This is a genomic window from Thermobacillus sp. ZCTH02-B1, assembly GCF_002159085.1.
GTDB lineage: Bacteria > Bacillota > Bacilli > Paenibacillales > Paenibacillaceae > Thermobacillus.
The window spans coordinates 1-54,584 of record NZ_LZRU01000010.1; the positions used below are offsets into that span (position 1 = coordinate 1).

Below are 54,584 nucleotides of genomic sequence, written 5' to 3' on the forward strand. Positions count from 1 at the left end.
GCGGGACGCAACCCGCCTTCCAGCAGAATGCGGCGGACCGAAGAGACGCTTAAATGGATGTTTTCGTGTTCGGCCAACAGCTCGGCAAAGTGGGTGGCATTGCTTCCGAAGTAGCGCTCCTGATACAGGAGCATAACGCGTTGTTTAAGCGAATCGGCCAAGGTATGAGCGGGCTTACGGCCCCGATTCCCATGAGCGATGGCTTGTGCACCTCCGAGGCGATATTTGGCCTTAAGCCGATACGCTTGCCGAATACTGATGCCAAGAATGCGCGCGACATCCTGTTCCGCGAGATGGCCATCGATCCATTTTTCAAGAACCATAGCGCGTTTCAGTTCGCTCTTCGTCAAGGTGATCTGCTCCTTACCCATACTGACATTTTCTCGGATCAGTTACACCCTGACAATATCACAGAACAACGACAAAGCCGGCCGTTTCCGGGTTGACACCGACGTGCGCATCCGGTACACTGTCTATCGAAAATCATCAGATTTCGGAAATACATGAACGGAATGTAAGGAAGCACCTTCATCCGGCGATGGGGTGTTTTTTTCGTGTACGCGAAGATTTGCTGCGCTTTCGTCCAGGGCGTGGAGGCGCTCTGGATCGACGTGGAGACCGACATTGCGCCCGGCCTGCCGCAGGTGAACGTCGTCGGCCTGCCCGACCCCGCCGTGCGCGAATCGGTCGAGCGGGTGCGCGCCGCCGTGAAGAACTGCGGCTTCCAGTTCCCGCTCCGGCGCATCACCGTCAATCTCGCCCCGGCCGATCTGCGCAAGGAAGGAACGGCGTTCGATCTCGCGATCGCCGCCGGCATCCTGGTCGTAAGCTCCCAGCTGGACGGCGGGCTGTTCCGGGGCGCGCTCGTCATCGGCGAGCTCGCGCTGTCCGGCGAGGTGCGGCCCGTTCCCGGCGTGCTGCCGATGGTCGAGCTGGCGAAGCGGCGCGGCATCCGGCGCGTCCTGCTGCCCGCGGGCAATGCGGCCGAAGCCGCGCTGATCGGCGGCCTCGAGCTGTTCGCGGTCTCGCACCTGTCGCAGCTCGCGGGCGGAGACCTGGATACGCTGCGGTTCGTTCCGGAGGCCGCCGGATCCGGCGCGCCGGATGCGGACGCCGCCGGTCCGCCGCACGCGGAGCTCGACTTCGCCGACGTGATCGGCCAGCCGACGGCGAAGCGGGCGGTGCTGACCGCCGCGGCCGGGCGGCACAACCTCCTCTTGTGCGGGCCGCCCGGGACGGGCAAGACGATGCTCGCGAAACGTCTCCCCGGCATCCTGCCGCCGATGACCGAAGAAGAATCGCTGAACGTCACGAAGATCTACAGCGCGGCGGGCAAGCTCGGCACCGGCAAGGTGTCGCTCATCCGCACGCGGCCGTTCCGTGCGCCCCACCACACGATTTCGGCCGGCGGACTGATCGGCGGCGGCTCCGTGCCGCGGCCCGGCGAGGTGACGCTGGCGCACGAGGGCGTCCTGTTCCTCGACGAGCTGCCCGAGTTCTCGCGCCAGGCGCTCGAGGCGCTGCGTCAGCCGCTCGAGGACCGCGAGGTGACGATCGCCCGCGCGCGGGCGGTGTTCCGGTTCCCGGCCCGCTTCATGCTGGCTACCTCGATGAATCCGTGCCCGTGCGGCTTTCATCTGAACGAGAGCGAGGAACAGCGCTGCACCTGCACGCCGGGGCGCATCGCGGCCTACCGGTCGCGGCTGTCCGGGCCGCTGCTCGACCGGATCGACCTGCAGGTGGAGGTGCCGCGTCCCGCGCTGCACGCCGCGAAACCGGACGGCTGGACGACCGCGAAGATGCGCGAGCGCGTCTTGGCGGCCGCCGAGCGCCAGCAGGCGCGCATGAAGCTGACCGGCGTCCGGTGGAACTGCGATCTGACGGGCCGCGCGCTGCGCGAGGCGTGCAAGCTGAAGCCCGACGCGGCGCGGCTGCTCGAATCCGCCTACCGCGCCCTCGGCTTCAGCATGCGCGCCCACGAGCGCGTCCTCCGGCTCGCGCGGACGATCGCGGACCTCGACGAACAGGACGACGTCGGAGCGGATCACGTCGCGGAGGCGATCCACTACCGGTTCCTCGACCGGCGCTTCCACGCGTCCTGACCCATGCAGGGCCGAAACATGTTGACCGGAATCGCCGTCATGACAAGCGGATGGCACGCGGCGAAACCGATCGACCGGGGACGGATAACGGTGAACCTGCGAAAGCTGAAGCGGTGGCCGCTCGTTTTGACGCTGGCGGCGGCGCTTTTGCCGTGGTCCCGGAAATAAACGGGGAGGTCTCCGGGTATTCCGAATCTGCCGTCCTCCTAGACATAGACCTTTTCACCGAACAGGCCGGCGATGAACCCGGCCGGAAAATAGGGCTTCCCTTCATATTCGAGAATGATTTTGGGTTCCGGGAAATCCCTGCAGATTCCGCCGACAATCAATGGAAGGCCGGATGCGTCACGGATCGTGGCTTCGACCGTTGTTCCGCTTTGTCCGGCTTCCTTGTCCGCCGCACGGCCCGTACCGTTGAAGGCTGCTTCAAATTCGACTTCCGCTTTCGGGGTATCCGCCATGTCCCGGTCGGATATCCTGTCCGGGGAATCCCGGAGGAACAGGAAGACCAGAAGTCCTCCCGCGATGGCCCCTGACAAAAAGATGAGGAGGTTCCTGACGGCCGGCAATCCCATCAACCCCTTCGGAAAGCGGCGCAATCGGCAGCCTGACGAATCTACCCGATTCATGCGACGAAAGCCGCCGGTTTGGGTTCAAACCGGCGGCTCCATCTTACATGGCTCCCGGAATATGATCGATATCCAGCGTTCCGTCGGAACGGGTCGTGCAGGCGATGACGTCGAAACGGATCGGGGCGTGCCGCCTTCCGTTCATCGCGAGATACGCCTGCGCCAGCGCGGCCAGCCTGCGCCGCTTGCGGGTGTCGACCGATTCGGCCGCCGTGCCGAAGCGGCTCCCCGGCGCGCGCGTCCGCACCTCGACGAAGACGATCGTCTCCCCGTCCTCCGCCACGATGTCGAGCTCGCCCATCCGGCACCGCCAGTTCCGGTGCAGGATGCGGAAGCCCCGCGCGGCCAGGTAATGCGCGGCCGCTTCCTCGCCGCGCCTGCCGGTCTCCCGCCGCCTATCCATCGCCGACGCCCCATTCCTTCAGCTTGCGGTCGGTCCGATAGATGAAGCTGAGCACCTCCGCGACCAGCGCGTACAATTCGGGCGGAATCTCCTGGTCGATGTCCAGCCGCGACAGCACTTCGACGAGCGAAGCGTCCTCCTGGATCGGCACACCGTGCTCCCGCGCCAGCTCGAGGATGCGCTCCGCGACATGGCCCTGCCCCTTCGCGGCCACGACGGGGGCCGAATGCTCGGCCGGATGGTACTTCAGCGCCACCGCCTTGCGCAGCGGTTCGGACGGTCCTTCGGGCCGTTTCACAGGCGCAGGTCCACCCCCTTGTACGGCTTGCCGGCGTACGCCGCCGGATCGGAAGACGGAGCCTGCGCCGCGGCTTCCTTGCCCGCGTTCCCGGCGGCCGTATCCGGGAACGGCTTCACGCGCACCGACGCGAGCTGGTATCCGGCGCGGTTCAGCGCCCCGGCCGCCTCACCGCGCGCGACCTCGACGAGCCGCTCGAGAACCGGATGGTCGTTCCAGATGTTCAGGCTGACGAACCGGTCGACCACCTGCACGTCGACGACCGTGTCGCCGAGATGCTTCATCCTCAGGTCAAACAGCAGCCGGCAATTGTCGGGGTCCAGCTCTCCCCTGCGGCCGCGGCGCGACTGGATCGTAATCCGGGCCGCCTCGCCGCCGTCCTCCCCGCGGAACGGAATGAACAGCGTCACGTGCGAGAACAGGGCGCCGTTTCGCTCCGGCGCGAGCAGAAGCTGCTGGCCGGTGATCTGCTGCACGAGCTGCTGCGCGGTCTCGCGCAGCGCGGCCGGCGCGTCTTCGGACGCCGCCAGCTGCAGCAGCGCCTGCTTCAGCGTCTCGCCGGCGGCCGGACCCGCTCCGGCGCGGACCTGCTGCGCCTCGGCCGCCTGCGGCGGGAGCGGAAAGGCGCCCGGCCCGGTACGGGGCGCCGAGCGTTCCGCCGCACCTTGCGCGCCGGCTCCGGCGGCCGCTTCCCTGCCGGCCGCCGCGGCGTTCGGCGACGCCTCATCCGCCGCCCGTTGGCCTGCGGCGGCGTCGCCGCGGGATGAGGCCTGCTGCGCGAGCTGCTTTTCGTAGTCGACGCCGAGCCATTTCAGCAGGGCGTGGATCCAGTTGCCCGTCCTTCCCGGAACGGCCGTCTGCTGCGGCTGCGCGGCGGCCAGTTGCGGCGAAGCGGACCCGGGCGCCGGCTCCGCCGTCGGTCCGGTCTGTCCGGCGCCGATGCCCGGCGGCCGCGCGTCGGCGGTACGGACTGCCGCCCCCGCCGCACCCGGAGCCGGCGTCAGCCCGGCCGCAGCGCCGACCGACGCCGGACCCGAAGCCGGCGCTGGTCCGGATGCGGAACCGGCCTGCGAAGCCGTCGCGGCTGCGGACGGCGAAGCCGACGATCCCGGCGATGCGCCGGCGCCGCCGGCCTGCGCGGTTCCCGATCCGGCGCCGGGCGATCCGGCCGGTCCTTGCGGTCCCGGTCCGGCCGATGGGGCCTGCGCCGTAGCCCGCCCCGCGAGGTCCGCAAGCAGCGCCTCCCCTTCGGCGAGCAGCGCGAGGACGCGAGCCGCCGACGCGGGCAGCGCACCGCCGGCGGACGTCGCTCCGGCCGCGCCGCCGGCTTGCGCTCCGGCCCGGCCGGCCAGCGCCTCGAGCTGCGCGCGGAGCTGCTCCAGCAGCTCGCCGGCGGGCTTGCCGAACATCGCCTGCCGGAGCGCGGCGACCGTGCTTTCCGTCACGGGAAGCCCGCGCTTCCATGCCGTCGCGGCCGCCTGCATCCATTCCGCCTCCGGCGCGTGCGCCGGGCGGACGGCCGCGGCCTGACGGAACGCCTCGCCGGCCTCGCGGGTGACCGGATAGCCGCCCCGGCGCAGATCGAGCGCAATGTCCCTCGCCCACGGCTTGTCCGGCAGACCGAGCAGCTTCAGCAGCCCGCGCAGCGTCGCCTGCGGCGGCTGCGCCTGTCCGGCGTCGACAGGCCGGAGCACGATCGTTCCGGCCGTCGACTCGGGCATGATCTCCAGCAGCGCCGGCTGTCCCGGCGCCAGCGGCGCCTCGAGCCGCGCCCGGATCTGAACGCCGTTCAGCGACACCAGCGCGTCCCCGCCTTCCAGAAGCTGCAGCACGACGCCGCGCACCATCTGGCCGATCCTGAGCTCCAGAGCCTTCGCCTGGTCCGGCATCGGTTCTCCGGCCATGACGCGCATCAGTTGGCCGACCTGCATCGCTGTTCGCCCCCTTCTTCCCTATGGTTACTATATCGGCTGAATGCGCCGCGGGCTGAAGAACGCGAAAACCGCCCGGCGGGCGGTTTTCGGCCGCCGGGAAGAAAGGGCGGTTCCCCCCGGCGGCGAATATGCGGATCTTCAGAACAGGGTAAGCTGCTCGTCCAGCAGCCTGCCGAGGAACGACCTCCGGTGCATCGGGCTCGGCCCGAATTCCAGCAGCCGCTCCCGGTGCAGCTTCGTCGCGTATCCCTTATGTATCGCAATCCCGTATTCCGGATACAACGGGTCCCATTCGTCCGTGCAGAGCCGGTCGCGCGTCACCTTCGCGATGATCGAGGCCGCGGCGATCGCCTGGCAGCGCGCGTCGCCGTGGACGACGGCGAGCTGCGGTACGTCCATCTCGACGGTCTCGGCGTCGACAAGCAAATAATCGGGCTTGACCTCCAAAGCCTCCACCGCCAGCTTCATGGCCAGCCGGGAAGCCTGCCGGATGTTGATCCGGTCGATCTCCTCCGGGCCGACGCGGGCGACCGCCCAGGCTACCGCATGTCCGATGATCCGATCGTAGCACCGCTCGCGCTGCTTCGCGGTCAGCTTCTTCGAGTCGTTCACTTCCTCGAGACGAAGTTCCGGCGGCAGGATGACGGCGGCCGCCACCACGTCGCCGAACAGCGAGCCGCGGCCGGCCTCGTCGACGCCGGCGATAAACCGATAGCCCTGCCGCGCAAGCTCCCGCTCATGCGACAGCATGTCCTTCCGTTCCATGTATGCGCCTCGCTTTCCGCAAATCCCGAATCCGGCCCGGCGCACGGAGCGTCCCGCTGTCCCGCCGAACCATCCGGCCCTCCGGAGGCCCGGCCGGTGGGATCGATGCGCCCCGCCAACCTCCGGGCCGGTCCCCCGCCGGTCAGCGGAACTCGTCCGGCTCCTCGAGCGTGATCCGGCCGATCTTGCCCGTCCGCAGCTCGCGCAGCAGCGCGCCGGACGCCTTCTCCAGGTCGACGCGCCCGCCTCCCGCGAGACAGCCGCGCTTCCGCCCGATCCGCTCCAGCACGTCGACGATCCGGCCGGCATCGTCCGGATCGTCCGGCGGTCCGCCCTCCAGCCCGAACCGTTCCGCCAGCGCGTCCCAATACTTTGCGGCCAGCGTCTTCACGACGAAGAACGCGACCTCCTCGAGATTCAAAATCTCTTCCCGGATTGACCCGATCGCCGCCAGCCGCAGGCCCACCGCCGGATCGTCGAACTTCGGCCACAGGATGCCCGGCGTGTCGAGCAGCTCCATCACGCCGCCGACCTTGATCCACTGCTGGCCCTTCGTCACGCCCGGCCGGTCGCCGGTCGCCGCGGCGCCCCGGCCGGCCAGCCGGTTGATCAGCGTCGACTTGCCGACGTTCGGAATGCCGACGATCATCGCGCGGACCGGCCGCGGATTCACCCCCCGCGCCTTCATCCGCTCGAAGAGCGGGGCGGCGAGCTGCCGCACCCGCCCGGGGATCTCCTGCACGCCCCGGCCGCCGGCGGAATCCACGGCGACGCAGTCGAGCCCTTCCCCGCGAAATGCCGCGATCCACCGCTCCGTCGAATGCGGGTCCGCCAGATCGGCCTTGTTCAGCACGACGAGCCGCGGCTTGCCGCGCAGGATTTCGCCGATCATCGGATTGCGGCTCGCATGCGGCACGCGCGCGTCGAGCAGTTCGATCACCGCATCGATCAGCTTCAGCTTCTCCTGGATCTGCCGCTTCGCCCGGGTCATGTGGCCCGGGAACCATTGAATCGTCGTCATGCCGCCTCCCTCTTCAGCCGCGCGGACCGGGTCCCGGCGGTTCTCCCGTCAACCGGCCGGAACCGGAGCCGAATGGTCGATGAACCCGAACTTGTCGAGCGGCCAGAACACGACGTCCGCCCGGCCGATCACGTTCTCGAGCGGGATGAACCCGATCATCCGGCTGTCCTTGCTGTTGCGCCGGTTGTCGCCGAACGCGAGGATCATCCCTTCGGGCACGGTGGTCTCGGATACGATCGCGTTCGGGAAATCGTCGCCGAGATTCCAGGCCGGCTCGCCCGCCGCCCGCGCCCGCTCGATCGCCTCCCGGAGGTAAGGCTCTTCGAATTTGACGCCGTTTATGTACAGCTCGTCGCCTTCCAGCCGCACGGTGTCGCCGGGCACGCCGATGACGCGCTTGATGAAGTCGCGGTTCTCCTCCGGCACGTGGAACACGATGACCTCGCCGCGCCTCGGTTCCCGGAAATCGTACAGAATCTTGTTCACGATGAGCCGCTCGCCGGTCTCGAAATTCGGCTGCATCGACGGACCGTCCACGATGAACGGCGCGAACAGGAACCAGCGGATGACGAAAACCAGGAGCCCGGCGATCGCCAGCGCCTTGATCCATTCCACGATTTCCTTGTACAGCCGGCTTCCTTCTCCCGATCCGGCCTCCTTCGCTCCGTCCACCGGCTGCCCGCCGTCCGCTCCGTCATGCTGCGGCAGCTCCGGTTCGTGCGTGTCGGTGCGGTCCATCCGCCCACCACCTTTCGCGCCTTGTTGTCCGTCATCCGTCCGTCACACCGACAGACAAATCGCCATAACAGAAAAGGGACTTGTCGAAAGCAAGCCCCCTCCGTGTCCGTACGTTCAACGTTCTTTGATTCTGGCCGCCTTGCCGCGCAGGTCTCGCAGGTAGTACAGCTTGGCGCGACGCACCTTGCCGCGGCGCACGACCTCGATCTTGTCGATCCTGGGCGAATGCAGCGGGAACGTTCTTTCGACGCCGACGCCATACGAAATCTTGCGGACCGTGAACGTCTCGCTGATTCCGGAGCCCCGGCGCTTGATGACCACGCCCTCGAACACCTGGATCCGTTCACGGGAACCTTCGATGACCTTCACGTGCACCCGCAGCGTGTCGCCCGGACGGAAATCCGGAATATCCTTGCGGAGTTGTTCCTGCGTAATCTCCCGTACGAGTTGATTCATCGGACGTACCTCCTTCCCCAGGGACGTTCATGCGGGCTCGCCGGCACCTGCCTTGTGCCGGGTCACGGCCGGCAGCGGACCGTCCCGAAATCGCAAACAACATTTGCAATTTTACCACAGCGCTTCCGCAAATACAACCGGTTATCCGGAGGCACCGTCCCGCTCCGGATCCCCGCCTTTCGCGGACCCGGCCGCCATCCGGCGGCGCTCCTCCTCGATGAAACGCCGCTCCTCCGGCGTAAGGTCCGCGTGCTCGAGCAGATCCGGGCGGCGCCGGAGCGTGCGGAGCAGCGACTGCCGGCGGCGCCATTCCGCGATCTTCCCGTGATGGCCGGACAGCAGCACCTCCGGCACGTCCCAGCCGCGGAACGAAGCCGGACGCGTATATTGCGGATATTCAAGCAGGCCGCTCTGGAACGAATCCGTGATGGCCGATGTCTCGTTGCCGAGCACGCCGGGCAGGAGCCGCACGACCGCGTCGATGACGACCATCGCGGGCAGCTCGCCGCCGGTCAGCACATAATCGCCGATCGACAGCTCGTCCGTCGCGAGATGCTCGCGGATCCGTTCGTCGTAGCCCTCGTAGTGCCCGCAGATGAAGATGAGGCGCGGCTCCTTCGCGAGCTCCTCCGCCTTGCGCTGCGTGAACGTCTCGCCCTGCGGGCACGTCAGGATGATGCGCGGACGCGGCTCGTCCGGTTTCAGCAGAGCCTCGACCGCGGCGAAGATCGGCTCGGGCTTCAGCACCATGCCGCTGCCGCCGCCGTAAGGATAATCGTCCACCGTGTTGTGCTTGTTGTTCGCGTAATCGCGGAAATTGACGACGTTCAGCTCGACGATTCCCTTTTCCCGGGCCTTGCCGATGATGCTCGCCCCGAACACGCCCTCGAACATCTCGGGAAACAGCGTGAGCACGTCGATCCGCATCGGTCAGATCAGCCCTTCCATCAGGTGGATCGTCACCCGCTTCGCCGCCACGTCGACATCCTTCACGACGTCGGAGATGTACGGAACGAGCACCTCGCGCCCCTTCGGACGCCGGACAACCCAGACGTCGTTCGCGCCCGGCCGCAGGATTTCGGTGATCCGGCCGATCTCCTCGCCCTCTTCCGTCACGACCGTGCAGCCGATGATGTCGTGGAAGTAGTATTCCCCTTCTCCGAGCGGAACGCGGCGCGAAGCCGGCACCTTGACCGTCCACCCCTTGTACGGAAGCACCTGGTTGATGTTGTCGTATTCCTTCAGCTTGACGAGGTACATCCCCTTGTGCTCCCGCGCCGATTCCACCTCGACCTCCACCTGGGCGGACGAATCGGGAGCGTGCAGCGTCAGGCGGCTGCCGGGCGCAAACCGCTCTTCGGGAAAATCGGTCGACGGCAGCACCTTCACCTCGCCCCGGATCCCGTGGGTGTTCACCAGCCTGCCGACCGTAAGCCACTTCACTTCCACGCTTGGGGACGCTCCTTTCGCGCGGCCGGCCCGTCCGACGTCCGGCAGGGCGGCGAGGGCCGGGACGTCAGCCCGCCCCGGCCCCCGGCCGATCCGGCGCCCGACGGGCCGAACCGGACTTACGATTCGATATCGACGATGACGCGGCGCCTGTCCCTCGCGGCGGCCGACGTGACGACCGTCCGGATGGCTTTCGCGATCCGCCCCTGCTTGCCGATGACCTTCCCGATGTCGTCGGGATGGACGGACAGCGTGTAGACCGTGCCGCGTTCATCCTCGCGCACCGTCACCCGGACGTCGTCGGGATGATCCGTAAGCGACCTTGCGATCACCTGAATCAATTCCTGCATGCGTCGGCCTCCTTCCGCAGGTCAGGTCATGCGCGGCCTTACTCGGCCTTCTTGCCCTGCCTCAGTTCATGGAACTTCTTCATGATGCCGGCCCTGCTGAGCAGGCTGCGCGCCGTGTCGGACGGCTGCGCGCCGCGTTGCAGCCACTTCAGCGCCTTCTCTTCGTCGATGCGCAGCTGAACCGGATTGGTCAGCGGATTGTAATAGCCGAGCTCCTCGATGAAGCGGCCGTCCCGGGGAGAACGCGAATCGGACACGACCACGCGGTAGAACGGCTTCTTGTGCGCACCCATGCGCTTCAGACGAATGCGTACTGCCATGCGGAATTCACCTCCTTCAACAAGCTCACCCGGCTGCGTTCAGCCGAACGGGAAGCGCGGCCCGCGGCCGGGGAGCCCCTTCAGGCCCTTCAGGCCTTTCAATCCCTTCGGGCCCTTGCCGCCTCCCATCATCTGCGAAAACTGCTTCATCATGCGGCGCATGTCCTCGAACTGCTTGATCAGCCGGTTCACTTCGGCGATCGACGTGCCGCTGCCCGCCGCGATGCGCCGGCGCCGGCTGTGGTTCAGGATGTCCGGGTTGCGCCGCTCCTCCTTCGTCATCGACTGGATGATCGCCTCGACGCGGGCGAACTGCTTCTCGTCGACCCGGACGTCCTTCAGCTGCTTCAGCTTGCCCATGCCGGGCAGGAGATCGAGCAGCTGGTCGAGCGGCCCGAGCTTCCGCACCTGCGCCATCTGCTCGAGGAAATCCTCGAACGTGAACTCGGCCGCGCGCATTTTGCGCTCCATCTCGGCCGCCTTCTCGGCGTCGATCGCCGCCTGCGCCTTCTCGATGAGCGACAGCATGTCCCCCATGCCGAGGATGCGGGAAGCCATCCGGTCCGGATGGAACGGCTCGAGCGGCTCGATCTTCTCTCCCGTCCCGACGAACTTGATCGGGCAGCCGGTGACGGCCTTGACGGAGATCGCCGCGCCGCCGCGCGTGTCGCCGTCGAGCTTCGTCAGCACGACGCCCGTCAGCCCGAGCTGCTCGTGGAAGCTCTGCGCGACGTTCACCGCTTCCTGCCCGATCATCGCGTCGACGACGAGCAGCACTTCGTCCGGCTTCACCTCTTCGCGGATCTGCCGGAGCTCCTCCATGAGCGCCTCGTCGATGTGCAGCCGCCCCGCCGTGTCGATGATCAGGTAGTCGCGGCCCTCATCCTTCGCGCGCTGCAAGGCCTGCCGCGCGATCTCGACCGGGCTGACGCGATCGCCGAGCGAGAACACCGGCACGCCGATCTGGCCGCCGAGCACCTCCAGCTGCCGGATCGCCGCCGGACGATAGATGTCGCAGGCCGCGAGCAGCGGCTTGTGCCCGCCGTTCTTGAGCATCAGCGCGAGCTTCGCGCTGGACGTCGTCTTGCCGGAACCCTGCAGGCCCGCCATCATGACGACGGTCGGGGGCTTCGCGGCCTTCGCGAGCTTCGCCTGGGTGCCGCCCATCAGCTCGGTCAGTTCCTTGTTGACGATATCGATGATGACCATGCCGGGCGTGAAGCTCTTGACCACTTCCTGGCCGATCGCCCGCTCCCTGACCCGCGCGATGAAGTCCTTGACCACCTTGAAGTTGACGTCCGCCTCAAGCAGCGCCAGACGGACCTCGCGCATCGCCTCGTTGACGTCTTCTTCCGTCACCTTGCCCTTGCCGCGCAGCTTCCCGAACACGCTCTGGAGCCGGCTCGTCAATGTTTCGAATGCGGCCATCCGCTTTCGCCCCCCGCCGTATGATTCGTCAGTCGTTCTCGACGGCCTGGCGCAGCCGCGCCAGCGCCGACCGGACGGCGGCCGCGTCCGCCGTCTCCGGCAGCTTCTCCGCGGCGCGCTCCAGCTCCGTGATCAGGGCCGTCAGCCGCTCGTGCCGCGCGAGCAACCCGAGCCGGTCCTCGTAGCTCTCCAGCGTCTCCTCCGCGCGCCGGATATGCTCGAAGACGGCCTGGCGGCTGATGCCGAACTCCGACGCGATCTCGCCGAGCGAGTAGTCGTCGTGAAAATAATATTTCAGGAACAACCGCTGCCTGTCGGTCAGCAGCGGCCCGTAGAAATCGAACAGCAGATTGATCCGGTTCGTCTTCTCGAGGGCTTCCGGCTCGCGCATCCTTCCGTCCCTTCCGGCCGGATTCACCCCGCCCGTCAAGGCGATGATCTTGACACCCCGGCCAGCTTCTCTATCATACCCTAAGGCATTCGCCGTGTCAAGTCGATCACCTTGTCAGACCTGCGCCCATCGGAATCCTGTCCGCTCCGTTCCGCCCGCTCCGTCCCGCGCGGCGAACCGGATCTTAAGCCGGTTCGCCCTGCGCGCGGGCCCCGGCCGGCATGCAGGCGCGCCGCGCCGCAGCCGCTCACTCCGCGCCGCCGGCTTCGACCTCCTTCTCGATCGCGCCGGCGAACAGTGCGTGGACGAACTGCTCCGCGTCGAACTCCTGCAGGTCGTCCATCTTCTCGCCGAGGCCGACGAGCTTCACCGGCAGCTGCAGCTCGTGGCGGATCGCGATGACGATGCCGCCCTTCGCCGTGCTGTCCAGCTTCGTGAGCACAATGCCCGTGACGCCGCTCTTCTCGCCGAACAGCTTTGCCTGGCTGAGCGCGTTCTGCCCCGTCGTCGCGTCGAGCACGAGCAGCACTTCATGCGGCGCGCCCGGCATCTCCCGCTGGATGACGCGGTAGATTTTGTTCAGCTCCTCCATCAGATTCGTCTTGTTCTGCAGCCGGCCCGCCGTGTCGCAGAGCAGCACGTCGACGCCCCGCTGCTTCGCGGCCCGGATCGCGTCGTACATGACGGCGGCGGGATCCGCGCCGGGCTGCTGCTTCACCACGTCGACGCCGACGCGCCGCCCCCATTCCTCGAGCTGCTCGATCGCCCCGGCGCGGAACGTGTCGCCCGCCGCGAGCAGAACCGATTTCCCCTCGCGCTTGAAGCGGTGCGCCAGCTTGCCGATCGTCGTCGTCTTGCCGACGCCGTTCACGCCGACGAACAGGTAGACCGTCGTGCCCGACTCGGCCATCCGCAGCCCCTCGTCCGCGCCATCCTTGAGCAGCGCGACCAGCTTCTCGGACAGGATCGGCTGCAGTTCGGCCGCGTCCTCGATCCTCCGCCGGCGCACTTCCTCGCGCAGCTCGTCGATCAGCCGCATGACCGTCGTCACGCCGACATCCGCGGCGATCAGAATCTCCTCCAGCTCCTCGTAGAACGCCTCGTCGATCTTCTTGCGCCGGAGCACGAGCTCCTCCACCTTGCCCGCAATCGCGGCAGCGGTCTTGCCGAGCCCTTCGCGGAACTTGTTCGTCACCGCTTCGGCCTTCGCCGAGATGCTCTCGCGCAACTTTCTGAAAAAGCTCACCGTTCAACCACCTTTCTTGATCCATAAAGAAGCGGGCCGGACCGGAAAACCGACCGAAAGCCCGCACCTTCGAACGAACCGAATCAGACCGTCACCGGCTCGCCGTCCTCGAGCCGCACCGAGACGAGCTTCGAGACGCCGTCCTGCTCCATCGTCACGCCGTAGAGGACGTCCGCCTCCTCCATCGTGCCCTTGCGGTGCGTGACGACGATGAACTGCGTCTGCTCGGAGAACTCGCGCAGGTACTGCGCGAACCGCGTCACGTTCGCCTCGTCCAGCGCCGCCTCGACCTCGTCGAGCACGCAGAACGGCACCGGCTTCACGCGCAGGATCGCGAACAGCAGCGCCATCGCGGTCAGCGCCCGCTCGCCGCCCGAGAGGAGCTGCAGGTTCTGCAGCTTCTTGCCCGGCGGCTGGGCGACGATGTCGATGCCCGTCTCCAGCGGATGGTCCGGATCGACCAGGACGAGATCCGCGCGGCCTCCGCCGAACAGCCGGCTGAACACGATGCCGAACTGGCCGCGGATCGCCTCGAACGTCGTGCGGAAGCGCCGGCCCATCTCCTCGTCCATCTCGCGGATGACCTGATAGAGCGCCGCCTTCGCCTCGACGAGATCGTCCTTCTGCGAGCTGAGAAAATCGTACCGCTCCTTCACCCGCTCGTATTCCTCGATGGCGCCGAGGTTGACCTCACCGAGCAGCGCGATCTGCCGCTTCAGCTCCCGCACCTCCTGCTGCGCGGCGGCCGGGTCCTCCGGCACCGGATACCGCTCCTTCGCGAGCTCGAACCCGATTTCGTATTCCTCGCCCAGCGTGCGCAGCAGGTTGTCCAGCTCGACGTCGAGCCGGTTCACCGCGATCTCGGTCCGCCGCAGTTCTTCCTCCACCTGACGGAGCTGCTCGCGCTGCTCCTTCGTCTCGCTCTCCCCCTCTTCGAGGAGGCGGACCTTGTCGGCCCGCTCGGCGCGTTTCAGATCGATCGCCTCCGAGCAGCGCTCTTTCTTCAACCGAAGCTCGTTCAGCGTCTCCCGCTGCCGCACCGCTTCCGCTTCGAGCCGCTGCGCTTCTTCTTCCTGCAGCGCCGCCGTCTCGCGCATCGAGGCCAGATCCTGCTTCGCGCGCGCGATCTCGCCGCGCAGCCGCGCCGACTGCTCGGCGAGCGACTGCATCTCCTGCTCCGTCTTCGCGACGGTGACCTTCAGTCCGGTCAGCTGTTCCTTGAGCGCTTCCCTTGCCGATTCGCCGGCCCGGCGCCGCTCCTCCGCCTCGCGGATCGCCTGCTGCAGCCGCGCCTCCTCGGCGGCCATTTCCCGGAGGCGGGCCTCGGCGGCCTCGCGCGCCGCGTCCAGCGCCTCGAGCTCCCTGAGCTGGCTGCCGCGGTCATCGGTCCTGAGCCGGAGCTGCTCCCGGAGTCGCTGCTCATCCTGCCCGATCTGCTGCAGCGCCGAGCTCAGCCGCTGCTCCTCGATCCGCTTCGCTTCGGCCTGACCGCGCGCGTCCTCGATGTTCCGGCCGCAGTCGGACAGCTCCCTGCGCAGGTCTTGGAGCTTGCCGCTCAGCACCCCGAGCTGCTCCTCCGCTTCCCGGATCTCCCGATCCAACTCCTCGATCTGGCGCCGGCGTCCGAGCAGGCTCGCGCCGCGCTTCTGCAGGCTCCCGCCGGTCATCGATCCGCCCGCGTTCACGACGTCGCCGTCGAGCGTGACGACGCGGTACCGGTAGCCGCAGCGGGCGGCAATCCGGTTCGCCTGCTCCAGCGTCTCCGCAATCAGCACGTTGCCGAGCAGGTTCGCGAGAATCTGCGCGTAGCGCCCGTCGCACGCCACGAGCTCCGAGGCGATCCCGACGAAACCGTCGACCGACTGCGCGGCGAGCCGGTCCGGCTCCGGCACGCTCCGTCCGCGGATCACATCGAGCGGCAGGAACGTCGCGCGGCCGAGCTGACGCTGCTTGAGATAGCCGATCGCCTCGCGCGCCGTCCGCTCGTCGTCCATGACGATGTGTTGCAACGCGCCGCCGAGCGCCGTCTCCACCGCGATCTCGAGATGCTCCGGCACGCGGATCAGCTCCGCGACGGCCCCGTGCACGCCGGACAGCGCGCCCCGGCGCGCCGCCTTCAGCACCTCGCGCACGCCCTGCATGAAGCCTTCGAGGCTTTCCTGCATTTCCTTCAGCGTGTCGCGCCTGGATACGCCGGCGTCCCGCTTCTGTTCCCACCGGCGGATGAGCGCCTGCGTCTCCTCGAGCGAGCGCTGCAGCTCCTGCCGCCGTTCGGTCTCGGCGATGAGACGCTGCCGGACCGCTTCAAGCGCTTTTGCGTTCTCCTCCAGGCGCGCCGACATTTCCGTCCGCCGGGCGGCGAGCCGCTCGAGCTCGCCGGCGTCCGCCGCCTCCTCTTCGTCCAGCCGCTTGAGGCGCCGCTCCGCCGCCTCGCGCTGCTGCTCCGCGTAGCGGATCTCGTTGCGCAGCGAGGCCATCGCGGAGAGCACGTCCAGCAGTTCGCTCTTCAGCCGCTCCTCTTCCTCCGCGTCGGCCGAGGCGCCGGCGCCGGACAGCTTCTCCTCCTCCCGCGCCAGCTGCCCGCGCTGCTCCTCCAGCGTCTGCCCGAGCGCGGCGGCCTTCGCCCTGAGGTCCGCCTCCTCCTTCGCCAGCTCCGCGATCCGCGCGGACTGCGCCGCGATCGTCTCTTCGAGCTGCTTCCGGTTCTGCTCGAGGTTGCGGCGCCGCTCCTTCAGCACCTCGCCCAGGCCTTCGCATTTCTCGTATTCCTCGCTGATCGCGAGCAGCTCCGCGTGCAGCCGCTCGATCTCGTCCTCGATCCGCCGGAGCGCGAGCCGATCCTGCTCGAGGGTCGCGTCGTGGCGGCTTACGACCGCCATCAGCTCGGCCTGTTGCGCTTTCAGTTGCTCGAGTTTCGCGCCGAGCTCTTTCCAGCTGGCGTGCACATGCTCGATCTGATGGACGTAGAGCGAGATCTCCTTCGACTTCAGCTGCTCGCGGAGCTCCTTGTAACGTTTCGCCTTTTCCGACTGCTCGCGGAGCGGTTCGAGCTGGCCTTCCAGCTCGGCGATCAGGTCGTGGATCCGGACGAGATTCTGCTCCGTGTCCTCGAGCTTCTTCTGCGCCTCGCGCTTGCGGGTCTTGTATTTCACGATGCCCGACGCTTCCTCGAAAATGCCCCGCCGGTCCTCCGCCCGCGTGCTCAGAATCTCCTCGATGCGCCCCTGCCCGATGATCGAGTAGGCTTCCTTGCCGATGCCGGTGTCCATGAACAGCTCGGTGATGTCCTTGAGCCGGCACGCCTGCTTGTTGATGAGATATTCGCTCTCGCCGTTCCGGTGCACGCGCCGGGTGACCGTCACCTCGTCGTAATCGAGCGGCAGCGTGCGGTCCGTGTTGTCGAGCGTAATCGTCACTTCGCTGAAGTTCACGGCCTTCCGGGTGTCGCTGCCGGCGAAGATGACGTCCTGCATGTTGCCGCCGCGCAAGCTCTTCGCGCTCTGCTCGCCGAGCACCCACCGGATGCCGTCGGAAATGTTGCTCTTCCCGCTGCCGTTCGGCCCGACGACCGCCGTGATGCCGGGAACGAATTCCAGCTCCGTCCGGTCGGCAAACGATTTGAAACCGATGAGTTCGATCCGTTTCAGGAACATGCGCGTGCCCCACCTCCGGCTTCCCTGGTTTCCGCCGCATGCTGGCGTCATGAACCGGCGAACGGCTTCGAACTTTCGCGTTCGAAGCCGTTCGCCGCAAGCCTCGTGTGTCAGGCGTCGTCGTTGCCGATCAGGCGGCACGCTTCGGCCGCCGCCTGCTGTTCCGCTTCCTTCTTCGTGCGGCCGACGCCGGTGCCGTACCGGACGCCGCCCACGAGCACGCCGACGACAAATTCCCGATCGTGCGCCGGCCCGCGTTCCTCGTCGATCACGTACTCGATCGGACCGAGCGCGCGATGCTGCGCCCGTTCCTGAAGACGGGACTTGTAGTCCTTCACCGGCAGATAATCGCCGCCGTCGATCAGCGGGAAAATGTGCCGCTTCAGAAAGTCGCGCACCGCTTCCAGTCCGGAATCGAGATACAGGGCGCCGATGAACGACTCGAACAAATCCGCGAGCAACGCCGGCCGCGTGCGGCCGCCGAGCTGCTCCTCGCCGCGTCCGAGCAGCACGTACCGCCCGAGATCGAGCGTCTCCGCGAACTTCGCGAACGAAGGCTCGCACACGATCGAGGCGCGCATCCGCGTCAGCTCCCCTTCCGGGCGGCGCGGATGCGTCAAGTACAGATATTCGGACACGAGGAGCTGCATCACGGCGTCGCCGAGAAACTCGAGCCGTTCGTTGTCCTGCGCGCTGGCGCTTTTGTGCTCGTTTACGTAGGAAGTATGGGTGAACGCCTGTTTGAGCAGCCCGATCCGCTTGAACCGGATGCCGAGCCGTTCCTGCAGGCTTTCGAATCGGTCAGGCTTCATATCTCCTCATCACGATCGTCGCGTTGTGGCCGCCGAAGCCGAACGAGTTCGAAAGACCGGTCCGGACGTCCGACTTGCGCGCGGCGTTCGGCACATAATCGAGATCGCACTCGGGATCCGGATGCTCCAGGTTGATCGTCGGCGGGATGACGCCGTTCTTGAGCGTCAGCGCCAGGATGACCGCCTCGATGCCGCCGGCCGCGCCGAGCAGATGGCCGGTCATCGATTTGGTCGAGCTGACGGCCAGCCTGTACGCGTGGTCGCCGAATGCCTGCTTGATCGCGATCGTCTCCGAACGGTCGCCGACCGGCGTCGACGTGCCGTGGGCGTTGATGTAATCGATCGCTTCCGGTCCGATGCCGGCGTCCTTCAATGCGCGCAGCATGCATCGCGCCGCGCCGTCCGGATCCGGATCGGTGATGTGGTGCGCGTCGCCGCTCATGCCGTAGCCGATGACCTCGGCGTAAATGCGGGCACCGCGCTTCAGCGCGTGTTCCAGCGACTCAAGCACGAGCACGCCGGAGCCTTCGCCCATGACAAAACCGTCGCGCTCCGCGTCGAACGGACGGCTCGCCTTCTCCGGCTCGTCGTTGCGGGACGACATCGCGCGCATCGAGCAGAATCCGGCGAACCCGATCGGACGGATCGCCGCCTCCGCGCCGCCGCAGATCATGGCGTCCGCTTCGCCGCGCTGGATCAGCTTGAACGAATCGCCGATCGAATGCGTGCCCGTCGCGCACGCGGTGACCGCCGTGGAGTTCGGCCCCTTCGCTCCGGTGAGGATCGAAATCTGGCCGGATGCCATGTTCGCGATCATCATCGGTATGAAAAACGGGCTGACCCGCTTCGGTCCTTTCTCGATCAGGATGTTGTATTGCTCCTCCCAGGTGGAGAGCCCGCCGATGCCGCTGCCGACCATGACGCCGATGCGGTCGGGGTCGATGTTCACGCCGGGTTCGAGTCCGGCGTCCCGCATCGCCATCAGGCTGGCCGCGACGGCGAATTGCACGAAGCGGTCCATGCGCCGTGCTTCTTTCTTGTCCATGTAATCTTCGGGCTTGAAATCCTTGATCTCGGCCGCAATTTGCGTCGGAAATTCCGAGGCGTCGAACGCTTCGACGCGCGTCACACCCGACTTGCCGGCGACGAGATTGCTCCAGAACGTATCCAGGTCGCTGCCGAGCGCGGTGACGACCCCCATGCCGGTTACGACAACTCTCCGATTCAAACGCTTCACCTCTGTCAACGGCCTCTGATCCCGGGGCGGCGCGAAGCCGCGTACGCAAAAGCCGCGCCGGCCTCATGGAACTGCAAGCGCATTCCGCATTGCGCGGAAGGAATCCCGGTAAAATGGAGCGAAGTCCCGTCTTGTCAACGGGACTTACGGGACTAGGAATGCGATTCTATGTAATTGACGACTTCACCCACCGTGGTAATCTTTTCTGCGTCTTCGTCGGATATTTCCATATCGAACTCGTCTTCCAGTTCCATGACGAGTTCCACGACATCCAGGGAATCCGCGCCGAGGTCATCCTTGAAGCTCGCATCGAGCGTCACTTCCGACTCGTCCACGCCCAGCCGATCCACGACGATGCGCTTCACGCGTTCGAAAACGTCGGACATCCGGCTCACCTCCTCTTCTCGGTATTATAAGGGATTGTCCGCCAAATTGCCATAGCCTGCGCGGACCTCAGCCCATGTACATGCCTCCGTCCACATGAATCGTCTGACCGGTGATGTAGCTCGCGGCGTCGGAGGCGAGGAACCGGACGACGGACGCGACCTCCGCCGCCTGTCCGAACCGGGCGAGCGGAATCTGCCCGGCCATCCGGGTCTTGATGTCGTCGGACAGCTTGTCCGTCATGTCCGTCTCGATGAAGCCGGGGGCGACGCAGTTGACGGTGATGCCGCGGGGCGCCAGCTCGCGCGCGGCCGACCGCGTCAATCCCATCACGCCCGCCTTCGCGGCGGCGTAGTTCGCCTGGCCGGCGTTGCCCATCGTGCCGACGACGGACGAGATGTTGATGATCCTCCCCGAGCGCTGCTTCATCATCGGGCGCGCAACCGCCCGAATGCCGTTAAATACGCCCTTCAGGTTCGTCTCGATGACCTGGTCGAAATCCTCGTCCTTCATGCGCATGATTAAATTGTCCCGCGTGATGCCGGCATTATTCACCAGGATGTCGATCGTGCCGAACGCCGCCAGCACCTCTTCCACCATCCGTTCAAACGCTTCGGGCTTGCCGACATCCGCCTGCACGAGCAGCGCCCTGCGGCCGAGCGCCTCGACGGCGGCCGCCGTCTCCCGCGCCGCGCCTTCGCTTCCGGCGTAATTGATCGCCACGTCGGCGCCGGCCTCCGCGAGCGCGATCGCGATCGCGCGGCCGATGCCGCGGGACGCGCCCGTCACGAGCGCCTTCTTTCCTTCCAGGGACGCGAACATGTGGGGGACCCTCCTCTCGTTTGTCCGGCGCCCGGCGTCAGGGCGCCAGCGCGGCCAGCGCCGCATCCAGCGCGGCCAGACTGTTCACGGTATGGATGGCGACGGACCCCGCCGTCTTCCGGATGAGTCCGGTGAGCACCGATCCGGAGCCGATTTCGACGAACGTGTCGACGCCGAGGGCCTTCAGCCGGCGCACGGTGTCCTCCCACAGGACGGGAGCGGTGACCTGCTCTTTCAGCAGGCGGCGGATTTCGGCCGCCGACGTCACCGGCTCCGCCGTCACGTTGGCGATGACCGGCACTTCCGCATCCCGCATCTCCAGCGCGTCCAGCACCTCGCCGAGCCGCTCGGCCGCCGGCTCCATGAGCGGCGAATGGAACGGGCCGCTCACCTCGAGCGGGATGACCCGCTTCGCGCCCGCTTCCCTGCCGCGCTCGGCGACTGCCCGCACGCCTTCCGCCGTGCCGGACACGACGATCTGGCCCGGACAGTTCACGTTGGCGAGCACGACGAGTCCCTTCTCGGCGCTGATCGCCTCGCACAGCTTCGCCAGGGCTTCGCGGTCGGCGCCGAGCACGGCCGCCATCGCGCCCTTCCCCGCCGGCACCGCTTCCTCCATGAATTCGCCGCGGCGCCGCACCGCGCGCACCGCGTCCTCGAAGGCGAGGACGCCGGATGCGACCAGCGCGCTGTATTCGCCGAGGCTGTGGCCGGCGACGTAGTCCGGCTTCACCCGGTCCCGGATCAGCTCGAGCAGCGCCGCGCTCACCGTCAGCAGCGCCGGCTGCGTGTTTACCGTAAGCTTCAGCGCTTCCTCCGGACCTTCGAAGATGATCCTGCTCAGCTCAAACCCGAGCGCCCGGTCCGCCCGTTCGAAAATCGCCCGCGCCGCCGGCGACGCGTCGTACGCGTCCTTCCCCATGCCGACCGCCTGCGCGCCCTGGCCGGGGAACACGAATGCAGTTTTGCCCATTGCCTCATGCCTCCGCTTCCCGACGATTGACTACCAGATGAGGACGGACGCGCCCCAGGTCAGCCCGCCGCCGAAACCGACGAGCACGAGGCAATCCCCTTCGCGAATCCGTCCCTGCTCGACCGCTTCCGCAAGCGCGATCGGGATCGAAGCCGCGGAGGCGTTGCCGTAGCGGTCGAGATTGATCATGCATTTCTCCTCCGGCAGTTCCAGCCGGCTGAGCGCCGCCTGGATGATCCGGATGTTCGCCTGGTGCGGCACGAGCAGGTCGACGTCCTTTTTGTCGATCCCCGCCTTCCGGAGCGCCTCCTCCGCCACGCTGCCCATGATGCGCACCGCGAACCGGAACACCTCGTTGCCGGCCATCTGGATGTAGTGCGCCCTGCTCTCCACCGTCTCGGCCGAAGCCGGCAGGCGGGAGCCGCCGCCCGCCACCTTGAGCAGCGGGCCGCCGGAGCCGTCCGCGCCCAGCTCGAACGAGCGGAATCCCCGCCCCTCCGGAACCTCGCCGAGCACGACCGCACCCGCGCCGTCGCCGAACAGGATGCAGGTGTTCCGGTCCGTGTAATCCGTGATGCGCGACAGGCATTCCGCGCCGACGACGAGCGCGTTCCGGTACATGCCGCTTTTCAGCATGCCGACGGCCGTCGCCAGGGCGTAGATGAAGCCGGAGCAGGCCGCCGACAGGTCGAACGCCGCGGCCTTGCGCGCCCCGAGCTTGTCCTGGAGGATGCAGGCCGTCGACGGGAAGAACATGTCCGGCGTGATCGTTGCGACGATGATGAGATCCACGTCTTCGGGTTTGAGCTTCGCCGACCCGAGCGCCCGGACCGCCGCCTCGTAGGCGAGATCCGACGTCGCCTGATCCTCCGCGGCGATGCGCCGCTCGCGGATGCCGGTCCGCGTCACGATCCATTCGTCGTTCGTGTCGACCATTTTCTCGAGATCGCCGTTCGTCAAAATCCGGTCGGGCACGTACATGCCCGTTCCGATAATGCCTACCGCCTTCATCCGCCGGATCCTTCCTTCCCGCTGATATGGTCCGCGATCGCGCGGATCAGTCCGTGCCGGACCGCGTCGCGCGCCTGGCGGATGCCGTTGCGGAACGCCCGCGCGTCGGACGAGCCGTGGCATTTCACAACGATGCCGGCAAGTCCCAAAAGCGGCGCCCCGCCGTATTCCTTGTAGTCCATCTTGCGCCGGAGACGGTTCAGTCCCGGCTTCACGACGGCCGCGGCCAGCTTCGAGATCGCGTTCTTCGTGAACGCGCGCTTCAGCTCGCCCATGATGAGCGCGGCCGCGCCTTCGAACGATTTCAGCATGACGTTGCCGGAAAATCCGTCGCAGACGAGCACGTCGCACGCGCGTTGCAGCACGTCCCGCGCCTCGATGTTGCCCGCGAACCGGATGTCCGGATCGGCGCTGATGAGACCGTACGCCTCCTTCATGAGCTCGGTCCCCTTGCCTTCCTCCGTGCCGACGTTGAGCAGGCCGACGCGCGGCTGCTCCATGCCGTGCACGAGCTTCCGGTACAGGCTGCCCATCACCGCGTACATGTAGAGATGCTCCGGACGGGCCTCGACATTGGCGCCGAGATCGAGCGCGAGCACGCCGACGTCGTCCGTCGAGGGAATCGTCTGCGCCAGCGCCGGCCGCTCGATGCCGGGAATCCGTCCGACGACGAGCAAGCCGGCCGCCATGAGGGCGCCGGTGTTGCCGGCGGACAGCATCGCGTCCGCCTCGCCCTCCTTCACCATGCGGGCCGCGACGACCATGGAAGCGTCCTTCTTGCGCCGAACCGCGCGCACCGGCTCTTCATCCGGGCCGATCGCCTCGGACGCATGCCGGAGTTCCACGTTCGGCGGCTTGCGGCCGTTCACGAGCGGCCCGACCCGTTGTTCGTCGCCGACGAGCACGAACGACGTATCCGGCCATTCGGTTGCCGCCTCCAGCACGCCCTTCACCGCTTCCTCCGGCGCAAGGTCTCCTCCCATGGCATCAATCGCGATCCGCAAGCCGATCCCCTCCTCCATCCTGCTGCGCTCCGGCAGATCGAACGATCAGAAAGTTGCCCTGGAACACCATCTCTTCTCCGACATAGGTGGCGACTTCCACCCTCGCCTTCCGCTTGCCCGAGGAACGGACGTACGCCTTCGCGATGCATTTTTCTCCCAGACGGACCGGCCGGATGAACCGGATGTCGGCCGTCGCCGTAAGCGCCACCTCGTCGTTGATGACGGCCACGGCGAGCGAGTTCGCCTGCGCGAACAGATGGTGGCCGCGCGCGATGCCGGTTCGGGAGAAGACGTGCTCCTTCCGGATCTCGAAGATCGAGATGCCGCTCCGGTCGAGCTGGAGATCGACGATCTCGCCGATCACTTCGTGCAGCGGCAGCGATCGGACGGCGTCGAACGAACGCTCGGCCATCAGCTTGATCCGCTCGCGCAGCTCGGGAATGCCGAGCTCCAGCCGGTCGAGGCGGATCGTCTGGATGCTGACTTTCAGGAGCCGCGTCAGCTCGCGGTCCGTGATGAACGGATTGTCCTCGATGAGACGGGCCAGCCGCCGGTGCCGCTCCTTTTTCGGCAGACGTTCCACAGGATAGCACCGCCTTTGCGATCTGGGAATGTAGGCCCCTCTTAACACCAGGTACTAAAACCAGTATAAAGGAAAAGCCGCGCCGGAAGCAATCCGGAAACGTTCCGCGGCCATCGCCGGCAAAAAAACAGCACCTCACCGGCCGATGAAGTGCTTGCTTTCCGCTTTACTGCTTGATGATCTCTTTCGTCTTGTAATAACCGCACACCTTGCAGACGTGGTGCGCGAGCTTCAGCTCTCCGCATTGGTCGCATTTGACCATGCCCGGGACCGTCAGCTTGAAGTGCGTACGGCGTTTGTCGCGGCGAGCCTTCGACGTTTTCCTGAATGGTACCGCCATCTGTCCCACCTCCTTCGAAAGTCGCGCGAATCGGGTGATTCCTTCCGCGGCCCGAGGGCCGTCGTCAGCCCGGGAACAGGTCCTTCAGCGCGGCCAGCCGCGGATCGACCGGCGTGCGGTCGCAGCCGCACTCCCCTTCGTTCAAATCCTTGCCGCATTCGGGACAGAGGCCCTTGCAGTCTTCCGCGCAGAGCGGAACGAGCGGCAGCTCGAGCTGCACGGCTTCCTCCACGTACGGCGTCAAATCGATCTCGTTGTTCGCTGACGGAATGAACGAGTCCGCTTCCTCTTCGGTCTGCGGCTCCCCGCCCACGATGAAGTGCTCCCGGAACGGGACGGCGACATGGACCGGAACCGGCTTCAGGCAGCGCGAGCACGGCATCGTCAAATCGAGCTCCAGCCCGCCTTCGACGAGCGCCACGCCTTCCTGCACTCCCTGCGCCCGGAGCTCGACCCGGAGCGGTCCGGCTTCGATCACGTCCCGCCTTCCCTTGAACAGCCCCGACACGTCCAGCGTCTCGCGGATGGTCCGCGGAACGCCGCTTGCGTTCAGTTCGTGCACATGGATTTTCACAGGATCACTCCAAACAAACAAAAGTAATTATAGCGATCCGCTTCGCGTTTTGTCAACATTTGCACCGTGTGTTATGGTTATAGCAGATCCTGTCTTGTTATGCGTCGCGGGGGGGAAAACGATGCGTACCGTCGGCGTCATCGTGGAGTACAACCCGTTCCACAACGGCCACCGGCACCATCTCGTCGAATCCGTGCGCGCGACCGGCGCGGACGCCGTCGTCGCGGTGATGAGCGGCCATTTCCTGCAGCGGGGCGAGCCCGCGCTGATGGACAAATGGGCCCGGGCCGAGACGGCGCTGCGCAGCGGGTGCGATCTCGTCATCGAGCTGCCCGTCGCCTACGCGACGAGCGCGGCCGAATGGTTCGCGTACGGCGCCGTCGGCCTGCTCGATGCGACGGGCGTTGTCGACTGCTTCTGCTTCGGCAGCGAGAGCGGCGACATCGGGACGCTCCTGCGCATCGCCGCGCTCGCCGCGGACGAGCCCGCGGATGTGCGCGACCGGATTGCCGCGGGGCTGGATGCCGGGATGAGCTTCCCGGACGCATACAGCGCCGCGCTGCGCCAGGGGCTTGCGGCGCGCGGCGACGCCGGGGCGGCCGCGTTTCCGCTCGAGCAGCCGAACAACACGCTCGGCCTCCACTACCTGATCGCGCTGAGGCGGCTGGGCAGCCGCATGGAGCCGCACACGATCCGTCGCGTGCAGGCCGGCTATCACGACGCGGACGCGCCCTCCGGTTCGATCGCGAGCGCGACGGCGCTGCGACGGCTCCTCTTCGGGAGCGGCCGGCCGGAGGCGATCGCGCCGTACGTGCCGGAGCCCACACTGGCCGTGCTGCGGCGCGAATGGGAAGCCGGGCGGGCGCCGATGGGCTGGCACGCCTTCGCGGCACCGTTGTTCCACCTGCTGCTCAGACTCGACGAGGCGGAACTCGCCGGGTACCGCGACGTCGGCGAAGGGCTCGAATACCGGATCCGGCGCGCGCTGCCCGAACTGAAGCGGCTCGATGTCGACGAGCTGATCGCCCTCGTCAAGACGAAGCGCTACACCCGCACGCGGCTGCAGCGCGCGCTCACCGCCGTGCTGCTCGGCATCCGCAAGGACGACTGGAACCCCGGCGCGCTCGCGGAGGGGCTCGCCTACATCCGCGTGCTCGGCTTCACGCCGAAGGGACGCGAGCTGCTCCGGCGGATGCGGAAAAACGCGAAGCTGCCCGTCCTGCTCAGCGCGGCGGGCGGCGCGCAGGCCGGGCTGTCCGGCGCGGGGGAGCGATACCTGGAGCTGGACGCGAAGGCGACGGGCCTCTACGCCCTCGCCGCCGGCGCCCGGGATCCGCGGGCGCTGCTCCGGGACTACTACGAGCCGCCGGTCATCGTGGAAGAGCCCGATCTCCGCGCAACAGACTGAGCGCGTCTTCCAGCGTGCGCACGCCGGCGACGGACATGCCGCCGCCTTCGGATTCCGCCGCCTCGGCGGCCTCCGCCCGGTTCGCCTCCGGCACGAGGAACAGGTCGGCGCCGGCGCGCGCGGCGGCGATCGCCTTCAATCCGGCGCCCCCAACCGCGCCGACGGCGCCCGACGGCTCGATCGTGCCGGTGGCGGCGATGCGGCGCCCGCCGGCGAGGGGTTCCCCGGTGAGTTGCCCGTAGATATGGAGCGCAAGCGGCAGCCCCGCCGACGGCCCGGCGAGGCCGCCGGTGTCGATCGCGACGCGAAGGCCGGGATCCTCCGGCCGGACCGCGAAGCGTTCGGTGAGCTCCGCTCCGGCGAGGCGGCGCGGCGCGGACGCGGCGGTTGCAACCGTGCCGGCTCCGGATCCGGCGGTTCCATCCGCGGCGAATCGTCCCGCGGTGCCCGATCCGGCGGTTCCATCCGCGGCGGTGCCGTCCGGTGCGCTTTCCTCCGCCGCGCCTTCGTCCGCGGCGACATATACGGTGAACGCGCGGCCGTCGCGCATCACGGTCAGTTCCGCGTTCCGGCCGGCGCGGACCCCGAGCGCATCGGCGAGCTCGTCCAGCCCGCGCACGGCGGCGCCGTCCACGGCCGCGATCCGGTCTCCGGCCCTGAGCCGCCCGGCGCCCCGCACGACGTAGACCCCGTCCGGAACCGCCTCGTACCGCACGCCGGCCGCCCGGAACGCCGCCATCAGCGCCTTCGCGTGCGACTCCTCCGTCAGCACGGCCATCCGCCGCCTGTACTCCTCTCCGCTCTCACCCCGGAACACCGACCGCCTTGCGTGCGCTTCCCGATCCCGCCGCCACGCGGACGAGATGACCTGCCACGGCGCGGCCCGATCGCGCAGGTACACCGTCGCGAGCAGCCACCCGTCCCGCGCTTCCGACTCCGGCGCTTTCCGGTCCGGCCGTTCCCTTTTTTCCACCGTCACGAGCTCATCCGCCGGCACGACGATCCCCGGCTCGTACAGGACATACGGCGTCGGCGCCGCGAACAGGAACAGCACGGCCGCTCCCGCGGCCAGTCCCCACCCGAACGCCGTCCTTGCCGGTCCCGGTTTCGGCCATCCCGGCACCCCGAACGCCTCCTTTCCGGTCTATTCGCCGGCTCGTCCGCGTACATTGAACTGATGCGACTTGTCCGGATCCCGCCGAAGGAGGTTGGCCGCATGATCCGAACCGCCGCGACCGGCGCCGCCCTGCTCGCGCTCGCCCTCTTGATCGTGCGCTTCCCCGGCGAGGCGCTCCAGGCCGCGCTGCGGGGACTCGCCATCTGGTGGAACATCGTCTTCCCCGGGCTCCTGCCTTTCCTCGCGCTGTCGGAGCTATTGCTCGCGCTCGGCGTCGTCCACGCGGCCGGCGTGCTGCTCGAACCGGTCATGCGCCGCCTGTTCCGGCTGCCGGGCAGCGCGGGCTGGGCCGCCGCGCTCGGCTGGTCGAGCGGCTTTCCCGCCGGCGCCGGCGCGGCCGCGCGGCTGCACCGGGAAGGCGCGCTGACCGACCGCGAATGCCAGCGCCTGCTGGCGCTGTCCCACATGCCCAATCCGATGCTGATGCTGATCGTCGTCGGGGCGGGCTTCCTCGGCCGCCCCGAATTCGGCGCCGCGATTGCCGCCTCCGTCTGGTTGTCCGCCCTCGCCGCGGGCTGGCTGCTCGCGCGGCTCGACCCGGCGGCGAGCCCGGCTTCCGCCTTCCGCGCGCCGGGCGGCTTGCGGAGCCTGCTCGGGCGGGCCGCCGCCGCGATGCGCGAAGCGCGCCGCCGGGACGGACGCGGCTTCGGCCAGGCGATGGGCGAGTCGGTCGCGCAATGCGTCCAACAGCTCATGACCGTCGGCGGGCTCGTCATCTTCGGCTCCGTGCTGATCCGCCTGCTGGAGCGGGTGCTGCCGGAACTCCTGGAATTCGCCGCGTTCCCGGGCATTTACGAGGCGCATCTCGGGGCGTTCGCGGCGGCCGGGATGATCGAGCGGTTCGGCGCGCCGGCCGGAGCCGCGCTGATCGCCGCCGTCCTCAGTTGGACCGGCATCACCGGCCTGCTCGCGTCCCACGGCATCGCCGCGGCGGCCGGCGTCCGTTTCCTGCACCTCGCCGCGGCGAAGCTGCTGCACGCGGCGCTCGCCTTCCTGACCGCCGCGCTGGCTTGGAAGCCGCTCGTCCGGCTGGCCGGACTTGCCGGCGGTTCGCTCGCCGCGCTCGGCCTGCCGGCCGGGCCCGGCGCCGGCGATGCGGTCGAGGTCTACCGCGGACTGGCCGAACCCGCCGGCGCGGCGGCCGGCCGGCTGGATCCGCTCTGGAAGGCGGCGCCCTTCTGTGCGTTCCTCCTCGCGCTCTTCCTGCTCCTGATGCTGGCCGCGTCCCTGGCGCAGGCGCGGCGGCCGGGCCGATGACGCCTCACGCCCGTCAAAGGCCTCGCGCCCGTCGAAGCCGGCAAGGCCGCCGCGCACACCGCGGCCCCGCCGTCCGGGGCCGCTCCATGCCCCGGATGCTCCCGCTGCGCGCATCCAATCCCCCGCCGGCGCAAGGAAGGCCAGACCGCCCGAGGCCTGGCCTTCCCGTCCGGGCGTCAGCCCGGCTTGTCCGCTTTCGGGGCGGCGAACTTCACCCGGAGCGCCGCTTCCACCTCGGGCGGCACAAGCTCGCTGACATCCCCGTGGAACATCGCGATCTCCTTCACGATGCTGGAGCTCAGGTACGAATACTTCGGATTCGTCATCATGAATATCGTCTCGATGCTGCTGTCCAGCCGGTGATTCGTCGAAGCGAGCTGAAGCTCGTATTCGAAATCCGACACCGACCGGATGCCCCGGATGATGACGTTTGCGTTCCGCTTCTTCATGTAGCGGACGAGCAGGTCGCGGAAGCTGTCGATCTCGACGTTCGGCAGATCCGACGTCACCGCTTCCAGCAGCGCTTTGCGCTCCTCCACCGTGAACAGCGGATTTTTGCTCGTGTTGTTCAGCACCGCGACGATCAGCTTGTCGAATTGCTTCGCCGCGCGCCGGATAATGTCCATGTGGCCGAGCGTCACCGGATCGAAACTGCCGGGATAGACGGCAATCCTCCGGTTCGGTTCAAGTTCCTTCATCGATGTCCTCCCCGGCCGCGTCCGCGGCATCATGGTAGTGGTAGATCGAGACGGCCGTCCCGCCGTACGTCGCCATCCTGCGGCGCCGGAATCCGCCGAACGTCTCCGGATAGCGGAAGTCCGCCTCGTGCTCGACGACGATGACGGCGCCGTTTTCGAGCATCCCGCGCTCCTCCATTTCGGCCATCAGGCAGTCGGCAATCTTCATCCGGTAAGGCGGATCCAGAAAAACATAGCGGAACACCGCTCCGCGCTTCGCGAGGATGCGCAGCGCCCGCTCCGCCGTATTGCAGTGGACTTCGGACCGGTCCGCCACGCGCGCCGCCTCGACGTTGCGCCGGATGACGGCGACCGCCCGCCGGTCCGCGTCGATGAAGACGGCCCGTTCCGCGCCGCGGCTCAGCGCCTCGATGCCGAGACCGCCGGTTCCGGCGAACAGATCCAGCGCGTGCCCGCCGTCGAAATACGGACCGATCATGCTGAAGATCGCTTCCTTCACCCGGTCCGACGTCGGGCGCGTGTCCAAGCCGGGCACCGCCCGGAGCGGCGTTCCCTTCGCCGCGCCCGCAATGACCCTCACGTTCCACGGCCTCCCGTTGCGTACGCAATCTGTCCTAATCGTACCACAATTTCACTTCCGCGCAAGGCAGCGGCAGGCGGCGATCCTCCGGGCCGGGTGAAAAAATTTTTATCCCGGTATGTATATTTTGCTCCGCACGGGACATCCTGTAGACAGCGGCGTCGGGAGACGTCGCGAAAACCGCGGAGAAGACTTACGTTTCCCCATAAGCTCTTCGTCCGGTTTCTCCTCTCCCATGCTTGGGGGCTCCCGCGAGGGGGCCCCGACTTTTTTCTTGCAAATGCCGAAACCCCGCGGCCTTGACGCCGCGGGGTTCGTTCAAGACGGACCGTTGCATCGACGGTCAAACGCTTTCTTCTTCGGATCCGGCACCGGACCGCTCGGCGTCTGCATCGCCTTCGGACGCCTCTTCCCCATCCTCAGCCTCCCCGTCCGGTTCCTCCGCCGCCGCCTGCTCGGCAGCGGCCTGTTCGGCTTCCGCTGCGGCTTGTCCGGCTTCCGCAGCCTCCCGCTCCGCGCCTTCGAGCTCCAGCCCATCCTGTTCCAGATCCCGTTCGCCCATCGCGATCCCTCCATCCCACATCCGTCCATTTCCTGCGCTTCCATTAGAAATGGACGACCCTGCGGATGCTGTCGCCCCGTGGAATCGAAGGTGACGGATGGATCACAAATGCGTTACACATTGTTACAAAAGAACCACAAGGATACGATTCGTCTCCGGGATCCGCTCCGGGAAGCGCGACCGGCTCGTCCGATTGCAACCGGCCATCGCATCCGTTATGCTGTTGGCAGAAGGAACTATCCGCGTCGGGAGGGAATGCAGCGTGCCGAACATGCCCAAACTGCTGATGGCCGCCGGCGCCGTCCTGTTCCTCGTCGGGCTCGTCTGGATGCTCGTCGGCAAATCGATTCCGCTCGGCCGGCTCCCCGGCGACATCGCGATCGAGAAGGAGAACTTCCGGTTTTATTTCCCGATCGTTACCTGCATCGTCATCAGCATCGTGCTGTCGGCCGTCCTGTATCTCGTGCGGCTGTTCATGAAATGAAATGACCATGACGAAGGCCGGGGCCCCGCCGGGACGTTCAGAAGCCATAGAACCGCTTCGTCGTCTCCAGCATCACCCCGGCCGTCTCGTTGACGCCGAGCCCTTTCAGCTCCGCGACGGCGCGTATGACGTCCCGCACGAGCGCGGGGGTCGTCGCCCGTCCGGCGTAGGGCCCTTCGTATTGCCACGGTCCGTCGGTCTCCGCCATGAGCAGTTCGAGCGGATACGCGCGCACCAGCTCCCGGATCTCCGGCTCGTACACGACGTCCGGCGTCACGGACACGTGCCATCCGCGCGCGATCATCCGGCGAACCGCCGATTCCGGCCCCTTGAACCAGTGGAAATGCGCCCGTCTCACGCCGTGCCGCTCGAGTGCGTCGCACGCCTTCTCCGCGTCTTCGTACACGGCGTGGAGCACGATCGGCCGGTCCAGCTCCGCCGCGAGCGCCGCGAACCGGTCCAGGAGCTGAAGATGCGGCCCCTCGTCGAACGGGCGCCCGGCCTTCTCCGCTTCGGTCCGCGTGTAATAGGGAAGCCCGACCTCGCCGATCGCAAACCGCTCTCCCGCCTCGTGCCGCTTCCGGATCCACGCGAACAGCTCCGCCTCCTCCTCCGGCCCGGGCACCGGAATTTCCGGATGGTGGCCGTAGGCCGGCATGAAGCGCCCGGCGTGCCGGAGCGCCAGATCACGGTTCACGCGGCTCGATTCAAGGTTCACCGACACGCCCACGACCGCCTCGCAGCCTTCCGCGTACGCTTCGGCCAGCAGCCGCTCCCGCTCCTCCGGCGCGTATTTGTCCACGTGGATGTGGGCGTCGATCCAACCGAACCGCGCCGATTGTTCCGCCGTCATGCTCCCGCCTCCTTCCGTCCGGGAAAAGGAACCCGCCTTACCGATACGCGCTCCGTTCCATGCGTTCCCGCTCCGCCGTCCTCGTCCGATGCGCGGAAGCGGCGGCCGGGCGCGGCGGCAACCCGCCCGCATTCCCGCATCCCGCGCATGCGGCCCGCTCCGGCATCCGCGGCCGGCGATCGGAGACCGCGTGCAAGCCGCGGCCGCTGCTATCCGCTTGCCGTCCCGGCCGCCTCGGCCGGTTTCAGCAGCTCGTGGATCGCCTCCCGGAGCTCGGCGAACGCCGGCACCTTCCACAGCTTCGGGTCGCGCGGCCGCCCGAACGGCACCGTGAATTCGCGCAGCACGGACGCCGGGCGCGCCGACAGGACGACGATCCGGTCGGACAGGAGCAGCGCCTCCTCGATGCTGTGCGTCACGAGCAGCACCGCGCGCCGGTTCTCCTCCCAGATCGACAGCAGCCACTCCTGCATGTGCTGCCGCGTCAGCGCGTCGAGCGCGCCGAACGGCTCGTCGAGACACATCAGCTTCCGCGGGCTGAGCAGCGCGCGGATGAACGAGACGCGCTGCTGCATGCCGCCGGACAGCATGTGCGGCCAGGCGTTCGCATATTCCGCTAGGCCGACGCGTCCCAGCCAATCCCGGGCGAGCCGGCGCGCCTCCGCGCGCGGCACGCCGGCGATGCCGAGCGCAAGCTCGATGTTGCCGGCAACCGTCCGCCACGGCAGGAGCGAGGGCTGCTGCGGCATGTACGCGATCAGCCCGCGCCTGCCGTTCGCGGGCCGCCCTTCGATGTATATCTCTCCGCGCTCCGCTTGTTCCAGCCCGCCGATCACCTTGAGCAGCGTGCTCTTGCCGCACCCCGACGGCCCGATCAGCGAGACGAACTCGCCGTCTTCGACCCTGAGCGTCACGCCGCCCAGCACCGGCCTGTCCCCGTAGCGCATCGCGACATCCCGCACCTCAAGCGCCGGAGCCATCGCCGCCCCTCCTCTCCGTCTTCGGCCGCCAGCGGACGACGAGCCGCTCGGCGAGCCCGGCCAGGCCGTACATCAGCATGCTGAACGCGATGATGATGATCGTGCCGGCGAACACGCGCGCCGTCTCGAATCCGCTGTAGGACAGCTTGATGTAATATCCGAGCCCGCTGCCCCCGCCGAACCATTCCGCCGCGACCGTCGTCGTCACGCTGTACGCGGCCGCGATGCGGAAACCCGAGAACAGATACGGCACCGCGTTCGGCAGCTCCAGCTTCGTGAAGATCGTCCGGCGGTCCGCGCCGATCATCGCGAGATAGCCGCGCAGCGCCGGATCGCACTCGCGCAGGCCGGTCAGCATCGCCACCGTCACGGGAAAGAAACAGACGAGCGCAATGAGGACGATTTTCGGTTCTTCGCCGAACCCGAGCCAGATGAGCAGAAGCGGCACGAGCACGATGTACGGCACGCTCTGCGACAGGACGAGCAGCGGCGCCGACGCCCGCCGGGCGCCGGGGATGAGATGAATCGCCGCCGCAAGCGCAACGCCGGCGAGGACGCCGAGCGCAAGGCCCGTCAGCGTCCGGCGGACGGTGGCCAGCGTGTGCATCTCGAGCCGCGGCCAGACGTTCGGCTGCATCGCTTCGCGCACGATCGCCGACGGGCTCGGCAGGATGTAGGGGTCGATCGCGAACATCCGGACCGCCGCTTCCCATGCGGCCGCAATCAGCGCGATGACCGCCAGCGGCAGCCATCCCGAAAGCCTCTTATTTCCCATCGGGATACTTCTCCAGCAGGCGCGCCATCGAGGCGCCCTCGGCCGGATTGTAGTAAATCTTCACCTGCGAGATGACGGACGGGCACCCCGCTTGGATCATCGCCTCGTTCATTTCCTTCACGAGCGCAAGCAGCCGCGCCAGATCGCCCTCGATCGTCGTCTCGAGCGGCCCGACCCGGTAGGGAAGCCCCGAGGCTTTGATGATCCCGATGGCCCGGTCCACGTAGGGGTTCACGCTCTCCCCGCCGGGAGTGCGCGGCAGGATCTGGATGCTGAGCAGCGCGTCGGCCACGCCGGATTCCCCGCTTTCCTTCCGAAAATTATTGGTTCGAATCGGCACGAGCGCCGGCTTACTCCGGCAGGAACTCGTTCGTGAACGCCGTTTCCGGATCGAACTCGCCTTCCATCACGCCGTGCTCGGCCATCCAATCGGCGTAATTCTTCCACACTTCCAGCTTCTGCTCGCCCCAGCGCGGCGCGTCGTCCTGATACTTCGCGCTGAGCCACTTCTGGCTCGCCCGGACGAGGTCCGCGTTCAGGTCGGGCTCGGCCGCGATCAGCACCCCGGCCGCTTCTTCCGGATGTTCGATCGCGAACTTGTACCCGGCGGCCGCGCCGGCGACGAACGCCTTCACGAGCTCCGGCCGTTCCCGGATCAGCTTCTCGCTCGTTGCGAGCACCGGCGTGTAGTAGTCAAGCTTCTCGCTGTAGTCGGTCAGCCAGATCATGTTCAGCTCCTCGCCGCGCAGCTCCGCCTCGATGCCGGTCCAGCCGTAGAAAATCCAGAAGAAATCGATGTCCCGCTTGACCGCCGTGAAGAAATCGGTGTCGCCGACGTTCACGAACTCGACCTTGCCCACGTCGCCGCCCACTTCCTGCATGAGCGAGTCGATGACCGCTTCCTCGACCGGCGAGCCCCAGCCGCCGTACCGCTTGCCTTCGAAATCCTTCGGCGTCCGGATGTTCTTGTCGACCGGCGAAGCGAAACCGGACGTGTTGTGCTGGATGACGGCCGCGATCGACACGATCGGCACGCCGTTCGTCCGCGCGAGGGTGACCGCTTCCTGGTAGCTGACGCCGAACTCGGCATCGCCGGAGGCGACCATCTGCTCGGCGCCCGCTTCGCCGGGCTGGACGATCTCGACCTCAAGCCCCTGCTCGGCGAAAAATCCCTTGTCCCGCGCGACATACAGCCCCGTGTGGTTCGTGTTCGGCGACCAGTCGAGCACGACCCGCACCTTCTCCAAGGGCTTGTCCGCTCCGTCCGCGGAACCGTTCCCCGTGGCGCCGGCATCGCCCGAACCGCCCGCGCCTCCGCCGTTTGCACCCGTGCCGCCGCTTTTGCCTCCGCCGCCGCATCCGGCCAGCGCAAGCAACAGCGCGAGCGCCAGCAACCCCCATCTTTTTCTGAACAGCATTCTCCACTTTCTGGACATGATGGCTCTCTCCCGTCCTGCATCCGAAATTTCGACAACACGCAAAGAAGCGCCCCCTGACCGGAAGGCGCCTTCGCTTCAATGCCCATGGCGGCGCGGCGCGGCATGCGGCAAGCAAGCCGCATGCGGCGCGCTGCTTCGACATTTCCCTACGCTGGCATTATCCAGATCAGGTTCAAGGGTCGGTATCGCATCCGGATACCCTCTCAGCCGGCTGACCCAGCTCCCCGGGCTTCTATGCGGTTGTCGCTTTACGCCCATTATAGCAGAAGGGCGCGATTGCGCAAGGGCCGGCATGCCGCGGGGAGGGAAACCGGCGGTCCTTGCGCCGCATCGCCGCGCATCGTCCCCGCGCGCGGCAACGGCGCTACGCCCCGCCCTGCAGCTTCTCCTCCAGGATGCGACGGTTGGCCTTGAGTCCCTCGTCGTCCGGCAGCCACGCGAGCGCGGCCTCATTGTGCCGGGCGGCGTCCTCCCATCGTCCCATCCTCCCGAAGCAGACGCAGATCCGCGCATGCGGCAGCCAGGTGCGGCACGCGTGGTTCACGACGCCGAGCCAGCCCTCGGGCAGCGGCGCGTCCAGCGCCCGCTCGTACCAGTACGCGGCCGTCCGCCAGTCCCCGGCTTCCTCGAACCAGGCGCCGAGGGCGCAGCACACCTCCGCGTGGGGCGCGTCGAACCGGAACGAGCGGAGCAGCGCGTCGATCTGACCGGCCGGGTCGTTCAGACGCCGGCAGCAGTCGGCCAGCCGGAGCGAGGCCGCGACCTTGTCCTCCCGGTAGCCAACCGGCTCCGCGAGGAACGCCCGGTAGGCGTCCGCCGCCTCGGCGAAGCGTCCGACGTCCGCGAGCTCGTTCGCATAATGGAAGAGATCGCGGCCCTTGAGACCGCCGGTCTCGGCCGCGATCCGCTCGTAAATGCGCAGGTTCCGCTCCGAATGGTCCCGCACCGCGCGCAGATGCGCGATGCCGATGTCGACCGCGATGACATGCGCGCCGGTGATGTCCAGGTATTCGTGCACACGGCCCCGCCAGCGGAAACCGCGGCCCCGCCGGACGAGGCGGCAGCGGCGGGCAGAGGCCGTCGGACGCCCCGCCTGGTCGAACGCGAGCCAGTACGGCATGAGCACGGCGTCGGCGTGGTCCGGCATCCGCGCCTTGAACGCGGCGAATTTTTCCCGCTCCGGATCGGGCAGCACGTCGTCCGCGTCGAGCCACATCAGCCAGTCGCCCGTCGCCTGGTCGAACGCGAAATTGCGCGCCGCCGCGAAATCATCCGTCCACTCGAAATCGAAAATGCGCGCGCCGTACGAAGCGGCGATCGCCTTCGTCCCGTCCGTCGAACCGGTGTCGACGATGACGATCTCGTCGACGACGGGTGCGACCGACGCCAGGCACCGGCCGAGCACCGCCTCCTCGTCGCGGACGATCATGCACAGGCTGATCATCGTCACGGCCGCCCTCCTTTCCCCTGGTTCATGCTGCTCCGCGCTTCCGCAAGCTGCCGCTGAAGCACCTTCAGATGGCGCAGCAGCTCTTCGATCCGGTCGTCCTTTTCCTTGAGCTGCGCCTCCAGCGCCCGGATGCGCTCGTGCTGGCTGCGGACCATGCCGCGCAGCTTCGCCTCCCTCTGCTGGTAATCCCGCTCGCGGGCGAGGAACTGTTCCTCGTCCAGCCGGATCAGCCGCCTCATCCGCTCTGCGTTGTCCGGCCGGCGAAAGCGGAACGACCGCTTGCGGCCGGCATAACAGAGATAACGGTGATGCACCTCCATCGTGATTTCGTCAAAGAAGGGATCGACGAGCTTCGCGAGCCGCCCCGCATAATACGTCTGCTTGTGGTCGTGGAACGTGTGCAGACCGAAAGGCACGGTGATGACGCAGACGCCGCCGTCCGCGAGCCAGTTCGAGACGTTGGCCAGCACCCGCTCCGGCTGCGTGAAATGCTCGAGCACCTCGCCGAGCAGCACCGTGTCGAACGGGCCCCATTTGTGCGGCTTCGTCGCGTCGGCCGCCAGGAACCGGACGTTCGCGCGGACGATCGCGGGCTCCTTCGCGAGCTCCGCCCGCGCATAGCGGATCGCCCCGTCCTCGATATCGATGCCGAGCACCTCGAACCCTTCGCGGCCGAGCAGGATCGACGCGATGCCCTGGCTGCAGCCGACATCGAGCACGCGGTTCCTCTTGGCGTGCCGGCACATCCAATGGATGCGGGCGCGCGTCGCCTCCTGCGACGCGCCGGAACCCGATTGCCCGTAATACCTCTTGTTCACCTGATCCTCGTTCACCATGGAACTCACCCCCGCGCGGCGGGAAGCCCCAAGGCCGGCTCGCCCAGCCGGGCGATGCGGCCGCCGGGAATCCCGGCAAGCGCGTTCCGCGTGTCCAGCACGAGCGGCGCATGCTCGACGACCAACCGGACGTCAATCGCCGAATGGTTCGTCAGGATGACCGCGAGATCGAGCCCCTGGAGCAGCCCGGGCGTGAGCTCCTCCGTCCGGTACGTCCGGCCGCGGTGCCGGAAGGACGGCACGAGCGGATCGCAGCAGACGACGTCCGCCTGACGCGCGGCGAGCTCATCCAGCACGTCCAGGGCCGGCGATTCCCGGACGTCGTCGACATCCGGCTTGTAGGCGATGCCGATCAGCGCGATCCGCGCGCCGCGCACGGGCTTTCCTTCCCGGTTCAGCAGGTCCGCCGCCCGCTCGACGACGTGCATCGGCATCCGCCGGTTCACCTCGTCCGCCAGCTCGATCAGCTTCATCGGCCGGCCGTGCCGGCGCGCCGCCCAGTTCAGATAGAGCGGATCGATCGGAATGCAGTGGCCGCCGATGCCCGGGCCCGGCCAGAACGGCAGGAAGCCGAACGGCTTCGTCGCCGCCGCCCCGATCACCTCCCATACGCTCAGGCCGAGCTTCTCGCAGAGCAGCGCGAATTCGTTCGCGAGCGCGATGTTGACGCTGCGGAACGTGTTCTCGAACAGCTTCGCGGCTTCGGCCGCCGCCGTCGAGCTGACGGGCACGACCTCCTGTACGATCGCGCGGTAGAACCTGAGGCCCGCCTCGAGGCAGGCGGATGTCGCCCCGCCGACGATCTTCGGCGAATTGTCAAGCCGGTGGACGCGGTTGCCCGGATCGATCCGCTCGGGCGAATGGCAGAGATGGAAATCCTCACCGACCCGCCAGCCGCGCGTCTCTTCGACGGCGCGGCGGATCAGCTCATCCGTCGTGCCCGGATACGTCGTGCTCTCGAGCGCGATGAGCACTCCCCGCTTGAGGTGAGGCAGCATCGCGGCAACCGCCGAACGGATATACGTCAGGTCCGGCTCCCGTTCCGGCGTCAGCGGCGTCGGCACGCAGATGACGACCGCGTCCGCCCGGGAGATCGCGGCGTAGTCGCCGGTGGCCGTGAACCGATCCAGCACGGAGCGTATCTCGTCGTCGCCGATGCCGATCACCGTCGAACGTCCCGCGTTCAGGCGGTCGATTTTCTTGCCGTCCACATCCAACCCCAGCACGCGGTATCCGGCCTTCGCCAGCGCCAGAGCCAGCGGCAGTCCGACATAGCCGAGCCCGATCACGGCCGCGGTCCGGTCGCGTGTCTCCATATCCGCTCCTCCCTCCTTTGCCCCGTCATGTCAAAAACCGCCGGCATCGAGCAGCCGGGCGATGCCTGCCTTGTCCAGCAGCTCGTCGTCCGACCGGTACGGCTTCGGTTTCGCCGGCCGGCACGAGGCGTACCGGTGCTGAAGTTCCGGCCCGGGGTTCGGAGGCAGAATGACGAGCACGTCGTCGTCGTAATGTCTGGCGTGCAGCGCCTCGCGCGCGGACACCAGCGTCTCGTGCAGCTTTTCGCCTTCCCGGATGCCGATTTCCCGGATGCCCACCTTCGCACCCGACCGCTCGATCAGCACCTCGGCCAGATCGAGGATGCGGAAGGCCGGCATCCGGATGACGAACGTCTCGCCGCCGATCGCCGCTTCGGCCGCGCGCAGGAGCAGGCCGATTGCGCCGGACAGCGTCATGAAATAGCGGGTCATCTCCCGGTGCGTGATCGGCAGATCCTCGCCGCGCCGGATCCGCTCGAGGAAGAACGGTACGACGCTGCCGTTCGTGCCGAGCACGTTGCCGCCGCGAATGCAGACGAACCGCGTCTCGTCGGTCAGCGCATTCGCGCGGAGCGTCAGCTTCTCGGCGATCGCCTTCGTCATCCCGTACACGTTCACCGGATCGACCGCCTTGTCCGTCGACACGTCCACGACCTTCTTCACCCGCCGCGCGATCGCGGCCCGGATGACGTTTTCGGTGCCGAGCACGTTCGTCCGGAACGCCTCGTCCGGCTGCCGCTCGCAGATCGGAACGTGCTTCAGCGCCGCGAGGTGGAAGACGATGTCGACGCCTCGGCAGGCGTCCAGCACGGCCCCGTAGTCCCGCACATCGCCGATGATGAACCGGACGCGCCCGTCCGCGCCGAGCTCCCGCTCCATCTCGACCTGCCGGTGCTCGCCGCGGGAGAACACCCGGATTTCCCGCGGATCATGCCGCTCAAGCAGCGTCCGGACGAGATGGCGTCCCCAGGACCCCGTCCCGCCGGTCACGAGAATGGTGCTGCCGTTGTACATCCCGTTTCCTCCTTTCCGATCCGCCTGCCGTCCGTCGCGCCGCCGCCCTTCCGGGCCGCAGCGCCCGTCTTGAGCCGTTCCGCCGCCTGGGATTTCTCCCCGCGTGCGCCGTCTTCCGTCCGTGTCGCGCTTCCCATTCCGTCGTCACTCCTCCCGGCGGCGGGATCACATGAATTCGGCGAGCACGGCGCGCATCGCTTGCTCGCTCAGCCTGCCGCGGAGCGGCACCTTCTTCTTCGACGCGTTGGCGCCGTGCACGACGTTCACGTAATTCCGCCCGGGCAGCACCTCGTGGGGCAGCTTGATCACGTACCCGTGGCCGTTGCCGGGCGGTTTGATCCGGTAGCCGTCCAGATAGTCCGCCGTCTTGTAGATGTAGGTGTAGAATTGCGGGGAAAAATGGTGCACCTCGGCCATCACGTTTTCGATCGTATCCCACATGTAGCCGTCCTGGTTGATCAATGCGACCGTTCCCGGCTTCGGCTTCCAGTTCATGAGCAGCTGCACGAACGTCCGGCGGTACAGGTCGTCGGAATCGAGCCGAGCCACGAACAGTTCGTCGGAGCCGGAGGCGAACGCCTTGATCGCCTCCACGCAGGTCTTCTCCGAGCCGAACCGGACGTTCGGCGGAAAGTCCGCCCAGTCTTTGCGCAGCGGGCCGTACAGCAGCGGCTCGGATTCGTCCGCGAGCTTCAGTACCGCGAGAAAGTCCGGATTCGTCTGACGCTTCAGCGACCGCAGGGTATATCGCCGGAAAATCGCGATCCGGTTGCGGATCCACGCCGGCTTGAGCCGGTCCGGAACGATGCCGTAGTTGTTGAAATTGACCTCGATGACGACTCGCCTGGCCATGTTCTACCTCCTTGTCTGTTCCTCCGTTAATGTATGAGCGCTCGGCACCGGCCGCATGGTTGATTGGTCTCGTCCATTCGTCCAAATCCGGCCGGCGTCCGCTCGCGGCGGCAGACATCCATGCCCTGCGGCGGCCCGTACATATACTGGAATTGCAACGCAGAAGACTAACGGCCTTCGGGAGGATGAATCCATGACGGGACGCCCGCAGCTGACGCAGGCGCAGGTGCTGCAGCGCATCGCGCACGCGCTCAAAACGAAGACGCCGCTGTCGCTCGTCCGCGTCGGGGACGGCGAGAACCTGGTGCTCGCGCAGCAGACGGTCTGGCCGCTCGACGTGGTGTTGAAGGAGCCGTGGGCCGTGAAGGCGAACGAGGGCAAGAAAGGGCTGCGGCTGCCGAACCTGCCCCTGCGCGACGCCGTCGCCGAATCGCTCCGGAAGGCCGACATCGTCGGCATCCTGCCGTTCGGCGACAAGACGATCCACGCGCCGGATTACCTCAAGCGCCCGCTGACGGAACGCGTGTTCCGGCATTTCCGCATCGAGCCGAAGGCGGTCTGCCACGCCTGCGTGAACCGGATGCTCGCGACGGATCCGATGTTCTGGAAGACGCTCGCCGGGAAGCGGCTCGCGATCGTGACGCGCCACGCCGACTCGGCGAAGCGGCTCATCGAGGACCGTTTCCGCGGCCTTCGCGTCACGCTCGTCTATCCGTTCGGCGACTACTCCCAAATGGAGCCGGCGCTCAAGACGCTGACAGAGGGCCGGAACCTGTACGACATCGCGCTCATCTCCTGCGGCGTCAACGCCGTCGTGCTCGCCCAGCGCACCGCCGAACAGACCGGCAAGGTCGCGCTCGACTTCGGCAAGGCGCTCCATATCATTGCAAAAGGACGCCCGAACTGAGACGGGCGTCCTCTTTTTTCGTGCCGGTTGGTTCGTGCCGGGCGGCCGACGGCGCGCGGCCGGTGCGTGAACGCGCAAAAACCCCGGCGGCGGGGAAAAACCCCCGTAAACCGGGGGTTTTCCTCCGCAGGCCGGGGTTCTTGCGTCGGGCGTGGCGTCAGGCGGTGGAAGCGATGCCCCGGAACACTTCCGGGCCGTTCCGCACGGCCGTCGTCGTGCCCGAGATAAAGGCCGTGTACACCGTCTCCGCAGCCGGCGGCGCCAGCAGATCCTGTGCCGTGAAGGAATGCACTTCCGTTGCGCCCGTCACGCTCACCGTCCCGGTCAGCGTGAAGATGACGTTGGCGGGGTTGTACGTGGCGCCGCGAACGATCTCCACCGTGAACGTGTCGCCGATGTCGCCGCTGATGCCGACCATGCCATCCAGCGCGATGACCGTGTTCGGTGCATTTTGCGTCTGCAGGCCGATAATGCCGAACAGCGTCGGCGTCGCGCTCAGCGGCACGTTCGGAGCGCCGATCTGGTTGGAGTTCATCGAGCTGCGTTGATCCAGGAAAATTCCCATGCCCTTCACCCCCTGCTTGCCTGAGATACTACAGTCTATTGCTCCCGGCGGCAGGCGGTATAGACAAACTTCGGAGGGTAAATGACGGATTTTTTCGCGCGACGGCGGTTCGGAGCGGGCGCGTCCGCGGCGGAGGTCGGGCCTGCGGCGGCGGTTCGACCCGCAACGCCGTCCCGCGCCTTGCGCATTCCCCGCCGCCCTGCACAGGCCGCGTCATGCGGCGCGCTGCGCCCGCGCCGCTATTCCGCGCCGATCACGTCCCGCAAGGCGATCCATACGTCCCCCTGCGCCGTGCGCAGCCGGATCCGTCCGGCCTGCGGGTCGATCCTCGTCACGACGCCCGTCGCCTCCCGATCTTCCGTTTCGCCGTACAGCCTCAGCGTGACCGGCCGGCCCGTCCCGAGCGATTCGCCTACTTTGAGCGCCAGTTCCTCCATCTCCTGTTCGTCCAGCACGGGGCGCTCCTTCCGCTTCAGCGACTCCCGGTGGCCGAGGATGCGCTCCTTGTGCTCGGGCAGCATCATCCGGCTCGATTCCCAGAGCAGGTTGTATCCGGGAGTCAGTTTGCTCACGCGCGGTTTGGTCATGGCTGTCATCCTCTCCTGGTGTCTGAACTATGATGCGCTTTCGGCTTGATGACGGTCTCCCGTGCCGTTATCGCTCGAGCATGCGCCGTGCAGACGCCGGTTAACGGCACGCCGGACCGTTATTCGGCATCAGCCGGTTCCCGATCCCGCTCCGCATCGGCCGTTAACGGTTCCCCGTGCCGTTAACACGCGTTCGAGCCCCATGGATACGCCGGTTAACGGCACGCCGGACCGTTAACCGGCGCCGGGCGCTCCAATCCGGCGCACAGAACACCATCCCGTCAAAAGGGCCCGCAGCCCGCGACCCGCTCCGGCAGAACGCCGCTTCGTCACTTGTAATGGCCGCCGATCTTGCGCGCCCGATCCCGTGCCTGCCCGGCCGCGGTCAGCGAGGCGGCCCTCAGAATCGCATCGTCGCCGTACTTGTCCTTGATCCGGTCCGTCGCCCGCTCGAGGGCGCGGTACTTCTCCCGGTGGTCGAACAGCATCAGCTGATATTCCCGGTCGTCCTGCAGGCCGGTCATCGCGACGCCGACCTTCCGCACCGGCAGGCCGTCCCAATGCCGGTCGAACAGCTCGCACGCGAACCGGTAGACGTCGTTCGTCACCTGGGTCGGATACGGCAGCGTCATCTGTCGGAAGAACCCGCTCGGCCGGTCGAAGTCGGCGCCCTGGCACCCGACGGCCAGCGTCCGGCCCATCTTCCCCTTGGCCCGCATGCGCCGGCAGACGAGCTCGCACAGCTCGAGCAGGACGACCTTGAGCTCCTCCTGCGTCTCGTAGTCGCGCGGCAGCGTCATCTGGTGACCGATGCCCTTCTGGAGGATGTGGGTGTCCGGCGACACCGGCGAATCATCGCGGCCGTGCGCGATCCGCCAGATCATCTCGCCGTTGATCCCCCACCGCGCCCGCAGCCGGGAGAGCGGCGCCCGCGCCAGGTCGCCGATCGTCTCGATGCCCATCCGGTTCAGATGCGCCGTCATGCGCGAGCCGATCATGAACATTTTGTCCACCGGCAGCTGCCACAGCATCTCCTCCAGCCGGTCCGGATCGAGCCGGAAGATGCCGTCCGGACGCTTCTTCGCGTAGTTGTCGCACGCCATCTTCGCCAGCACCTTGTTCGTGCTGATGCCCAGCCGGACGTAGACGCCGGTCTGCTCCAACACCCGCTTCTGGATCATGCGGGCCGCCTCCTCGGGGCCGCCGAACAGCCGGGCCGTCTCCGTCAGATCGAGGAACTGCTCGTCGATGCTGTACGGCTCGACCAGGTCCGTGAACGACTCGTAAATGCGCGTGATCAGCAGGGAATACTCGATGTATTCCTGCATGCGCGGCTTGGCCACGATCAGGTCCGGGCACTTGCCGAGCGCCTCGCCGAGCCGCTCGGCGGTCGTGACGCCGCGCGCCTTCGCAAGCGGGCAGGCGGCGAGCACGATGCCCGACCGGCGCTCGGGATCGCCCGCGACGACGAGCGGCTTGCCTTCATACTCGGGATGCTTCGCCTTCTCGACGCTGGCGTAGAACGACTGGCAGTCGGCCAGCATGACAATCCGCTGCTTTCCGGCCATCGCCGGTTCCCTCCCGCAAGACAAGAACGCATGTTCTTATCATCATACAAAATACACGAACTTATGTTCGTGTATCAAGCCGGAATTTTATGCAAAACCGGGCGCGGGTCAGGAATCGGCGTGACGCCAAACCACATGCGCGGCGGGGACCGGCGCGACGCCCGCTCCTCCCTTTCGCCCCGCGTCTTCCCGCGGTGGGGCGCGGACCGACTGCCGGCAGACGCTGCCCGGCCGCATGGGCCGCGCGCGGCTTCGGGATATCGTGCGGGATCTTTTCGATCATGTCCCCTTCGCTCAGCAAACCCGAGAAACCCGCGCAGAGCGGAGCACTGGCCGATCGAAGGGGACGGGACCGAAAAAGGGAGGCCGGACCGGTGTTCCGGTTGACCGAAAGGGACAGCATCGAAAAAGAGAGGCAAGGCTGATGCTCCTGTTGACCGGAGGGGCAGCATCGAAAAAGTGAGGCCGGGCTGATGTTCCTGTTGACCGGAGGAGACGGGGGCGAAATGAAGCGGAACGGGGACGGACGCAACCGAATCCGCCGAGGTGGCGGAGGACGTCTCCGGGCGCTATAATGGCCTCAAACGGCGAACACGCCGGGATGAACGGCAAGGGAGAATCTTGCGATGTGCGGTCGCTACACGATCACGGTGACGCTGGAGGAGCTGATCGTGCGGTACACGATCGGCGTGGCGAACATTCCGTACCACCGGCCGAAATACAACGTCGCGCCGGGACAGATGGTGCCTGCCGTCATCAGCGACGGCCGGACAAACCGGCTCGGGGAGCTCCGGTGGGGGCTGATCCCGTCCTGGGCGAAGGACGAAAAGATCGGCAACCGCCTGATCAACGCCCGCGCGGAAACGGCGGCGGAGAAGCCGGCGTTCCGCGAGCCGCTCCGGATGAGGCGCTGCCTCGTGCCGGCGGACGGCTTCTACGAATGGCGGACGGAGCCCGACGGCAGCAGGCAGCCGATGCGCATCGTGCTGCGAAGCGGAGGCATTTTCAGTATGGCCGGTCTGTACGAGACCTGGATCGCGCCGGACGGGCGGCGCATCTCCACGGTCGCGATCCTGACGACGGAGCCGAACGAGCTGATGGCGTCCATCCACGACCGGATGCCGGTCATCCTGCGCCCGGAGGACGAGGCGCTCTGGCTGGACCGCTCCGTGCGCGATCCCGAGGCGCTCAAGCCGCTGTTCCGGCCCTACCCGGCCGACGAGCTCGAAGCGTACCCGGTAAGCAAGGCGGTCGGCAACGTCAAGGCCGACGATCCGTCCCTGATCCGGCCGGTCAACCGGCCCTGAAGGCGGACGTCGGACAGGCCGCGGGCCATAAGACGACGTCCCCCGCCCGGGGATCCGCATGCCGGATCCCGCCGGGCGGGGGACGTTGTGTGCGCCGCGCGGCCGCGCGCCGTCCGCTTTGGGCGCGTTTCGTGCCACCGGCCCGCCCGTCAGCGAAACATGCTCCACAGCCGCAGCAGATGAAGCGTGTTGTTCGGATCGATCCGCTGCGCGATCACGAACGCGACAATCCGTTCCTCCAGGTCGGGCGTGAGCGGCTCGTTCAGGATGGCGGCCGCCCGGCGCACGAGCCGGCGCACCTTCGCCCGGTCCTGAAGATCCTGCTTCGTCACGCCTTCCAGCAGCGCCTTCATCCGCTCCTTCGCCGCCGGATTCTTCATCTTCCGCTTGACCCGTTCGACCAGTTCGGGCCGAATGCCATACTGCTGATACCCCACGCGCGGCACCTCCATCCCGTCGACGGTCCGGCCGGAACCGTCAGTTCAGGATATGACGCCCTGCCCGCGCAGTTGTCATCTGCCTTGAAAAAACATCCGCGACCGCCGTCCGCCGGCGAACGGACAAGCGTGCGTCGTCCGTCGGAGCGGAACGCGGCCGCGCGGGCCCGCTGCGCCTTCGGACGGCATAGCGCACATCCGCGCCCGGCGTCCGCCGCGCCGCAGCCGCCGCGCGCCTCAATCGAGCTGCTCGCCCTGGAACACCGGATCCCGCGTCAGCAGCTCGCGCAGTCGCGCGCAAGCCGGATCGCGCCAGAACGCCTCCCGCGACACGAGATCCGCCGCGTCGTCCCGCGCCATCTCGAGCAGCGCGAAGTCGGTCGTCAGATCCGCGACCTTGAAATCCGGCAGTCCGCTCTGCTTCGTGCCGAAAAAATCGCCGGGCCCGCGAAGCTCCAGATCGCGCCGCGACACCTCGAACCCGTCGTCCGTCTCCGTCATGATCCGCATCCGCTCGAGGCCGGCCTCCGACTTCGGATCGGCGATCAGCACGCAATAGGACGCATGCGTGCCGCGCCCGACGCGCCCCCGGAGCTGGTGCAGCTGCGACAGACCGAACCGGTCCGCGTCCATCACGACCATCAGCGACGCGTTCGGCACGTCGACACCGACTTCGACGACGGTCGTCGCGACGAGCACCTGCGTCTCGCCGGACGAGAACGCGCGCATGACCGCATCCTTCTCCGCCGCGCTCAGCCGGCCGTGCAGCAGACCGACCTTGAAATCCGGGAAAGCCTCGACCATCCGCCGGTGCAGATCGATGACGTTCTCAACGTCCAGCTTGTCCGACTCCTCGATCAGCGGACAGATGACGTACGCCTGCCTCCCCGCCGCGACTTCCCGCCGGATGAAGCCGAGCACGCGCTCCATCATGCCGGGACGGACCCAGTACGTCTTGACCGGCACGCGGCCCTTCGGACGCTCGCGCAACGTCGAGACGTCCATGTCGCCGAACGCCGTGATCGCGAGCGTGCGCGGAATCGGCGTCGCCGTCATCGTGAGCACGTCGGGACGGATCCCCTTGCGGCGCAGGATGCTGCGCTGCTCGACGCCGAACCGGTGCTGCTCGTCCGTCACGACGAGGCTGAGGCTGCGGAACTGGACGTCATCCTGGATGAGCGCATGCGTGCCGACGACGACGTCGATCACGCCCATCTGGAGTCCGGCCAGCACGTCCCGCCGCTGCCGTTCGGTCAGGCTGCCGGTGAGCAGCGCCACCTGAATGCCGTGCGGGCCGAGCAGCTTCTCCAGCGTGCGCAGGTGCTGCTCGGCCAGGATTTCGGTCGGCGCCATCAGCGCGCCCTGGTGCCCGCTTTTCACGGCCGCATAGAGCGCGATCGCCGCGACGACCGTCTTGCCCGAGCCGACGTCGCCCTGCAGCAGCCGGTTCATGCAATACGGCTGCCGCATGTCGCGCAGGATTTCATTCACCGCCTTCTTCTGTCCCTCGGTCAGCTCGAACGGGAGCCCGGCCGCGAACGCGCGGATCGACTCGCTGTCCACCCGATGCGCGATGCCGTCCCGCTTCCGTCGCGTATGGGCGCGGAACGCCTGCAGCTTGAGCTGGAACAGGAACAGCTCCTCATACGCCATCCGCCGGCGGGCCGCCGCGCCTTCCTCCTCGCTTCCCGGCGCGTGGATCCGCATCATCGCCTCCCGGCGCGGCATCAGCCCGCGCCGCTCGATCAGCCCGGGCGGCAGCACCTCGGGCACGAGATGGCCGAACTGCAGCAACGCCTGCGCGATCGTCTTCCGCATCCAGTTCTGCGTGATGCCGCCGCCGACCGAATAGACCGGCTGCAGCGTGCCGGTCTTCACCGCTCCCCGGTCGGGAAACTCCGATTCGGCGACCGTGATCTGCCGGCGCCGGCGGTCCCATTTTCCCGTCAGCGTGATGTCCCGTCCCGGCGTGAGCTGGTCCTTGAGAAAATGCCGGTTGAACCAGACCGCCGTAACGAGCATCCGGCCCGCCGCGACGCGGCAGGTCATGCGGGTCTTGCCGCCGTAGCGCTGCACGACCGGCGGCGCCGCGATCCTGCCCCGTATGGTCGCCTTCTCTCCGTCTCCCACCTCTTCCGGATCCCGCACGCGGTAGTCTTCGTAGCGGAACGGGAAATGCTCCAGGAGCTCCGCCACCGTACGAATGCCAAAGGCGTGAAGCTCCTCTTCCCTGCGAGCACTCACGCCTTTGATGTGCCGAACCGGAATTTCTTCAAGCCGCAAAGTCATAAGGTTCACGCCTTGTACATGAAGACGGCCGAAGTGCCGGGCCCGACGTGCGTGCCGATGACGCCGCCGATGAGCACCTCTCGGACGCTCCGGACGTCGAACTTCTCCCGAACCCGCTCGAGCAGTTCCCGGGCCGTCTCGTCGTATTTGCTCCAGCCGATGCCGACATGGACGGGAGAACGACCGAAGTCCTGCTCCAGGAGCTCGATGATGCGGGCTATCGCCTTCTCCGTGCCGCGCGTCTTGTCCACCGGCGTGACGACGCCGTCCTGGACCGTCAGAATCGGCTTGATGTTGAGCAGGCCGCCGATCAGCGCGGATGCCCGCCCGATCCTTCCGCCCCGCTGCAGATATTCAAGCGTGTCGACGAGGAAATAGATCCGGATGCCCTTGAGGAGCCGGTCGACCGCTTCCAGAATCTGTTCCTTCGACGCGCCTTCCCGGGCCATCTCCGCCGCAAGAATGGCCGCCGCGCCGAACCCGTAAGAGGCGGAACGGGAATCGATGACCGTGATGTCGGGATCGCCTTCGATCATCGACTTGGCGATGACGGCCGACTGGTACGTGCCGCTGAATTCCGAACTGAGATGGAACGAGATGATCTGCGCCTCCGGATCCTGCGCAAGGATGCGCTGGTACAATTCGAGAAAATCATTCGGCGAAGGCTGCGACGTCGTCGGCAGAACCGGGGACTTTTCCAGCAGGTCATAGAAGTTGTCGGGCCCCAGGTTCACGCCGTCCAGATAGGTATCCTCGCCGAAATGCACCTTGAGCGGAATCAGCTCGATGCCGAGCCGCTCGCGATCTTCCGCCGGAATATCCGCCGTGCTGTCCACGACGATTCTCACCGCACACATCTTCATGCCCTCCCGTCCGCGCTCAGGCTTTTTAAGCGCGCTATTCGACCGCGATCAGATAGGGATAGAGCGGCTGCCCGCCGTCGAGCACCTCCAGCTCGGCGTCCGGATACGTCTCCTTCAGCCAGTCGGACAGCGCCGCGGTCTCCGCCTCGTCCGCTCCTTCCCCGGTCAGCAGCGTGACAAGCTCGCCGCCGTCCTCCAGCATCTTCGCCAGCAGCGCGCGGCAGGTCTCCTGCAGGCTTCCGGACGCCGCGACGATCTCCTTGTCCATGATGCCGATGTAGTCGCCTTCCCGGATCGTGAACCCGTTGATCGTCGAATCCCGCACGGCCAGCGTCACCTCGCCGGACCGGACCGACTCGGCGGCGCCGCGCATCCGCTCCTCGTTCCGCTCCGCCGTCTCCGCCTCGTTGAACGCGAGCAGCGCGGCGAGCCCCTGCGGAATCGAGCGGGTCGGAATGACGGTGACGGCTCGTCCGCTCATTTCGGCCGCCTGTTGCGCGGTCAGGATGATGTTGCCGTTGTTCGGCAGGAGATAAATCCTTTCCGCGCTCAGCGATGCGATCGCCTGGAGGAAATCCTCCGTGCTCGGGTTCATCGTCTGTCCGCCCGACAGCACGATGTCGGCCTCATGCCGGAGGAAAATGTCGGAGATGCCTTCCCCGGTCGCGACGGCGATGATGCCGTAGGGCGCGATCTCGTGCACCTGCTCCGGCGGCACGTCCCGCACGGGCGCGCCGCCCGTCAGCACCTCGGGCGCCGCAAGATTCGTCCCGTCCCCGGCGGGAGGCGCCGCCTGATCCTCCTGCTCCAGCAGTTCGCGATGCTGCTCGCGCATGTTCAGGATGCGGATGTCGACCAGCTCGCCGTAGGGCAGCGCGAGATTCAGCACGTCGCCCGGCCTGCGCGAATGGACGTGTACCTTGATCATGCCGTCGTCTTCGATGACGATGACCGAATCGCCGTCCTTCTCCAGCGCGCGAATGAACCATTCCCGGTCGAAGCGCATGCCCGCCGGCAGCTTCTTCGGCCGCCGGATGAAAAATTCCATATCGTAGGGGAATTCGATCGACTCCGTCTCGATCCGGCTCTGCGCCGGCGCGGAATCCGCGCGCCGCGCCGGAGCGGCCGCGGGCGCCGGACGCGCCGGCGCGGCGACTGCCGCCCCGACCGGAACCTCCAGCGGAATCCCGGCGTCCTCCACGATCACGTCGCCGGACAGATACGCCGCAAATCCCTCGTAGATATGAACGAGGCCTTGTCCGCCGGAATCGACGACCCCGACCTGCTTCAGGATCGGGAGCATGTCCGGCGTCTTGAGCAGCGTCTCCCTCGCCTTCGCGACCACCTCGCGCATCAGGGCCGCGATGTCGGGCGTTCGGCGGGCGATCGACACCGCGTGCCGGGCGGCTTCCCGCGCAACCGTCAGAATCGTCCCCTCGACCGGCTTCACGACCGACTGGTAGGCGGTGTCGACCCCCTGCTGCAGCGCCGCGGCGAACTGCACCGCGTTCAGCTCGTCATGGCCCGCCGCTCCGCGGGCGAAGCCGCGGAAGAGCTGCGACAGAATGACCCCCGAATTGCCCCGCGCGCCCATCAGAAGCCCTTTTGAAAGCGCTTCTGCGGCGGTTCCTAAAGAAAGCGACGGGCGGTTCCGCAGCTCCTGCACGCCCGAACGCATCGTGAGATTCATATTGGTTCCCGTATCGCCATCCGGCACGGGAAAGACGTTCAACGCGTTGATCTGCTCCACGTTGCGCTCCAGCGCTTCAGCGCCGGCAAACACCATTTCCGCGAAAGCCTTGCCGTCCAGCGACCGTCTGCTCACCCGATTCCCTCCTACTGCGATACCCTGACGCCCTGCACGATGATGTTGACGGTGTCGACCTTGAGCCCCGCCACTTCGTCCAGAACGTATTTCACGCGCGACTGCACGTTGTGCGCGACTTCCGAAATTTTCGTGCCGTAACTGACGACGATGTACAAATCCACATGCGTCGCCCCGCCTTCCCGACGGATTTCGACTCCGCGAGACAGATTCTCCCTGCCCAGCAGTTCGGCAATGCCGTCTTTGAGCTGCTTGCGCGACGCCATGCCGACCAGACCGTAGCATTCCATGGCCGCCGAACCGGCGATCACCGACAGCACATGGTCCGCCACGTGGACGCGTCCCAGTTCAGTCTGGATTTGCAGGGACATGGCTCACTCCTCCTCGGGCGATGGTGGGCTAAGTTCATTATAAAGATAGGACAGGCAGAATACAAACCGAAATTGTCACCCCGCTCTTCGATGCCGGGGGCCTATGGATTTTCCGGACATGGTATGGTAAGATATTCGAGTGTGTTTGCGTACCCGGCACGAGTCCGCGGGCGACCGACGGCCGGCGGCGCGCGCCGCATCCGGTTGAAGGAGGTGTAAGTCGATGTCCCGCAAATGCTTCATCACCGGCAAGAAGCCGGGCAGCGGCAATCATGTGTCGCACGCCAACAACCGCAACCGCCGCACCTGGGGCGTGAACGTCCAGAAGGTGCGCATTCTGGTGAACGGCAAACCGAAGCGCGTATGGGTGAGCGCCCGCGCGCTCAAATCCGGCAAAGTCCAACGCGTCTGACGCAGACCGCCGGCGCGCTCCGGACGCATTCCGGCCTTGCGGCACGGCTCCGGACGCCCCGGCTCCATCCAGAACTCCCGCATGCCATCGCAGCATCGGGAGTTTGTTTTTTTCGTTTGTTTTTATCGTTTGTTTTTGTCCGCACGGGGAGGCGTGATCGATGGCAAGGAGCGAAGAACGGGGAGCATTCCATACCGGCCGCTACCGCAACGTGTTCGCCGAATACGGCTACGGCGAAGAGGAAATCCGCCGCAAGGTGGAGGACGCGTGGCAGGCCCTGTTCTACGGCGACGATGACGTCCGCATCTATTATCCGATGGGCGAAGACATGGGTTACATCCTCGACACGGGCAATCTGGACGTGCGCACGGAAGGCCTGTCCTACGGCATGATGATGGCGGTGCAGATGGACCGGCAGGAGGAATTCAATCGCATCTGGCGGTATGCCCTGAAATTCATGCAGCACCGGGAGGGCCGGTACCGGCATTACTTCGCCTGGCACACGACGCCGGACGGCGTCCGTCTCTCGCAGGGACCCGCGCCGGACGGCGAGGAATACTTCGCGATGGCGCTCTTCTTCGCGTCGAACCGCTGGGGAGACGGACCGGAACCGTTCAACTACGCGGAACAGGCGCGTACGATCCTGCGCGCCTGCGTCCATCAGGGCGAAGACGGCGAAGGCGAGCCGATGTGGGATCCGCGCACGAAGCTGATCCGGTTCGTGCCGGAGGCCGATTTCACCGATCCTTCCTATCATCTGCCGCACTTCTACGAGCTGTTCGCGCTGTGGGCCGACGAACGGGACCGGCCCTTCTGGAAGGAAGCGGCGGAAGCGAGCCGCGAGTACCTGAAGAAGGCGTGCCATCCGGTCACGGGGCTGGCGCCGGAATATGCCGAATACGACGGCTCGCCTCATACCCGGAAATACCCGAAGTTCCGGCATTTCTTCAGCGATTCCTACCGGGTCGCGCTGAACGTCGCGCTCGACTGGGAATGGTTCCGGGCCGACGAATGGGCGGTCCAGGAATGCGGGAACATCCAGCGATTCTTCGCCGATATCGATCCGGCCGACTACCGGCGGTACGCGATCGACGGCACGCCCCTGGACGAGCCGGCGCTCCATCCCGTCGGCCTGCTCGCGACGAACGCCGCGGCTTCGCTCGCGGCCGGCGGCCCGAACGCGGAACGGTTCGTGCGCGCCTTCTGGAACACGCCGCTCCGGAGGGGCAAGCGCCGCTATTACGACAATTGCCTCTACTTCTTCTCGCTGCTCGCCCTGAGCGGCAATTACCGCATCTGGATGTGAAGGCGGCCGATGCGGGCGGCGCGGTGCCGTTGCGGCCGCTCCCGCCGCCTGCCCGTCCGCCGGCAAGCCCTCATGCGAATGACGGTCGGATCGGTCACGAAAAAGAAAAAGGCGCCTGCCCGCGCAGGTGCCTCATGCCGAAAACAGACGCCGAAAACAAACTCCCGCGCGCGTTCCGACGCCGTGGGAGTTTTGTTTGCTGCTGTAGGGATGTGCGACGAGCCGCGCCGACCCGCCGGCGGATGCGCGGCCGGCGGCCGGAGCGGCGGAGGTCAGTTCCTCTGGAACGTATTCAGGATCGCCCGCACGATTCCGCCCAGAAATTTCGGCAGCTTGATCGTGTAGAACCTCACGGCTCCTCCCCTCCTTCGGCGCGCCCATCGTCAATCCACCTATATACACGGTCAGACAAAAAGGTTACAGGTGCCTTGTTCCTGTAACCATCCTATGCGCGGCCGATCCGTCCTATTCCGGGGAATCGCATCATGCCGGCGGAGCGTACATTCCCGTCGAATAGAGGTAAACGACGACCAAAAAGGTGTAAATGACAAAGAACACGGTCGACAGGATGACGAGCCACACCCGCATGGCGAGGCGTTCATAGCGGCGGAAAAAACGGATGCCGACGAACAGCGCGCCGAGGGAGAAGATCACCCGCACGATCGGCTGATACATCACGAACGCGACCAGCAGCGCGCCGATCAGCGCGCTGCAACCGATCAGCAGGAATACGTCCTTCGTCGTGATGCGCTCGTCATCATGCATGCCGGCCGTACCCCCGGCGCAGCTCGGCGATCGCCGCGGCCCGGTCGGCGCGGCCGAACACGAAGTTGCCCGCCACGAGCACATCGGCGCCGGCTTCCAGGACGAGCGGAGCGGTCTCCGCGTTGATGCCGCCGTCCACCTGGATATGTACGCCGTCCCGGCCGCGTTCGGCGAGCAATCGCCTGAGGCTCCGGATTTTGTCCAGCACGGACGGAATGAACGCCTGCCCGCCGAAGCCCGGGTTGACCGTCATGCACAGGATCAGGTCGACATCGTCCAGCAGATGTTCGACGAACGAGATCGGCGTCGCAGGGTTGAGCGCCACGCCCGCCGGCAGGCCGAGCTCCCGGATTTGACCCACGACGCGATGCAGATGGACGCAAGCCTCGGCGTGCACCGTGATCCGGTCCGCGCCTGCAGCCTTGAAATCGGCCAGGTAGCGCTCCGGGCGCTCGATCATGAGATGGACGTCGAACGGCAGCCGGGTCGCGCTCCGGACCGCCCGGATGACCGGCGGGCCGAACGTGATGTTCGGCACGAACATGCCGTCCATGACATCGATGTGGATCCAATCGCCGCCGCTGCGCTCGGCGTCGGCGATTTCCTCCGCCAGCCGGCCGAAATCGGCCGACAGGATCGAGGGCGCGATGATCGTCATGTCAGTCAATACCTCCGCTTCTTCTCGCCGGCTTCCGCCAGAAACGCGGTGTAGCTGTTGTACCGGCTTCGCGCGATCCTGCCCTCGGCCAGCGCTTCGGTCACCGCGCAGCCCGGCTCG

The 54,584-nt window shown here is 67.0% G+C and carries 61 protein-coding genes and 1 riboswitch (1 of these 62 running past the window's edge); of the genes, 8 read left to right on the plus strand and 53 right to left on the minus strand.

The window, feature by feature from the left end; genetic code table 11:
* Positions 1-350: helix-turn-helix domain-containing protein (locus A9Z00_RS04155; RefSeq protein WP_296974762.1), on the minus strand; the 350-nt coding region annotated here is incomplete at its 3' end.
* A 204-nt stretch (positions 351-554) separates the two neighbouring features.
* On the opposite strand from A9Z00_RS04155, the gene A9Z00_RS04160 reads away from it, so the two are divergent.
* Positions 555-2,102: a YifB family Mg chelatase-like AAA ATPase gene (locus A9Z00_RS04160; RefSeq protein WP_296974765.1), complete on the plus strand. Its 1,548-nt coding sequence runs from the start codon at positions 555-557 to the stop codon at positions 2,100-2,102.
* A gap of 206 nt (positions 2,103-2,308) precedes the next feature.
* Here the strand turns inward: A9Z00_RS04160 and A9Z00_RS04165 are convergent, their stop codons facing one another.
* The 26 genes from A9Z00_RS04165 to A9Z00_RS04290 form a co-directional block, all read right to left on the minus strand.
* Positions 2,309-2,731 carry a hypothetical protein gene (locus A9Z00_RS04165; RefSeq protein WP_296974767.1) on the minus strand — a complete coding sequence of 141 codons (423 nt, stop codon included), beginning with the start codon at positions 2,729-2,731 and terminating at the stop codon, positions 2,309-2,311.
* A 43-nt stretch (positions 2,732-2,774) separates the two neighbouring features.
* Positions 2,775-3,134, minus strand: a complete 360-nt coding sequence (locus tag A9Z00_RS04170; RefSeq protein ID WP_296974770.1) for a YraN family protein — start codon at positions 3,132-3,134, stop codon at positions 2,775-2,777.
* The gene (locus A9Z00_RS04175; RefSeq protein ID WP_296974773.1) at positions 3,127-3,432 is read right to left on the minus strand and encodes an EscU/YscU/HrcU family type III secretion system export apparatus switch protein; all 306 of its coding nucleotides are present in this window, start codon (positions 3,430-3,432) and stop codon (positions 3,127-3,129) included. The genes A9Z00_RS04170 and A9Z00_RS04175 overlap by 8 nt, the downstream gene beginning before the upstream one ends.
* A complete protein-coding gene (locus A9Z00_RS04180) occupies positions 3,429-5,363 on the minus strand; it encodes a hypothetical protein (RefSeq protein ID WP_296974777.1) in 1,935 nt (644 codons plus the stop codon). Before A9Z00_RS04180 ends, A9Z00_RS04175 begins: the two co-directional genes overlap by 4 nt.
* Positions 5,364-5,504: 141 nt before the next feature.
* On the minus strand, positions 5,505-6,131 hold the full coding sequence (locus A9Z00_RS04185) for a ribonuclease HII (RefSeq protein ID WP_296974780.1): 627 nt from the start codon (positions 6,129-6,131) through the stop codon (positions 5,505-5,507).
* A 142-nt stretch (positions 6,132-6,273) separates the two neighbouring features.
* Positions 6,274-7,152, minus strand: coding sequence for a ribosome biogenesis GTPase YlqF (ylqF, locus tag A9Z00_RS04190; protein WP_296974782.1), 879 nt, complete (start codon positions 7,150-7,152; stop codon positions 6,274-6,276).
* 48 nt (positions 7,153-7,200) lie between these two features.
* Positions 7,201-7,890: a signal peptidase I gene (gene lepB / locus A9Z00_RS04195; protein WP_296974784.1), complete on the minus strand. Its 690-nt coding sequence runs from the start codon at positions 7,888-7,890 to the stop codon at positions 7,201-7,203.
* A 114-nt stretch (positions 7,891-8,004) separates the two neighbouring features.
* The gene (gene rplS / locus A9Z00_RS04200; protein WP_296974785.1) at positions 8,005-8,346 is read right to left on the minus strand and encodes a 50S ribosomal protein L19; all 342 of its coding nucleotides are present in this window, start codon (positions 8,344-8,346) and stop codon (positions 8,005-8,007) included.
* A 141-nt stretch (positions 8,347-8,487) separates the two neighbouring features.
* The gene (gene trmD / locus A9Z00_RS04205) at positions 8,488-9,273 is read right to left on the minus strand and encodes a tRNA (guanosine(37)-N1)-methyltransferase TrmD (RefSeq protein WP_296974787.1); all 786 of its coding nucleotides are present in this window, start codon (positions 9,271-9,273) and stop codon (positions 8,488-8,490) included.
* 3 nt (positions 9,274-9,276) lie between these two features.
* Complete coding sequence (rimM, locus tag A9Z00_RS04210) at positions 9,277-9,795, minus strand: ribosome maturation factor RimM (protein WP_296974789.1); 519 nt, start codon at positions 9,793-9,795, stop codon at positions 9,277-9,279.
* Between the two features lie 119 nt (positions 9,796-9,914).
* The gene (locus tag A9Z00_RS04215) at positions 9,915-10,145 is read right to left on the minus strand and encodes a KH domain-containing protein (RefSeq protein ID WP_296974790.1); all 231 of its coding nucleotides are present in this window, start codon (positions 10,143-10,145) and stop codon (positions 9,915-9,917) included.
* 38 nt (positions 10,146-10,183) lie between these two features.
* Positions 10,184-10,465, minus strand: coding sequence for a 30S ribosomal protein S16 (rpsP, locus tag A9Z00_RS04220; RefSeq protein ID WP_296974792.1), 282 nt, complete (start codon positions 10,463-10,465; stop codon positions 10,184-10,186).
* Positions 10,466-10,504: 39 nt separating this feature from the next.
* On the minus strand, positions 10,505-11,893 hold the full coding sequence (gene ffh, locus A9Z00_RS04225; protein WP_296974794.1) for a signal recognition particle protein: 1,389 nt from the start codon (positions 11,891-11,893) through the stop codon (positions 10,505-10,507).
* 28 nt (positions 11,894-11,921) lie between these two features.
* Complete coding sequence (gene ylxM, locus A9Z00_RS04230) at positions 11,922-12,284, minus strand: YlxM family DNA-binding protein (RefSeq protein WP_296974796.1); 363 nt, start codon at positions 12,282-12,284, stop codon at positions 11,922-11,924.
* A 247-nt stretch (positions 12,285-12,531) separates the two neighbouring features.
* On the minus strand, positions 12,532-13,530 hold the full coding sequence (gene ftsY / locus A9Z00_RS04235) for a signal recognition particle-docking protein FtsY (RefSeq protein WP_296974798.1): 999 nt from the start codon (positions 13,528-13,530) through the stop codon (positions 12,532-12,534).
* Between the two features lie 83 nt (positions 13,531-13,613).
* The gene (smc, locus tag A9Z00_RS04240) at positions 13,614-17,183 is read right to left on the minus strand and encodes a chromosome segregation protein SMC (RefSeq protein ID WP_296974800.1); all 3,570 of its coding nucleotides are present in this window, start codon (positions 17,181-17,183) and stop codon (positions 13,614-13,616) included.
* 110 nt (positions 17,184-17,293) lie between these two features.
* Positions 17,294-17,995 (minus strand): ribonuclease III, encoded by a 702-nt coding sequence (rnc, locus tag A9Z00_RS04245; protein ID WP_296974801.1) that lies wholly within the window; start codon positions 17,993-17,995, stop codon positions 17,294-17,296.
* Positions 17,985-19,223 (minus strand): beta-ketoacyl-ACP synthase II, encoded by a 1,239-nt coding sequence (gene fabF, locus A9Z00_RS04250; protein WP_296974804.1) that lies wholly within the window; start codon positions 19,221-19,223, stop codon positions 17,985-17,987. Before fabF ends, rnc begins: the two co-directional genes overlap by 11 nt.
* A gap of 161 nt (positions 19,224-19,384) precedes the next feature.
* The gene (gene acpP / locus A9Z00_RS04255) at positions 19,385-19,618 is read right to left on the minus strand and encodes an acyl carrier protein (protein ID WP_296974808.1); all 234 of its coding nucleotides are present in this window, start codon (positions 19,616-19,618) and stop codon (positions 19,385-19,387) included.
* Between the two features lie 67 nt (positions 19,619-19,685).
* Positions 19,686-20,438, minus strand: a complete 753-nt coding sequence (gene fabG, locus A9Z00_RS04260; protein ID WP_296974810.1) for a 3-oxoacyl-[acyl-carrier-protein] reductase — start codon at positions 20,436-20,438, stop codon at positions 19,686-19,688.
* 37 nt (positions 20,439-20,475) lie between these two features.
* On the minus strand, positions 20,476-21,411 hold the full coding sequence (gene fabD / locus A9Z00_RS04265) for an ACP S-malonyltransferase (protein ID WP_296974812.1): 936 nt from the start codon (positions 21,409-21,411) through the stop codon (positions 20,476-20,478).
* A 30-nt stretch (positions 21,412-21,441) separates the two neighbouring features.
* Positions 21,442-22,422: a beta-ketoacyl-ACP synthase III gene (locus tag A9Z00_RS04270; RefSeq protein WP_296974814.1), complete on the minus strand. Its 981-nt coding sequence runs from the start codon at positions 22,420-22,422 to the stop codon at positions 21,442-21,444.
* Positions 22,419-23,426, minus strand: coding sequence for a phosphate acyltransferase PlsX (gene plsX, locus A9Z00_RS04275; protein ID WP_296974817.1), 1,008 nt, complete (start codon positions 23,424-23,426; stop codon positions 22,419-22,421). Before plsX ends, A9Z00_RS04270 begins: the two co-directional genes overlap by 4 nt.
* Complete coding sequence (fapR, locus tag A9Z00_RS04280) at positions 23,410-24,000, minus strand: transcription factor FapR (protein ID WP_296975017.1); 591 nt, start codon at positions 23,998-24,000, stop codon at positions 23,410-23,412. The genes plsX and fapR overlap by 17 nt, the downstream gene beginning before the upstream one ends.
* A 175-nt stretch (positions 24,001-24,175) precedes the next feature.
* The gene (gene rpmF, locus A9Z00_RS04285) at positions 24,176-24,349 is read right to left on the minus strand and encodes a 50S ribosomal protein L32 (RefSeq protein ID WP_296974820.1); all 174 of its coding nucleotides are present in this window, start codon (positions 24,347-24,349) and stop codon (positions 24,176-24,178) included.
* Between the two features lie 64 nt (positions 24,350-24,413).
* On the minus strand, positions 24,414-24,923 hold the full coding sequence (locus A9Z00_RS04290) for a YceD family protein (protein WP_296974822.1): 510 nt from the start codon (positions 24,921-24,923) through the stop codon (positions 24,414-24,416).
* A gap of 121 nt (positions 24,924-25,044) precedes the next feature.
* Here A9Z00_RS04290 and A9Z00_RS04295 point away from each other — a divergent pair, with 121 nt between their 5' ends.
* Positions 25,045-26,331 carry a nucleotidyltransferase gene (locus A9Z00_RS04295; protein ID WP_296974825.1) on the plus strand — a complete coding sequence of 429 codons (1,287 nt, stop codon included), beginning with the start codon at positions 25,045-25,047 and terminating at the stop codon, positions 26,329-26,331.
* On the opposite strand, the gene A9Z00_RS04300 is transcribed toward A9Z00_RS04295, so the two are convergent.
* Entirely contained in the window at positions 26,294-27,454 is a 1,161-nt protein-coding gene (locus A9Z00_RS04300) for a S16 family serine protease (RefSeq protein WP_296974828.1), read from the minus strand. The genes A9Z00_RS04295 and A9Z00_RS04300 overlap by 38 nt on opposite strands.
* Before the next feature lie 93 nt (positions 27,455-27,547).
* Here A9Z00_RS04300 and A9Z00_RS04305 point away from each other — a divergent pair, with 93 nt between their 5' ends.
* Positions 27,548-28,765 (plus strand): nucleoside recognition domain-containing protein, encoded by a 1,218-nt coding sequence (locus A9Z00_RS04305; RefSeq protein ID WP_296974830.1) that lies wholly within the window; start codon positions 27,548-27,550, stop codon positions 28,763-28,765.
* Positions 28,766-28,941: 176 nt separating this feature from the next.
* On the opposite strand, the gene coaD is transcribed toward A9Z00_RS04305, so the two are convergent.
* The 3 genes from coaD to A9Z00_RS04320 form a co-directional block, all read right to left on the minus strand.
* Positions 28,942-29,463, minus strand: a complete 522-nt coding sequence (gene coaD, locus A9Z00_RS04310; protein WP_296974833.1) for a pantetheine-phosphate adenylyltransferase — start codon at positions 29,461-29,463, stop codon at positions 28,942-28,944.
* Positions 29,450-30,043, minus strand: coding sequence for a 16S rRNA (guanine(966)-N(2))-methyltransferase RsmD (gene rsmD / locus A9Z00_RS04315; RefSeq protein WP_296974836.1), 594 nt, complete (start codon positions 30,041-30,043; stop codon positions 29,450-29,452). The genes coaD and rsmD overlap by 14 nt, the downstream gene beginning before the upstream one ends.
* Positions 30,044-30,386: 343 nt before the next feature.
* Entirely contained in the window at positions 30,387-30,605 is a 219-nt protein-coding gene (locus A9Z00_RS04320; RefSeq protein ID WP_296974840.1) for a hypothetical protein, read from the minus strand.
* Positions 30,606-30,876: 271 nt separating this feature from the next.
* Here A9Z00_RS04320 and A9Z00_RS04325 point away from each other — a divergent pair, with 271 nt between their 5' ends.
* A complete protein-coding gene (locus A9Z00_RS04325; RefSeq protein WP_483316265.1) occupies positions 30,877-31,089 on the plus strand; it encodes a DUF2905 domain-containing protein in 213 nt (70 codons plus the stop codon).
* Positions 31,090-31,126: 37 nt separating this feature from the next.
* Here the strand turns inward: A9Z00_RS04325 and A9Z00_RS04330 are convergent, their stop codons facing one another.
* The 10 genes from A9Z00_RS04330 to A9Z00_RS04375 form a co-directional block, all read right to left on the minus strand.
* Complete coding sequence (locus A9Z00_RS04330) at positions 31,127-31,942, minus strand: TatD family hydrolase (RefSeq protein ID WP_296974846.1); 816 nt, start codon at positions 31,940-31,942, stop codon at positions 31,127-31,129.
* A 209-nt stretch (positions 31,943-32,151) separates the two neighbouring features.
* Positions 32,152-32,922 carry an ABC transporter ATP-binding protein gene (locus A9Z00_RS04335; RefSeq protein WP_296974849.1) on the minus strand — a complete coding sequence of 257 codons (771 nt, stop codon included), beginning with the start codon at positions 32,920-32,922 and terminating at the stop codon, positions 32,152-32,154.
* Entirely contained in the window at positions 32,906-33,697 is a 792-nt protein-coding gene (locus tag A9Z00_RS04340; RefSeq protein WP_296974852.1) for an ABC transporter permease, read from the minus strand. The genes A9Z00_RS04335 and A9Z00_RS04340 overlap by 17 nt, the downstream gene beginning before the upstream one ends.
* Positions 33,687-33,989 (minus strand): thiamine-binding protein, encoded by a 303-nt coding sequence (locus A9Z00_RS04345; protein ID WP_296974854.1) that lies wholly within the window; start codon positions 33,987-33,989, stop codon positions 33,687-33,689. The genes A9Z00_RS04340 and A9Z00_RS04345 overlap by 11 nt, the downstream gene beginning before the upstream one ends.
* Before the next feature lie 58 nt (positions 33,990-34,047).
* Positions 34,048-35,133 (minus strand): ABC transporter substrate-binding protein, encoded by a 1,086-nt coding sequence (locus tag A9Z00_RS04350; protein WP_296974855.1) that lies wholly within the window; start codon positions 35,131-35,133, stop codon positions 34,048-34,050.
* Positions 35,134-35,262: 129 nt separating this feature from the next.
* A riboswitch (TPP riboswitch) is annotated at positions 35,263-35,373 on the minus strand.
* Between the two features lie 127 nt (positions 35,374-35,500).
* Positions 35,501-36,580: a glycosyltransferase family 2 protein gene (locus A9Z00_RS04355; RefSeq protein WP_296975019.1), complete on the minus strand. Its 1,080-nt coding sequence runs from the start codon at positions 36,578-36,580 to the stop codon at positions 35,501-35,503.
* Between the two features lie 2 nt (positions 36,581-36,582).
* Positions 36,583-37,422, minus strand: a complete 840-nt coding sequence (locus A9Z00_RS04360; RefSeq protein ID WP_296974858.1) for a class I SAM-dependent methyltransferase — start codon at positions 37,420-37,422, stop codon at positions 36,583-36,585.
* 5 nt (positions 37,423-37,427) lie between these two features.
* Positions 37,428-38,738 carry a nucleotide sugar dehydrogenase gene (locus tag A9Z00_RS04365; protein ID WP_296974861.1) on the minus strand — a complete coding sequence of 437 codons (1,311 nt, stop codon included), beginning with the start codon at positions 38,736-38,738 and terminating at the stop codon, positions 37,428-37,430.
* Positions 38,739-38,768: 30 nt separating this feature from the next.
* Positions 38,769-39,752, minus strand: coding sequence for a polysaccharide biosynthesis protein (locus A9Z00_RS04370; protein ID WP_296974863.1), 984 nt, complete (start codon positions 39,750-39,752; stop codon positions 38,769-38,771).
* Between the two features lie 165 nt (positions 39,753-39,917).
* Complete coding sequence (locus A9Z00_RS04375; protein ID WP_296974866.1) at positions 39,918-40,604, minus strand: glycosyltransferase; 687 nt, start codon at positions 40,602-40,604, stop codon at positions 39,918-39,920.
* Positions 40,605-40,797: 193 nt separating this feature from the next.
* Here A9Z00_RS04375 and A9Z00_RS04380 point away from each other — a divergent pair, with 193 nt between their 5' ends.
* Positions 40,798-41,511: a GT-D fold domain-containing glycosyltransferase gene (locus A9Z00_RS04380; protein ID WP_296974867.1), complete on the plus strand. Its 714-nt coding sequence runs from the start codon at positions 40,798-40,800 to the stop codon at positions 41,509-41,511.
* A 157-nt stretch (positions 41,512-41,668) separates the two neighbouring features.
* On the opposite strand, the gene A9Z00_RS04385 is transcribed toward A9Z00_RS04380, so the two are convergent.
* The 3 genes from A9Z00_RS04385 to A9Z00_RS04395 all read right to left on the minus strand — a co-directional run bounded on the left by A9Z00_RS04385 (position 41,669) and on the right by A9Z00_RS04395 (position 44,231).
* Positions 41,669-42,076, minus strand: a complete 408-nt coding sequence (locus A9Z00_RS04385; RefSeq protein WP_296974869.1) for a hypothetical protein — start codon at positions 42,074-42,076, stop codon at positions 41,669-41,671.
* 239 nt (positions 42,077-42,315) lie between these two features.
* Entirely contained in the window at positions 42,316-42,663 is a 348-nt protein-coding gene (locus tag A9Z00_RS04390) for a YolD-like family protein (protein WP_296974871.1), read from the minus strand.
* 329 nt (positions 42,664-42,992) lie between these two features.
* Positions 42,993-44,231, minus strand: a complete 1,239-nt coding sequence (locus A9Z00_RS04395) for a DNA polymerase IV (RefSeq protein ID WP_296974874.1) — start codon at positions 44,229-44,231, stop codon at positions 42,993-42,995.
* Between the two features lie 626 nt (positions 44,232-44,857).
* On the opposite strand from A9Z00_RS04395, the gene A9Z00_RS04400 reads away from it, so the two are divergent.
* Positions 44,858-45,538 (plus strand): SOS response-associated peptidase, encoded by a 681-nt coding sequence (locus A9Z00_RS04400; protein WP_296974877.1) that lies wholly within the window; start codon positions 44,858-44,860, stop codon positions 45,536-45,538.
* Positions 45,539-45,687: 149 nt separating this feature from the next.
* On the opposite strand, the gene A9Z00_RS04405 is transcribed toward A9Z00_RS04400, so the two are convergent.
* The 5 genes from A9Z00_RS04405 to A9Z00_RS04425 all read right to left on the minus strand — a co-directional run bounded on the left by A9Z00_RS04405 (position 45,688) and on the right by A9Z00_RS04425 (position 51,323).
* Positions 45,688-45,975, minus strand: coding sequence for a stage VI sporulation protein F (locus tag A9Z00_RS04405; RefSeq protein ID WP_296974879.1), 288 nt, complete (start codon positions 45,973-45,975; stop codon positions 45,688-45,690).
* A 237-nt stretch (positions 45,976-46,212) separates the two neighbouring features.
* Entirely contained in the window at positions 46,213-48,264 is a 2,052-nt protein-coding gene (recG, locus tag A9Z00_RS04410; protein WP_296974882.1) for an ATP-dependent DNA helicase RecG, read from the minus strand.
* A gap of 5 nt (positions 48,265-48,269) precedes the next feature.
* A complete protein-coding gene (locus A9Z00_RS04415) occupies positions 48,270-49,121 on the minus strand; it encodes a DegV family protein (RefSeq protein ID WP_296974883.1) in 852 nt (283 codons plus the stop codon).
* A gap of 40 nt (positions 49,122-49,161) precedes the next feature.
* Entirely contained in the window at positions 49,162-50,913 is a 1,752-nt protein-coding gene (locus tag A9Z00_RS04420) for a DAK2 domain-containing protein (protein ID WP_296975020.1), read from the minus strand.
* Positions 50,914-50,963: 50 nt separating this feature from the next.
* Positions 50,964-51,323 (minus strand): Asp23/Gls24 family envelope stress response protein, encoded by a 360-nt coding sequence (locus A9Z00_RS04425; RefSeq protein ID WP_296974886.1) that lies wholly within the window; start codon positions 51,321-51,323, stop codon positions 50,964-50,966.
* Positions 51,324-51,546: 223 nt separating this feature from the next.
* Here A9Z00_RS04425 and rpmB point away from each other — a divergent pair, with 223 nt between their 5' ends.
* Positions 51,547-51,735 (plus strand): 50S ribosomal protein L28, encoded by a 189-nt coding sequence (gene rpmB, locus A9Z00_RS04430; RefSeq protein WP_296974889.1) that lies wholly within the window; start codon positions 51,547-51,549, stop codon positions 51,733-51,735.
* Between the two features lie 160 nt (positions 51,736-51,895).
* Positions 51,896-53,041: a family 8 glycosyl hydrolase gene (locus tag A9Z00_RS04435; protein ID WP_296974893.1), complete on the plus strand. Its 1,146-nt coding sequence runs from the start codon at positions 51,896-51,898 to the stop codon at positions 53,039-53,041.
* Between the two features lie 272 nt (positions 53,042-53,313).
* Here A9Z00_RS04435 and spoVM read toward each other — a convergent pair whose 3' ends face one another.
* From spoVM to rsgA, 4 genes are all read right to left on the minus strand, one after another.
* On the minus strand, positions 53,314-53,394 hold the full coding sequence (spoVM, locus tag A9Z00_RS04440) for a stage V sporulation protein SpoVM (RefSeq protein WP_296975022.1): 81 nt from the start codon (positions 53,392-53,394) through the stop codon (positions 53,314-53,316).
* 130 nt (positions 53,395-53,524) lie between these two features.
* The gene (locus A9Z00_RS04445) at positions 53,525-53,806 is read right to left on the minus strand and encodes a hypothetical protein (RefSeq protein ID WP_296974894.1); all 282 of its coding nucleotides are present in this window, start codon (positions 53,804-53,806) and stop codon (positions 53,525-53,527) included.
* Positions 53,799-54,464, minus strand: a complete 666-nt coding sequence (gene rpe, locus A9Z00_RS04450; protein ID WP_296974896.1) for a ribulose-phosphate 3-epimerase — start codon at positions 54,462-54,464, stop codon at positions 53,799-53,801. The genes A9Z00_RS04445 and rpe overlap by 8 nt, the downstream gene beginning before the upstream one ends.
* A gap of 5 nt (positions 54,465-54,469) precedes the next feature.
* Positions 54,470-54,584, minus strand: partial view of a ribosome small subunit-dependent GTPase A gene (rsgA, locus tag A9Z00_RS04455; protein ID WP_296974899.1) — the 3' portion only. 800 nt of this gene lie beyond the right edge of the window; only the last 115 of its 915 coding nucleotides appear in the window; the start codon falls outside the window, past its right edge; its stop codon occupies positions 54,470-54,472.

What these genes read in the sequence shown, in the direction of transcription:
- A9Z00_RS04165 (WP_296974767.1), bottom strand. Translation starts at nt 2,731, where the DNA reads ATGAATCGGGTAGATTCGTCAGGCTGCCGATTGCGCCGCTTTCCGAAG.
- A9Z00_RS04170 (WP_296974770.1), bottom strand. Translation starts at nt 3,134, where the DNA reads ATGGATAGGCGGCGGGAGACCGGCAGGCGCGGCGAGGAAGCGGCCGCG.
- A9Z00_RS04180 (WP_296974777.1), bottom strand. Translation starts at nt 5,363, where the DNA reads ATGCAGGTCGGCCAACTGATGCGCGTCATGGCCGGAGAACCGATGCCG.
- A9Z00_RS04185 (WP_296974780.1), bottom strand. Translation starts at nt 6,131, where the DNA reads ATGGAACGGAAGGACATGCTGTCGCATGAGCGGGAGCTTGCGCGGCAG.
- ylqF (WP_296974782.1), bottom strand. Translation starts at nt 7,152, where the DNA reads ATGACGACGATTCAATGGTTCCCGGGCCACATGACCCGGGCGAAGCGG.
- lepB (WP_296974784.1), bottom strand. Translation starts at nt 7,890, where the DNA reads ATGGACCGCACCGACACGCACGAACCGGAGCTGCCGCAGCATGACGGA.
- rplS (WP_296974785.1), bottom strand. Translation starts at nt 8,346, where the DNA reads ATGAATCAACTCGTACGGGAGATTACGCAGGAACAACTCCGCAAGGAT.
- trmD (WP_296974787.1), bottom strand. Translation starts at nt 9,273, where the DNA reads ATGCGGATCGACGTGCTCACGCTGTTTCCCGAGATGTTCGAGGGCGTG.
- A9Z00_RS04215 (WP_296974790.1), bottom strand. Translation starts at nt 10,145, where the DNA reads ATGCAGGAATTGATTCAGGTGATCGCAAGGTCGCTTACGGATCATCCC.
- rpsP (WP_296974792.1), bottom strand. Translation starts at nt 10,465, where the DNA reads ATGGCAGTACGCATTCGTCTGAAGCGCATGGGTGCGCACAAGAAGCCG.
- ffh (WP_296974794.1), bottom strand. Translation starts at nt 11,893, where the DNA reads ATGGCCGCATTCGAAACATTGACGAGCCGGCTCCAGAGCGTGTTCGGG.
- ylxM (WP_296974796.1), bottom strand. Translation starts at nt 12,284, where the DNA reads ATGCGCGAGCCGGAAGCCCTCGAGAAGACGAACCGGATCAATCTGCTG.
- smc (WP_296974800.1), bottom strand. Translation starts at nt 17,183, where the DNA reads ATGTTCCTGAAACGGATCGAACTCATCGGTTTCAAATCGTTTGCCGAC.
- rnc (WP_296974801.1), bottom strand. Translation starts at nt 17,995, where the DNA reads ATGAAGCCTGACCGATTCGAAAGCCTGCAGGAACGGCTCGGCATCCGG.
- acpP (WP_296974808.1), bottom strand. Translation starts at nt 19,618, where the DNA reads ATGTCCGACGTTTTCGAACGCGTGAAGCGCATCGTCGTGGATCGGCTG.
- fabG (WP_296974810.1), bottom strand. Translation starts at nt 20,438, where the DNA reads ATGTTCGCGTCCCTGGAAGGAAAGAAGGCGCTCGTGACGGGCGCGTCC.
- fabD (WP_296974812.1), bottom strand. Translation starts at nt 21,411, where the DNA reads ATGGGCAAAACTGCATTCGTGTTCCCCGGCCAGGGCGCGCAGGCGGTC.
- A9Z00_RS04270 (WP_296974814.1), bottom strand. Translation starts at nt 22,422, where the DNA reads ATGAAGGCGGTAGGCATTATCGGAACGGGCATGTACGTGCCCGACCGG.
- rpmF (WP_296974820.1), bottom strand. Translation starts at nt 24,349, where the DNA reads ATGGCGGTACCATTCAGGAAAACGTCGAAGGCTCGCCGCGACAAACGC.
- A9Z00_RS04295 (WP_296974825.1), top strand. Translation starts at nt 25,045, where the DNA reads ATGCGTACCGTCGGCGTCATCGTGGAGTACAACCCGTTCCACAACGGC.
- A9Z00_RS04305 (WP_296974830.1), top strand. Translation starts at nt 27,548, where the DNA reads ATGATCCGAACCGCCGCGACCGGCGCCGCCCTGCTCGCGCTCGCCCTC.
- coaD (WP_296974833.1), bottom strand. Translation starts at nt 29,463, where the DNA reads ATGAAGGAACTTGAACCGAACCGGAGGATTGCCGTCTATCCCGGCAGT.
- A9Z00_RS04320 (WP_296974840.1), bottom strand. Translation starts at nt 30,605, where the DNA reads ATGGGCGAACGGGATCTGGAACAGGATGGGCTGGAGCTCGAAGGCGCG.
- A9Z00_RS04325 (WP_483316265.1), top strand. Translation starts at nt 30,877, where the DNA reads ATGCCCAAACTGCTGATGGCCGCCGGCGCCGTCCTGTTCCTCGTCGGG.
- A9Z00_RS04330 (WP_296974846.1), bottom strand. Translation starts at nt 31,942, where the DNA reads ATGACGGCGGAACAATCGGCGCGGTTCGGTTGGATCGACGCCCACATC.
- A9Z00_RS04335 (WP_296974849.1), bottom strand. Translation starts at nt 32,922, where the DNA reads ATGGCTCCGGCGCTTGAGGTGCGGGATGTCGCGATGCGCTACGGGGAC.
- A9Z00_RS04340 (WP_296974852.1), bottom strand. Translation starts at nt 33,697, where the DNA reads ATGGGAAATAAGAGGCTTTCGGGATGGCTGCCGCTGGCGGTCATCGCG.
- A9Z00_RS04350 (WP_296974855.1), bottom strand. Translation starts at nt 35,133, where the DNA reads ATGTCCAGAAAGTGGAGAATGCTGTTCAGAAAAAGATGGGGGTTGCTG.
- A9Z00_RS04355 (WP_296975019.1), bottom strand. Translation starts at nt 36,580, where the DNA reads ATGATCAGCCTGTGCATGATCGTCCGCGACGAGGAGGCGGTGCTCGGC.
- A9Z00_RS04360 (WP_296974858.1), bottom strand. Translation starts at nt 37,422, where the DNA reads ATGGTGAACGAGGATCAGGTGAACAAGAGGTATTACGGGCAATCGGGT.
- A9Z00_RS04365 (WP_296974861.1), bottom strand. Translation starts at nt 38,738, where the DNA reads ATGGAGACACGCGACCGGACCGCGGCCGTGATCGGGCTCGGCTATGTC.
- A9Z00_RS04370 (WP_296974863.1), bottom strand. Translation starts at nt 39,752, where the DNA reads ATGTACAACGGCAGCACCATTCTCGTGACCGGCGGGACGGGGTCCTGG.
- A9Z00_RS04375 (WP_296974866.1), bottom strand. Translation starts at nt 40,604, where the DNA reads ATGGCCAGGCGAGTCGTCATCGAGGTCAATTTCAACAACTACGGCATC.
- A9Z00_RS04380 (WP_296974867.1), top strand. Translation starts at nt 40,798, where the DNA reads ATGACGGGACGCCCGCAGCTGACGCAGGCGCAGGTGCTGCAGCGCATC.
- A9Z00_RS04385 (WP_296974869.1), bottom strand. Translation starts at nt 42,076, where the DNA reads ATGGGAATTTTCCTGGATCAACGCAGCTCGATGAACTCCAACCAGATC.
- A9Z00_RS04390 (WP_296974871.1), bottom strand. Translation starts at nt 42,663, where the DNA reads ATGACCAAACCGCGCGTGAGCAAACTGACTCCCGGATACAACCTGCTC.
- A9Z00_RS04395 (WP_296974874.1), bottom strand. Translation starts at nt 44,231, where the DNA reads ATGGCCGGAAAGCAGCGGATTGTCATGCTGGCCGACTGCCAGTCGTTC.
- A9Z00_RS04400 (WP_296974877.1), top strand. Translation starts at nt 44,858, where the DNA reads ATGTGCGGTCGCTACACGATCACGGTGACGCTGGAGGAGCTGATCGTG.
- recG (WP_296974882.1), bottom strand. Translation starts at nt 48,264, where the DNA reads ATGACTTTGCGGCTTGAAGAAATTCCGGTTCGGCACATCAAAGGCGTG.
- A9Z00_RS04415 (WP_296974883.1), bottom strand. Translation starts at nt 49,121, where the DNA reads ATGTGTGCGGTGAGAATCGTCGTGGACAGCACGGCGGATATTCCGGCG.
- A9Z00_RS04420 (WP_296975020.1), bottom strand. Translation starts at nt 50,913, where the DNA reads ATGGTGTTTGCCGGCGCTGAAGCGCTGGAGCGCAACGTGGAGCAGATC.
- A9Z00_RS04425 (WP_296974886.1), bottom strand. Translation starts at nt 51,323, where the DNA reads ATGTCCCTGCAAATCCAGACTGAACTGGGACGCGTCCACGTGGCGGAC.
- rpmB (WP_296974889.1), top strand. Translation starts at nt 51,547, where the DNA reads ATGTCCCGCAAATGCTTCATCACCGGCAAGAAGCCGGGCAGCGGCAAT.
- A9Z00_RS04435 (WP_296974893.1), top strand. Translation starts at nt 51,896, where the DNA reads ATGGCAAGGAGCGAAGAACGGGGAGCATTCCATACCGGCCGCTACCGC.
- A9Z00_RS04445 (WP_296974894.1), bottom strand. Translation starts at nt 53,806, where the DNA reads ATGCATGATGACGAGCGCATCACGACGAAGGACGTATTCCTGCTGATC.
- rpe (WP_296974896.1), bottom strand. Translation starts at nt 54,464, where the DNA reads ATGACGATCATCGCGCCCTCGATCCTGTCGGCCGATTTCGGCCGGCTG.